The following is a 57,246-nucleotide window of genomic DNA, read 5'->3' as shown; positions in this document are numbered from 1 at the left end:
GCCTGGCTGGGCGAAGACACCCAGGTGGTACTGGCCTACGAGCATCGCGAATTTCTCTACCCCTTCGACCGTGGCACGGCGTTCGGCAACAACGGCCACCCGCTGGATATCCCAGCCACGCGGCGCCTGGACGAGCCCTTCAACGACATGGAGGGGCGTTCCGACCTGTACCGACTGGAAGTCGACCACCAACTGGCCGATGACTGGAAGCTGCACTTCGGCTACAGCTTCAACCGCGAAACCTATGATGCCAGCCAGGTGCGGGTGACCGGCGTGAATGAAAAAAGCGGCACGCTGTCGCGCAGCATCGACGGCACCCACAACGCCATGAGCCGTGACCAGTTCGCCACCCTGAGCCTGGCCGGCAATGTGGAACTGGCCGGGATGCAGAACGACCTGCTGTTCGGTGTCGATCATGAAGACCGCAAGGTCTTTCGTGGTGACCTGATCCGGCAGAGCGCCCAATCTACCTTCAGCTACATGAACCCGATCTACGGGCAGGAAGTGGAGGGCACCACCGTCAAAGCCAGTGACAGCGACCAGACCGACAAGCTACGCACCGACGCGTTGTTCGTGCAGGACGCGCTGCACCTGGATGATCACTGGATCCTGGTGGCCGGTGCGCGCTTCCAGCAGTTCGACCAATACGCCGGCCGCGGCCGCCCGTTCAAGGCCAACACCGACATCAATGGCCAGGCGTGGGTGCCGCATGCAGGTATCGTCTACAAGGTGGACGAGCAGCTGTCGTTTTATGGCAGCTATAGCGAGTCGTTCAAGCCCAACTCCACCATCGCGCCGCTGGTCGGCAATGTGGTGCTTGACTCGTCGGTGGCGCCGGAGGAGGGCAAATCGTGGGAGCTGGGCGCCAAGCTCGACATGCCAGGCCGCCTTACCGGAACCCTGGCGTTGTTCGACATCACCAAGCGCAACGTGCTGGTTTCCAACTTTGATACCAGTACGCGCGAAACGGTGTACAGCAATGCTGGAGAGGTCAGCTCACGGGGTGTCGAGCTGGACCTGATCGGCCAGTTGAGTGAGCGCTGGAGCCTGATCGGCAGCTACGCCTTCACCGATGCGCAAGTGACCAAGGACCCGGACCTCAAGGGCAACCGCCTGCAGAACGTGGCCCGCCACAGTGGTTCGCTGTCGGCGGTGTATGACTATGGCAGCCTGTTCGGCGGCGATCGCCTGCGCGTTGGCGCGGGGGCACGGTACGTGGGCGAGCGCGCTGGCAACCCGACCAACACCTTCGACCTGCCGTCCTATACCGTGGCCGATGCCTTTGCCAGCTACGAGACCAGGCTCGACGAGCACAAGGTGCTGTTGCAACTGAACGTGAAGAACCTGTTCGACAAGGTTTACTACAGCTCGGCGGTGAACCAGTACTTTGTGGCCATTGGCGATGCGCGGCAGGTGAGCTTGTCCAGTACCTTCGAGTTCTAGGCATTTGGGGCTGCTTTGCAGCCCTATCGCGACACAAGGCCGCTCCTACAGGGAAACGCGTACCTCTGTAGGAGCGGCCTTGTGTCGCGATAGGGCCGCAAAGCGGCCCCAGTTTCACGAATTGAAGGCCAGACGGTATTCGCCAGGCGTTGCACCGACCGCCTGGCGGAACCGGTTGCTGAAATGGCTGGCACTGGCAAACCCGCACAACAGGGCAATCTCCCCCAAAGGCATCAACCCCAGCCGCAATAGCTGGCAGGCCCGATGCAGCCGCCGGGCCAGCAGGTACTGGTGCGGCGGCAGCCCGAAACTGGCGCGGAACATGCGCGCAAAGTGGTATTCGGACAGGTTGCAGCGCAAGGCCAGTTCACCCAGGGTGATGGGCTGGTCGAGATGCGCTTCGATGTAGTCGACCATTTGCCGGCGCAGGCTCGGTGCCAGCCCGCCTTTCAGCCGCAGGCCCTGGCGCAGCCCGACCTGGTTGAGCAGCGCATGGTCGACGATCTCGTGCGCCAGGCTGCTGGCCAGCAAGCGTTCGCCAGGTTCATCCCAGTCCAGGGTTATCAGCTGGCGAAAGCGCTTGGCCTGCTGCGGGTCATCGAGAAAGGTCGCTTCCTGCAGTTGCAGCTCACGCGGTTCACGGTCGAGCAGGCGCACGCAGCCCAGGGCGAATTGCGCCTCGCTGACATACAGGTGCGCCAGGCGGATCGCGCCATTGACCACCCAGTTCGATTCCTGCCCGGCTGGCATCACGCACAGCTTGTCGGGCGCCCCTTTGTCGCCGGGGCGCTGGCGGCGAAAGGTGCCGGTGCCGTCGGCGATGTAGCACGACAGGGTGTGATGGCTCGGTGCCTGGTAGTCGCGGGCATCGTCGCGGTTGCTCCACAACGCCGCCGCCAGCCCGTCGCCCAGGTGCGCGCTCAGCTCCAGCCGGGCGTGGGGCGAGGCGTGCATGGCGTTGAACACTTGCAGCTGGGTGAGTGGCGTCATGGGCGGTTCCTCTTGCCAGCCATCCTACTGCGCCTTGGCCAGGCTTACAGCTACCCGCAGGACAAATGCGCAAGTTTGTGCAAGCGCGTGGGTGTTCGACAGGAGAACACTGAAATGCCTCGGCGAGGGCTGCGCCCTCGATTCGCGGGTGAACCCGCTCCCACAGGGACCGCGCCAGCCTCGAGAGCAGCGCGGTCCTTGTGGGAGCGGGTTCACCCGCGAAGCGCCGGGCACCGATCCTGAAAGGCCCAAGGAACCGCCGCCATGAACCTGTCACTCTACTTGCTAACCGTCCTGATCTGGGGCACCACCTGGATCGCCCTGAAACTCCAACTGGGTGTGGTCGCCATTCCGGTCTCGATCGTCTACCGCTTCGCCCTGGCCGGGCTGATCCTGTTCGCCTTCCTGCTGCTCACCCGTCGCCTGCAACCGATGAACCGGCGTGGCCACCAGATCTGTCTGGCCCAGGGCCTGTGCCTGTTCTGCGTCAACTTCATCTGCTTCCTCAGCGCCAGCCAGTGGATTGCCAGCGGCCTGATCGCCGTGGTGTTCTCCACCGCCACCCTGTGGAATGCACTCAACGCGCGGATCTTCTTCGGCCAGAAGATCGCCAGCAACGTGCTCGGCGGTGGCGCCTTGGGGCTCCTTGGCCTGGGGCTGCTGTTCTGGCCCGAGCTGTCCCACCACGCGGCCAGCCGCGAAACCCTGTACGGCCTTGGCCTGGCCCTGCTCGGCACGCTGTGCTTCTCGGCCGGCAACATGCTGTCGAGCATGCAGCAGAAGGCCGGGCTCAAACCCATGACTACCAATGCCTGGGGCATGGTCTACGGGGCGGTGATGCTGGCGGTGTTCTGCGTGGTCAGCGGCGTGCCATTCAGCATGGAGTGGAACGTGCGGTACATCGGCTCGTTGCTGTACCTGGTGGTGCCGGGCTCGGTGATCGCCTTTACCGCCTACCTGACCCTGGTCGGGCGCATGGGGCCGGAGCGGGCAGCGTACTGCACGGTGCTGTTCCCGTTGGTGGCGTTGAACGTGTCGGCGGTGGCCGAGGGGTATCAGTGGACGGCGCCGGCCTTGTTGGGGTTGGTGGCGGTGATGGCGGGGAATGTGCTGGTGTTTCGCAAGCCCAAGGCCAGGGTGGCTGAGGGTGTTGTGGTGGCCAAATAGGTAATGGGTTGCCTGCACCGGCCTCTTCGCGGGTAAACCCGCTCCCACAGGTACCCCACAGCCCTCAGAGCCTGTGCAATACCTGTGGGAGCGGGTTTACCCGCGAAAGGGCCGGTGCAGGCAGTAGAGGCCTATCAGCCCTTCCACACCTGCGGATTTACCAGATCCCGCGGCCGCTCACCCAGCAGCGCCGCGCGCAGGTTGTCGATTGCCCGGTTGGCCATGGCCTCGCGGGTTTCGGCAGTGGCCGAGCCAACGTGCGGCAAGGTCAGGGCATTGGGCAGCTTGAACAGCGGCGAATCGCTCAGCGGCTCTTTCTCGTACACGTCCAGGCCCGCACCGCGAATGGTGCCGTTCTGCAGTGCCTCGATCAGCGCCGCCTCGTCCACCACCGGCCCGCGGGCGATGTTGATCAGGAACGCGCTCGGCTTCATCAGTTGCAACTCACGCGCACCGATCAGCTTGCGGGTGGCATCGGACAACGGCACCACGATGCAGACAAAGTCGGCTTCGACCAGCAGTTGCTCTAGGCTGCGGAACTGCGCGCCCAGCTCTTGCTCCAGCGCGCTCTTGCGGCTGTTGCCGGAATAGATGACCGGCATGTTGAAACCGAACCGGCCGCGACGGGCAATGGCGGCACCGATGTTGCCCATGCCGACGATACCCAGGGTCTTGCCGTGCACATCGCTGCCGAAGTGGGCCGGGCCTACGGTGGCCTGCCAGTTGCCGGCCTTGGTCCAGGCATCCAGCTCGGCGGTGCGGCGGGCGCAGCCCATGATCAGCGAGAAGCCCAGGTCGGCGGTGCTTTCGGTCAGCACGTCGGGGGTGTTGGTCAGGGCGATGCCGCGTTCGTTGAAGTAGTCCAGGTCGTAGTTGTCGTAGCCGACCGACACGCTGGATACCACCTCCAGCCTGGCCGCCCCTTCGAGTTGCGCCCGGCCGAGCTTGCGGCCAACGCCGATCAGGCCATGGGCCTCGGGCAGGGCTTCGTTGAACTGGGCATTGATGTCGCCGAGCTTGGGGTTCGGCACGATCACGTTGAAGTCTTGCTGCAGGCGTTCGGCCATGGCCGGGGTGATACGGCTGAAGGCCAGGACGGTCTTTTTCATCGGGCAACTTCTCTGCAAGGCGGTGGGGCGGTGGTGGTTTCTTCGCGGGTGAACCCGCTCCCACAGGTATTGCACAGGCCTGGAAGGCAGTGGCGTACCTGTGGGAGCGGGTTTACCCGCGAAGAGGCCGGCAATGGTTAGCAACCTACCATTGTCCGCCCCCGCAATGCAGCAGCTTTTTAGTTGGCGATCATCACCTGATGGGTTTTCAGGTCCGCCTCATGGGCTGCCAGAATCTCCGGCAGCGAGTTGCGCAGGTACTCGACCCAGGTCTTGATCTTGGCATCCAGGTACTGCCGCGACGGGTAGATGGCGTACAGGTTCAGCTCCTGCAGCCGGTACTCGGGCAGCACCCGTACCAGGCTGCCATCGCGCAGGCCGTCGATGGCCGAATAGATCGGCAGCACGCCCACGCCCATGCCGCTGCGGATGGCGGTCTTCATGGCATCGGCAGTATTGACCATGAACGGCGAGCTGGTGATGTTGACCATCTCCTGGCCTTCCGGCCCGTCGAACAGCCATTTCTCCAACGGGATCACCGGGCTGACCATGCGCAGGCAGGCGTGCTTGAGCAGGTCGGCAGGCTTGTGCGCCACGCCGTGGCGGGCAATGTAGGCGGGCGAGGCGCAGACGATGCTGTAGGTGATGCCCAGGCGCTGGGACACGAACCCCGAGTCGGGCAGTTCGGTGGCCAGCACGATGGACACGTCATAGCCCTCGTCGAGCAGGTCAGGCACGCGGTTGGCCATGGTCAGGTCGAAGGTCACGTCCGGGTGCGATTCGCGGTAGCGGGCGATGGCATCGACCACGAAGTGCTGACCGACCCCGGTCATCGAGTGCACCTTCAACTGCCCGGCCGGGCGGGCATGGGCGTCGCTGGCCTCGGCCTCGGCTTCTTCGACATAGGTAAGAATCTGTTCGCAACGCATCAGGTAGCGCTTGCCGGCTTCGGTCAGCGCAATGCGGCGGGTGGTGCGGTTGAGCAGCCTTGTTTGCAGATGGGCTTCCAGGTTGGAGACCGCCCGCGACACGTTCGCGGTGGTCGTATCCAGTTGCCCGGCGGCAGCGGTAAAGCTGCCGAGTTGGGCTACGCAACTGAAAGCACGCATGTTTTGCAGGGTGTCCATGGGTCACTCTCGATGTAGAGGACAAAATTGTGTCACGAAGTAACGTAAAAGAGATGAAAAGTTGCCTTCGACCAAAGGCGGATTATCGCTGTTTTGGTAACAAAGATTCGCAGGAATCCACGCTTATCGCCAGTGCTGCCGCCCCCTAGAATTGCCCGGCCCCTTTACCTCTTCCTCGGGAAATCGCAGCTGTGCCGCGTCGCATCATCAGAACGCTCAATGCGTTCAGTGCCTGTGCCCTTGCCCTCACCTTGAGCGGCTGTATCGGAACCTGGGGCATTGCCCCGCAAAGCAAGACGCTGCAAGCCAACACCCTGACCACCGACGCGGCCATACGCGAAGCCGCGACCGACGCCCACTGGCCCGACCAGCAGTGGTGGCACGCCTATGGCGACCCACAGCTGGACCGCTGGGTTGCCCTGGCCGTGGCCGGCAGCCCAAGCCTGGCCATGGCTGCGGCGCGGGTGCGTGAAGCCAAGGCCATGGCCGGCGTGGTCGAGTCGGCGGAAAAACTCCAGGCCAACGGCCAGGCCACGCTCAAGCGCCACAACTGGCCTGAAGACCAGTTCTACGGCCCGGGCGCGCTGTCCGGCGCCAATACCTGGGACAACAACGCCGCCATTGGCTTCAGCTATGCACTTGACCTGTGGGGCCGCGAACGCAACGCCAGCGAGCAGGCCGTGGACCAGGCGCACATGAGCGTGGCCGAAGCCCGCCAGGCGCAACTGGAACTGCAGAACAACGTGGTGCGCGCCTACATCCAGCTGAGCCTGCACTTCGCCCAGCGCGATATCGTCAAGGCCGAGCTGGAACAGCAGGAGCAGATCCTGGCCCTGGCCAAGCGCCGCCTGGATGCTGGCATCGGTACTCACTTCGAAGTCAGCCAGGCCGAAGCGCCGTTGCCGGAAACCCACCGCCAGCTCGACAGCCTGGACGAAGAAATTGCCCTGGCCCGCAACCAGCTGGCCGCCCTGGCCGGCAAGGGCCCGGGGGAGGGCGCGCAGTTGCAGCGCCCGAGCCTGGCCCTGGCCGCGCCGCTGAAGCTGCCGTCGAACCTGCCGGCCGAACTGGTCGGCCAGCGCCCTGACGTGGTCGCCAGCCGTTGGCAGGTGGCCGCCCAGGCGCGCGGCATCGATGTCGCCCATGCCGGCTTCTTCCCCAACGTCGACCTGGTCGGCAGCCTTGGTTTCATGGCAACCGGCGGCGGCCCGCTGGAGTTCCTCACCGGGCGCAAGTTCAACTACAACGTCGGCCCGGCCATCAGCCTGCCGATCTTCGACGGTGGCCGCCTGCGCTCGCAGCTGGGCGTGGCCTCGGCGGGCTATGACGTGGCTGTGGCGCGCTACAACCAGACCGTGGTCGGTGCGCTGAAGAACATCTCCGACCAGCTGATCCGCCGTGAGTCGATGAAGGAGCAGTCGCACTTCGCCGCCGAGTCGGTCGCGGCCGCGCAGAAAACCTACGACATCGCCATGGTCGCCTTCCAGCGTGGCCTTACCGACTACCTCAACGTGCTCAACGCCCAGACCTTGCTGTTCCGCCAGCAGCAGGTGCAACAGCAGGTGCAGGCTGCCCGCCTGATTGCCCATGCCGAGTTGGTCACCGCCCTGGGCGGTGGCTTGCAGGCTGGTCAGGATGTGCCGAAAGAGGAGCGCCAGGCCGCGCCGAAAACGCCGGCCACCCTGGCCATTTTCGACAAGAAGCCGGATAACGCCGAATGAGCACTTCCAGTTTGCCCGTGCGCTGGCTGCAAAGCCTGGAGTGGCGCCGGGGCTTCTTTGCCTGGGCGCGCACCGACGGGGTGACCTGGGTGTACATCTTCAAGGTGCTGGCCGCTGCGTTCATCACCCTGTGGCTGGCCATGCGCCTGGAGTTGCCGCAACCGCGCACGGCGATGATCACCGTGTTCATCGTCATGCAGCCGCAAAGCGGGCATGTGTTCGCCAAGAGCTTCTACCGGGTGCTCGGCACCCTGGCCGGCTCGGCGATGATGGTGGCGCTGATCGCCATATTCCCGCAGAACACCGAGCTGTTCCTGCCCAGCCTGGCCCTGTGGGTAGGCCTGTGCTCGGCCGGTGCCATGCGCTATCGCACCTTCCGCGCCTATGGCTTCGTGCTGGCCGGCTACACCGCGGCGATGATCGGCCTGCCGGTGCTGGAGCACCCTGACCAGGCGTTCATGGCGGCGGTATGGCGGGTGCTGGAAATCGCCCTGGGCATTCTGGTGTCGACCTTCGTCAGCGCCGCGATCCTGCCGCAGTCGGCCAGTGCCGCCATGCGCAACGCCCTGTACCAGCGCTTTGGCGTGTTCGCCGGGGTGGTGGTCGAGGCCCTGCGCGGCGAAAGCCAGCGGGACCGCTTCGAGAGCAGCAACGTGCGCTTCGTCGCTGAAGCAGTGGGCCTCGAGAGCCTGCGCAACGTCACCGCCTTCGAAGACCCGCACATGCGCCGGCGCTCTGGTCGCCTGGTGCGCATGAACAGCGAGTTCATGGCCATCACCACACGCTTCAATGCCCTGCACCGGTTGCTGGAGCGCCTGCGCGCCCGCGGCCCGCTGCAGATCGTCGGCGCCATCGAGCCAGGCCTGAACACCCTGGTGGAGCTGTTGCAGCCCTACGTGGGCCGGGCGCTGACCGACGCCGATGCGCTGCGCCTGACCCTGGAGCTGGCCGCCTACAAGGAAGGCTTGCAGGCACAGGTGCGCGGCCTGCGCGCCGAGTACCTGGCAACCGAGCCGAGCGAGTCCGACCTGCTCGACTTCCACACTGCCTTCGAGCTGCTCTACCGCTTCGTCGACGAGATGTACGGCTACGCCGAAACCCACGCCTCGCTGGCCGCGCACCGGCACGAACGCGAGCAGTGGGATGAGCCCTACGTGGCGCAGACCAGCTGGCTGGTATCGTTGGCCGCCGGTGTGCGCGCCTCGGCGGTGTTGTTGCTGCTGGGCAGCTACTGGCTGTTCAACGACTGGCCCAGCGGCGCCATGATGACCCTGATCGCCACCGTCACCGTGGGCCTGTCGGCAGCCTCGCCGAACCCCAAGCGCATGTCGTTCCAGATGGCCTGCGGCACGGCGATTGGTGCCTTCGTCGGCTTCTTCGAAACCTTCTTCGTGTTCCCCTGGATCGACGGTTTCCCGCTGCTGTGCATGGTCCTGGCACCAGTGTTCGTGCTGGGCGCGTTCCTTTCGTCACGGCCGGCCTATGCCGGCTACGGCATCGGCCTGCTGGTGTTCTTCGCCATCGGTTCGGTGCCGAACAACCTCACCGTGTATGACCCATACACCTTCATCAACGACTACATCGGCATGGTCATCGGCATGTTCGTCTGTGCCGCTGCCGGTGCGATCATCCTGCCGCCCAACAGCCGCTGGCTGTGGAGCCGCCTGGAGCAGGAACTGCGCGAGCAGGTGCTGTTCGCCATCAGCGGCCGCCTGCGCGGCATCGGCACGGCCTTCGAAAGCCGCACCCGTGACCTGCTGCACCAGGCCTATGGCCTGGCAGCCGGCAAGCCGCAGGTACAGAGCCAGTTGATGGGCTGGATGTTCACCGTGCTGGAAATCGGCCACGCCGTCATCGAGCTGCGCAAGGAACAGGCCCGTGCGCCGGTGCATCCGGCCTACGCCGAGTCGCAGCCCTGGCGCCAGGCGATCCGCGTGATGGGTCGTGCCCTGGCCCGGCTGTTCCTGCAGCCCAGCGCCAGCAACCACGAACGCGCGCTGGTGGCGGTGGACCACGCCATCGCCCGCGTGCAGGCCACCGACGAGCCCTTCGCCCGCCACTTCGACACTTCGGTGCTGCGCCGCGCGCAAAGCTACCTGCACTTCATCCGTTCTTCCCTGCTCGACCCACAGTCGCCGTTGGCACCGGCGAAAGGACTGCACGATGCTCCGTGAAACCATGCCCCGTGAAATCGCCTTCCATGGCGTGTACATGCCCACCATGACCTTGATGTTCCTGTTCGCCCTGGGCCTGGCCTGGGGCCTGGACCGGTTCATTGCCAGCCATGATGGCTACCGCTTCTTCTGGCACCCGGCGCTGCTGCGCCTGAGCCTGTTCGTCTGCCTGTTCGGCGCTTTGGCGCTGTCGCTCTACTGGTGAGAATCCTTCGATGAAAAAGTTCTTCAGCCTGATCGCCACCTTGTTGGTGCTTGCCGCTGCCGTGGTGATCGGTCGCCAGTTGTGGCTGCACTACATGACCACGCCATGGACCCGCGACGGCCGTGTGCGTGCCGATATCATCAACGTCGCCGCCGACGTGCCTGGCTATGTGGTGGATGTACCGGTCAAGGACAACCAGCGGGTGAAGAAGGGCGACCTGCTGATCCAGATCGACCCCGAGCACTACCAACTGGCGGTCGACCAGGCCAAGGCGCAGGTTGCATCGCGCAAGGCCACCTGGGAGATGCGCAAGGTCAACGCCAAGCGCCGTGCCGACATGGACAACCTGGTGATCTCCAAGGAAAACCGCGACGACGCCAGCAACATCGCCAACTCCGCCCAGGCGGACTACCAGCAGGCCCTTGCCGAACTGGCCGCCGCCGAACTGAACCTCAAGCGCACGCATATCGTGGCCACGGTGGACGGCTACGTGACCAACCTGAATATCCACAAGGGTGACTATGCGCGTACCGGTGAAGCGGTGATGGCGGTGGTCGACGAGAACTCGTTCTGGGTATACGGGTTCTTCGAGGAGACCAAGCTGCCGCATGTGAAGGTGGGTGACAAGGCCGAGTTGCAGATGATGAGCGGCGAGCGCATCAAGGGCCACGTGGAGAGCATCGCCCGCGGCATCTACGACCGCGACAACCCACAGAGCCGCGAGTTGATCGCCGATGTGAACCCGACCTTCAACTGGGTGCGGCTGGCGCAGCGGGTGCCGGTGCGCATTCATATCGATGAAGTGCCGGACGGGTTTTTGCTGGCGGCGGGGACGACTTGTACGGTGGTGGTGAAGCCGAGCGAGGGATGATCCGGGGTGAGGTAGTGCAGCTACTGGCCTCTTCGCGGGCTTGCCCGCTCCCACAAGTGATGCGCTGCTCTTGGGGCTGGCGCAAATCCTGTGGGAGCGGTGCAGTTAGCTCGCTGCCCCTACCAACACTGGCACCTTCACTCGATCAATCACCTTCGCGCTGATCGACGGGTCCAGCATCCGCCCCAGCCGCGACAGGTGGCGGTGGCCCATGATGATCAGTTCACAGTTCAGTTCCTGTGCCTTGGTCACGATCGCCTCGACCGGCTGCCCGGCCACCATGCAGCCCCGGCTGGCGAAGCCGGCTTGCTGCAACTCGCGCACCGCCTCGGCCACGGCCTGGTCGGCCTGGTGCTGCTCTTCGCAGGCGGCGGGGTATTCTTCCAGTTCTTCTGCGGTGTAAGGCGCGGGTTGGTCGTGGACGGCGAAGGTAGAGTCGATGGCCAGCAGCACATGCAGTTCGTGCTCGTCGGGGCGGCAGTAGCGGCGGGCGAGGGTGAGCAGGGCGGTGGATGCAGGGGAGGCGTCGATGGCGATCAGGACAGGGCTGGGCATGTGGAATCCTTGTTTCAGGCTGGCTAAGGGGTTGTCTGTTCTGGCCTCTTCGCGGGTAAACCCGCTCCCACAGGTGCGCCACAGTATTCAGAGCCTGTGCAGTCACTGTGGGAGCGGGTTCACCCGCGAAGAGGCCGAACCTGCCATTCCTCATTCTTGGCTTAATCCACCCTCAGGATAAATGCCCCACCACGCACGAGCGCATTGCGTCTGGTGCAATCCAGCAACCTGCTACCATCGCCATCCCCCACAGCTGTAACGGAAAACGGCCATGCAACTCCCGGACATGAACCTGCTCGTCGCCCTCGATGCCCTGCTCGACGAGGGCAGCGTGGTCGGCGCGGCGCAGCGCATGAACCTGAGCCCGGCGGCGATGAGCCGGACCCTGGGGCGTATCCGCGATGCGTTGGGTGACCCGATCCTGGTGCGCGCCGGTCGCGGCCTGGTGCCGACACCGCGGGCGCTGGCCCTGCGCGAGCAGGTGGCGGCGTTGGTGGAGCAGGCCGGCGAGGTGTTCCGCAGTGGCGACGAGGTCGACCTGCCCAAGCTTGACCGGGCCTTCAACATCCGCACCAACGACCTGTTCATCGCCCTCTACGGCGCCCAGCTGCTGCGGCGCATGCACGAGCAGGCACCGCGCACGGTGCTGCGCTTCGTGCCGGAAAGCCCCGGCGGCGATGATGACAGCGTGCTGCGCGACGGGCGTACCGACCTGATCATCAGCTCGACCGTGGACCTGGGGCCGGAGATCAAGGTGCAGAGCCTGTTCCAGACCTACTACGTGGGCCTGGCGCGGCGCGACCACCCGATTTTCGAGCAGCCGATCACGGCGCACAGTTTTGCCAGTTATCCACAGATCAGCGTGTCCCGCCGTGGCCGTGCCAATGGGCCGATCGATGTGGAACTGGCCAACTTCAAGGTGCAGCGGCGGGTGGCGCTGATTACCCCGAGTTTTCATTCGGCGCTGTTCTCGCTGCCGGATTCCGACCTGATCCTGCCGATGCCGGCCAACATCCTCAACAGCGTGCACAAGCTCGGGCTGCCGCTGCGCTCGTTCGAGATCCCGGTGCCGCTGGAGCGAGTGACCGTGCTGCAGGCATGGCACCCACGGTTTCACAATGACCCCGCGCATCGGTGGTTGCGGCAGACCCTGAAGGCTTGCTGCAGTGTCGACCCTTGAGTGATGTTCTGCCTGGGCCGGCCTTTTCGCGGGTGAACCCGCTCCCACAGGTACAACACACCTCTCAAGGTTTGTGATTTCCCTGTGGGAGCGGGCGCGCCCGCGAAGCAGGCGACTCGGTTTCGGAGTGGATTGCGCCTGACGCAACATAAACCTACCGATAAGTCAGTTTTCGTCAGCATTCGACCTTCTTAGACTTGCTCCAGTCGCAAATTTGTTGCTGGAGATGTCTGCCCATGAGTTCCCTGTCCGCCCCGTCTGCCGCGATTGCCGCCGCCCCCGCGCCGGCCGCGCCTGCGCAGACTGCGTTCGGCCTGCAGGTAGTGGTCGGGCTGTTCGGTGTGCTGCTGGCCGTGTTGTGCGCGGGCCTCAACGAGTCGGTGACCAAGATCTCCCTGGCCGATATCCGTGGGGCCATGGGCATCGGTGCCGACGAAGGCGCCTGGCTGCTGGCGGTCTACAGCGCCGCCTCGGTTTCGGCCATGGCCTTCGCGCCATGGCTGGCCACTACGTTCTCGCTGCGGCGCTTCACCATGAGCGCCATCGGCCTGTTCGCCGTGCTCGGCCTGCTGCAACCGTTCGCCCCCAACCTGCACAGCCTGATGCTGCTGCGTGTGCTCCAGGGCTTCGCCTCTGGCGCCTTGCCGCCGATGTTGATGAGCGTGGCCCTGCGCTTCCTGCCACCGGGTATCAAGGTCTATGGCCTGGCCTGCTATGCCCTCACCGCCACCTTCGGCCCCAACCTCGGCACGCCGCTGGCAGGGCTGTGGACCGAATACGTCGGTTGGCAGTGGGCGTTCTGGCAGATCATCCTGCCCTCGGCGCTGGCCATGTTCTGCGTCGGTTGGGGCCTGCCGCAGGACCCGCTGCGCCTGGAGCGCTTCAAGCAGTTCGACTGGCGCGGCGTGCTGCTCGGCCTGCCCGCCATCAGCTGCATCGTGCTGGGCCTGTCGCTGGGTGACCGCTGGGGCTGGTTCGATTCGCCGCTGATCTGCTGGCTGCTCGGCGGTGGCCTGCTGTTGCTGGTGCTGTTCATGTACAACGAATGGTCCGAGCCGCTGCCGTTCTTCCAGTTGCGCATGCTGTCACGGCGCAACCTGAGTTTCGCCCTGGTGACCCTGGCCGGTTTGCTGATCGTGCTCTCTGGTGTTGGCAGCATTCCGTCGGCCTACCTGGCGCAGATCCAGGGCTACCGCCCGGCGCAGACCAGCCCGCTGATGATGCTGGTGGCCATGCCGCAGCTGATCGCCCTGCCACTGACGGCGGCGCTGTGCAACATCCGCGCGGTGGACTGCCGTTGGGTGCTGGGCATCGGCCTGGCGATGCTGGCGGCGTCCTGCGTCGGCAGCAGCCTGCTGACCAGCGAGTGGATCCGTGGCGACTTCTACCCGTTCTACCTGCTGCAGGTGTTCGGCCAGCCAATGGCAGTGCTGCCGCTGCTGATGCTGTCCACCAACGGCATGACCCCGCAGGAAGGCCCGTTCGCCTCCAGCTGGTTCAACACCGTCAAGGGCCTGGCCGCGGTGATCGCCGGTGGCCTGCTGGACGCCCTTGGCACCCTGCGCCGGCACTTCCATTCCAACCACCTGGTGGACAGCCTGGGCAACGCCCCGCTGGTCGACGGTAACGCAGCCGGCCTGGCCAGGCGCATCCACGACCAGGCGCTGGTGCTGACCTCGGCCGATCTCTACCTGGTCATGGCCTGCATTGCCGTGGCCCTGATCTGCCTGATTCCTTTCGTGCCTACCCGGGTCTATCCGCCGCGCGCGGTGGCCTGAACCCTGGATGAATTCGAGAACCACTGAAATGACCAACAACCGCAAAACCCTGTTCATCGGCTCGGTGCTTGCCGTGGCCGTCCTGGCCGGCATCGCTGGCCCCTGGATGTTCGGCAGTGACCACCGCCAGAGCACCAATGACGCCTATGTGATCGCCGACTACACCGTGGTCGCGCCCAAGATCGCCGGCTTCATCAAGGAGGTGTTGGTGGAGGACAACCAACAGGTCAAGGCCGGCCAGTTGCTGGCGACCATCGATGCCCGTGACTACCAGGCCGCGCTGGATGCCGCGCAGGCGCAGTTGCTGGTGGCCCAGGCGCAAAGCGCCGATGCCCGTGCCACTCTCGAGCGCCAGGCGTCGCTGATTGCCCAGGCTGAGGCCGCAGTGAAAGCGGCCCAGGCCGAAGCTGCGTTCGCCGACCATGAGGTCAACCGCTACAGCCGCCTGGCCGAGCAGGGTGCCGGCACCGTACAGAACGCCCAGCAGGCGCGCAGCGGTGTCGACCAGGCCCGCGCACGCCTGGCCAATGCCCAGGCGGCACTGGTAGCGGCGCGCAAGCAAGTGGATATTCTTACCGCCCAGGTGGCCAGTGCCGACGGCCAGCTGAAGCGGGCCGAGGCAGGGCTGGAAAAGGCCCAGCTCGATCTGTCCTACACCCGCATCATCGCGCCGGTGGACGGCATGGTCGGCGAGCGCGCCTTGCGTGTCGGTGCCTACGTCAACCCGGGCGCCCGCCTGCTGTCGGTGGTGCCGTTGCAGCAGGCCTACGTGGTCGGCAACTTCCAGGAAACCCAGCTGACCCACGTACAGCCTGGCCAGGCCGTGAGCATCAGCGTCGACACCTTTGCCGGTGAGAAGCTGCAAGGCCATGTGGAAAGCATCGCCCCGGCCACGGGCGTGACCTTCGCCGCGGTCAAGCCGGACAACGCTACCGGCAACTTCACCAAGGTGGTGCAGCGCATCCCGGTGAAGATCGTATTCGATGACGGCCAGCCGCTGCTTGCCCGCCTGCGCGTGGGCATGTCGGTGGAAGCGACCATCGACACCCGTGGCGACAAGCTGGACGGCAAAGAGGTAAGCGCACGATGAAACCGGCACTACGCTTGAGCCCGTTGCTGCTGGCCGTATTGATGGCTGGCTGCACCCTGGGGCCGGACTTCCAGCGCCCTGACAGCCAGGCACCGCAACAGTGGGCGCCGCTGCAAGGTGAGGCGGCGACCAGCCAGCCGCAGGCCGAACCGCTGGAACTGCGCTGGTGGGAGAGCTTCCACGATACCCGCCTGAGTGCCTTGATCCAGCGTGTTACCGAGCGCAACCTCGACCTGCAGATGGCCAGTGCCCGCCTGCTGCAAAGCCGCGCCCTGCGCAGCACCGTGGCTGCCGACCAAGTACCGTCGGTGGACGTGAACGCTGGCTACAGCCGCTCGCGCAACAGTGCCGAAGGCCTGAGTGACCCGTCCGGCAAGGCGGGCAAGGAAGCCTTCAACCTCTGGCAGGGCGACCTGGTGGCCGGTTGGGAGCTGGACCTGTGGGGCCGTGTGCGGCGCCAGGTCGAGGCTGCCGATGCCACGGTCGAAGTGGCCGAGAACGACCGCCGCGGCGTGCTGCTGGCATTGCTTTCGGAAACCGCCGGCAACTACATCCAGCTGCGCGCCGTGCAGCACACCATCGATGTGACCCGCGACAACCTCAAGGTCGCCCAGCACAGCCTGAAGTTGTCCGAAAACCGCCAGGCCGAAGGTGTCGCCACGCGCCTGGACGTGGCCCAGGCCAGTGCCCAGGTCGCCTCGATCGAGTCGCGCCTGCCAAGCCTGGAAGCGCGGCGCGACGACTTGATCAACGCCCTCAGCCTGCTTGCCGCCGAACCACCGCGCAGCCTGCAGGCCGAGTTGCTGCAGGGCGGCGAACTGCCTGCGCCGCAGCAGAAGTTCGCCATTGGCCTGCCGTCCGAACTGGCCGAACGCCGCCCGGACATTCGCCAGGCCGAGGCCCGCCTGCATGCCGCCACTGCCAGCATTGGCGTGGCCAGGGCCGACTTCTACCCCAGCATCCGGCTGTCGGGCAGTGTCGGGTTCCAGGCCATGCAGCTGTCCGATTTCGGCGCCTGGGATTCACGCCGGTTCGCCTTCGGGCCGCAGCTGTCGCTGCCGATCTTCGAGGGTGGCCGGCTCAAGGGCACCCTGGAACTGCGCGAGGCGCAGCAGCAGGAAGCGGCGCTGAACTACCGCAAGGTGGTGCTGGGTGCCTGGCATGAAATCGACGATGTGCTACGCCTGTACAACGCCAGCCAGCTGCGCCGCGACCACCTGGCCGAGGCGGTGCGGCAGAACCGCATCGCCCTGGAAACTGCCCAGCGCCAGTATGTGGAAGGGGCGGTGGACTTTCTCAATGTGCTGACGGTGCAGGGGGCCTTGCTGGCCAGCGAGGAGCAGTGGATCGACAGTTCGGCGGCGGTGTCGCAGGCGTTGGTGGGGCTGTACAAGGCCCTGGGTGGTGGCTGGCAGGCGTTTGATGAGCAGCCTGTGAAGAAAGTGTGATTTTTTGGGGCCGCTTTGCGGCCCATCGCGACACAAGGCCGCTCCTACAGGAGATCGCGTCCGCATGTAGGAGCGGCCTTGTGTCGCGATGGGCTGCAAAGCAGCCCCGGCAATTGTCCTGATTACCGAGGAGGCACAGATGCACATTTCCCTGAACGGCAAGCGCGCCATCGTCAGCGGCTCCACCGCGGGCATCGGCCTGGCCATCGCCATCGGCCTGGCCGAGGCGGGGGCCGAAGTGGTCCTCAACGGTCGCACCCAGGCCCGGGTCGACGAAGCCCTCAAAGTTGTGCGCGAACGCCTGCCGCAGGCGCGCATCATCGGCATCGCTGCCGACCTGGGCACCCAGGCCGGTGCGCAGACGCTGTTCAATCAGGTGCCGCACACCGACATCCTGGTCAACAACCTGGGCATCTTCGAGCCCAAGCCGTTCTTCGAGATCGGGGATGAGGACTGGCAGCGTTTCTTCGACGTCAATGTGCTCAGCGCCGTTCGCCTGTCGCGCCACTATGCCCAAGGCATGGCCGAGCGCAAATGGGGGCGGGTGGTGTTCCTGTCCAGTGAGTCGGCGCTGCAGATCCCGACCGAGATGATTCATTACGGCATGACCAAGACTGCGTTGCTGGCGGTGTCGCGCGGGCTGGCCGAGACCCTGGCCGGCACCGGGGTGACGGTGAATTCGGTTCTGCCTGGGCCTACGCGTTCGGAAGGTGTGGGCGACTTCTTTGCCAAGCTGGCCGAGGAGCAGGGGGTGTCGACTGAAGAGCTGGAAGCCAACTTCCTGGCTGAGCACCGGCCGACCTCGCTGATCAAGCGGCTGGCGACGGTGGAGGAGGTGGCGAACATGGTGGTGTACCTGGCATCGATGCAGGCCAGTGCCACTACCGGGGCTGCCTTGCGGGTGGATGGCGGGGTGCTGCGTTCCATTGCCTGATCTGTATTGCCTGTGCCGGCCTCTTCGCGGGTAAACCCGCTCCCACAGGGATCGCAGGGACTCAAAGTTCTGTGGGGTACCTGTGGGAGCGGGTTCACCCGCGAAGAGGCCAGCACAGGCAACCAAACAATCAGAGTGGCCGCAGTAGGCCAAACCGCTTGCGCAACGCCCAATCCAGCACCCGCCGCGGCAGTAACCGGGCCATCAACGGCAACGCCGTACTGCCGTTCCCCAACCGCACCACCGCTGGCACCGGCGACTTCCCGACCGCTGCCAACACGCCCTGGGCAAACACCGCCGCCGAGGTCGGCTTGTCCTGCGAAGCCCGCGCCCGTGCCTGCACATGCTCACGCAACGGCCACCACGCCGAATCCGTCGCCAGCACCTGCTCGGCCTGGCGCTGGGCATTGCTGGCGAACTGCGAGGCAATCGCTCCTGGCTGCACTTCCATTACCTGCACACCAAACGGCGCCAGTTCCAGGCGCAAGGCATCGCTCAGGGCATGCACGGCTGCTTTCGAGGCGCAGTAAGCGCCGGCGAACGGCGTGACCAGCACGCCTGATACGCTGCCGATGTTCACCACCAGGCCCCGTGAGCGGCGTAGCTGTGGGAACAATGCGCGGGTAACGCCGACCACGGCGAATACGTTGGTTTCGAACTGCTGGCGCAGGGCATCCACACCGCCATCGAGCAGCGGGCCCATGGCGCCGTAGCCGGCGTTGTTGATCAGGATATCGAGGTTTACCAGTTCCTCGGCCAGGCGGGCCAGCGCCTCGCTGTCGTTCACATCAAGTTGCCGGGCGGTGAAGCCGGCGGCGTTCAGTTGCTCGACATCCTCAGGTTTGCGGGCGGTGGCCCAGACGTGGTGGCCGGCATCGCGGAAGGCGTCGGCCAGGGCGCGGCCGATGCCGCTGGAACAACCGGTGATCAGGACGGTGGGCATGGTTGGGGCCTGTTGTCAGGGAGGATTGGTTTTCCTGTGCCGGCCTCTTCGCGGGTAAACCCGCTCCCACAGGTACCCCACAGAATTTGAGACCTGTGTAGTCCCTGTGGGAGTGGGTTTACCCGCGAAGAGGCCGGCACAGGCGATACATTAGTTGGCAAACGTACCTTGCAGATGCTCTGCCCGAAACTCCAGGGTCTGCGGCCTGTACCCGGAACGCAGTGGCGGCAGTGGCAGGCAGTCTTTCCACTCGGCCCCTGGCTGCAGCTCACCCGGCCCACGGTAGCGCGGGGCGTTGTAGGTGTTCTCCGCCAGGTTCACGGTATCGCCCGGAGCGTAAGCCGCCACTCGCCAGCGCAGCTCGGTCAGCGGCACGTCGTTGCCGTTCTTCATGCGCACCTGCAGGGCGCGGTCGGCGGGGCAGTGTTCGGGGGCGTAGGTCAGGCGCAGGTCCAGGCGGGCCAGTTGCGAGGTTTCGCGGGTGTCCTGCCAGACGACGAACAGGGCCACCAGGCCCAGGCCACAAACGGCAGCCAGCGAGATCGGCAGGGCCTTGGCCGGGTAGCGCAACAGCAGCACCAGCCAGGTGAGGATGAGGAAGGCACCGATGATCATGAGGCGGGCAGACCTTGGTTGCGCGGAGTCTGACCATCGTAGCCCGAAATGGGGAGTGGCTCAAAAAGCGGGGCCGCAAAGCGGCCCCAGGGGTTGCATTACTGCGCGATGGTCTTCACCGAAACACCACGCTCGATGGGTGTAGAGGTACGCCCGTACACATCCTCGAAGCGCTCGATGTCATCCTCGCCCAGGTAGCTGCCGGACTGTACTTCGATGATCTCCAGCGGGATCTTGCCCGGGTTGCGCAGGCGGTGCACCGAGGCGATCGGGATGTAGGTGGACTGGTTCTCGGTCAGCAGGAACACGTTCTCGTCACAGGTCACCTCGGCGGTGCCGGACACCACGATCCAGTGCTCGGCGCGGTGGTGGTGCATCTGCAGCGACAGGCTGGCGCCCGGCTTGACGGTGATGTGCTTGACCTGGAAGCGGCCGCCCATGTCCACCGAGTCGTACGAGCCCCACGGGCGATACACTTCCAGGTGGTTCTGGGTTTCGCTGCGGCCCTGCTCGTCGAGGGTCTTGACCATCTGCTTGACGCCCTGGACCTTGTCCTTGTGAGCAATCATCATGGCGTCCTTGGTCTCGACCACCACGATGTTCTCCAGGCCGATCACCGACACCAGCTTGCCGTTGCCGTGGATCATGCAGTTGTGGCTGTCCTGCACCACCACGTCGCCCTTGGTGACGTTGCCGTTGTCGTCCTTCTCGTGCACTTCCCACAGCGACGACCAGCAGCCCACGTCGCTCCAGCCGGCCGACATCGGCACCACGCAGGCGCGCTGGGTCTTTTCCATCACCGCGTAGTCGATGGAGTTGTCCGGGCAGCAGGCGAAGGTGGCTTCGTCGATGCTCAGCACATCACCGTCTTCCTGGCTGCGCTCCAGGGCCAGCACGCAGGTGTCGTAGATGTCGCCGTCGTGCTTTTTCAGCTCTTCGAGGAAGCGGCTGGCACGGAACAGGAACATGCCGCTGTTCCAGAAGTAACCGCCGGCCTGGACGAACTCGGCGGCGCGTTTTTCGTCGGGCTTCTCGACAAACTGCGCCACGCGCGCCACGCCTTCAGGCAGCAGGGCGTCCTGGCTGGAACGGATATAGCCGTAGCCGGTTTCCGGCTTGGTCGCCGGCACGCCGAACAGCACCATCTCGCCACGCTCGGCAGCCACGGTGGCCAGGGCCAGGGCGCGTTGCAGGGCCTTCTGGTCCTCGATCACGTGGTCGGCGGGCAGCACCAGCATCAGCTCGTCGCGGCCTTCGTTGACCAGTTTCATGGCAGCCATGGCCACGGCCGGCGCGGTGTTGCGGCCGAACGGTTCCATCAGGATGCCCTGGGTTTCCAGCTTCAGCGCGGCCAGTTGCTCCTGGACGATGAACTTGTGGTCCTTGTTGCAGACCACGATCGGTGTGTCCATACCTTCGAACACCAGGCGCTCGAGGGTTTGCTGGAACAGGGTGTGTTCACTGGTCAGGGCCAGGAACTGCTTGGGGAACTGCTTGCGCGACAGAGGCCACAGACGGGAACCGCTACCACCAGAAAGAATTACCGGGATCATCATGTTTCTCCAATAGTCGTTGAGAGGCAGGGGAATCAGTTGCTAGCCACGGGGCGAGTTACCCACACCGGCGACAAGGCGTTGCCGGAACCCGTTACGTACAGCACTGCGGCTTCGCCGCGCTCCAGGGCGACGGGTTTGACGTCACCCACTTTCTTGTCTCCTTGGTACAGCGCCAGGTTGACCTTGACCGGGTTGATTTCGCGTTCGCCACGGCCGTTGGCGGCCACCGGCTTGACCACTTCGGTCTTGCCGTCGGCGGTCTTCAGGGTCAGTTGCTGGTCACTCAGGTTCTGCACGCGAACCAGGGCTTTCTGCTTGTTCTTGAACGGCGGCTCTTCGATCAGCTGCGGGTTGCCGCTGGCGCTGTTGACCAGGGTGTAGTACTTGTCCGCAGCCAGCTTGACCGGCACGCTCTTGCCGCCGACCTGGGCGGTGTAGTCACCCCCTGGCAGGAAGCTGAAGTCGCTGCTGGCCTGGGCGCCAACCTGCTTGATCTGGGTGTTGCCGACCGAGGCTGCAGCCGGTGCGCCGGAGGCGTTGTACAGGCGCACGAAGGTCGAGCCTTTCGGTGCGCTCGGGCCATACAGCGCGGCGTCGGCACCGGCGAAGGCCTGCATGGAGGCCAGGGACAGGCCGGCTGCGAGGGTGAGGGCTTTGGCAATGGAAGTCTTGGTAGTCATATGTATGTTCCTCTGATTAGTGGTTAGTCCGGGTGGACGACAAAGCCAGGTTTTCTTCGGATTTACGGGTGTTCTTCAGCTGGGCGATCCACTGTGGATCGAAGCTGCTGAGGTCGTTCTTCATTGGCAGATAACGTTCGGGGAATTCCCACACCACCACCTGGGGTGCGGCGTTCTTGAAGGCATCGCTTTGCAGGTACTTGAGCATCGGCAGTAGCGGGCCATGGCCGTCTTCGGCGTAGTTGGCCACGTCGCTGCGCAGGGCCTGCTGCAGCGCACCGAGGAAGTTCCAGTGCGGGTTGGCGCTGTAGCTGGTACCCACCAGCGCAACCGGGATCTGCGTGTCGGCGAACAGTGCGTCACCGGCCTCACCTTCGGCCTCGACCGGGCGAGTGGTGCGTTGCTGCAGGTTGTCCGGGGCCGGCAGCAGGTTGCTGAACAGCGGGTCCAGAGGCAGGAAGTTGGTCAGGTCGCCCTTGTATGGCGCGGTGCTGCCGGCTTCGGTGATGAACGCCTGTGGGTCGCCGTTGAGCAGGCTCTGGCGGCTGACCGCTTCGGCCAGTGCCTGCGCCGCCACTTCGGCGCCCATCGGCGTCCAGTGGGTGTCGGTGCGCAGGAACACCTGGCCGCGGGCCTTGGCCTGCTCCATGGGTGCCATCAGGTCCGGGGCGAACACGTTGGCCTGGCGTGCCTGGGCATGGAACTGGTTGTACAGGTCGTCATGCAGGCTGGTCGGCAGTTCCTTGCCCAGGTACTCGGCATACACCCGCGCCTTGGCCGGCACGATCGCCAGTACCAGCTGGCTGCCGTGCTGCTGCAGGGTGTCGCGCACGCCACGGATCAGCGCCAGGTTTTCCTGCATCAGCTGCTCGGCACCGGCGGTGGGCTTGAACTCTTCGTCACTGAACAGCCACTGGTCGCGGCCCAGCACCACGCCGGGGCGGCCTTCGTTGAACAGCTTGAAGTCCATCGCCGCCCATAGGTTGGTACCCAGGCGCTTGATCGGGAACTGCTCGTCGTAGTGGGTCTCGGCGGCCTTGGCCAGCTTGCCATTGAGCAGGGTCATCTGCTCGGTACGCTGGAAGCTTTGCAGGCCACCGGTGGACCAGACGCCCATGCCCACCAGCAGGCCGAGGAACGACAGCGAATAGGTAATGCGTAATGTCCGGGTCATGTCATCAACCTCAGAACTGGAAGTAAAGGAACGGCGAGTAGCTCTGCGCCGAAAGCTTGAGGATCGAGGCCACGAACAGCAGCAGCACCAGGGCGCGGGTCATCACCCGGGTCCAGTCCAGGCCGATCGAACCGTCGCTGTTGACTTCCACCGGGGTGGCCTTGGGCGTTGGCCTGGCGTTGCGGTAGAAGTCGCGCAGGCCGAAGAACGCCAGGGTGATGTAGGCGACCACCAGGGTGGCTACCTGCAGGCCGGTGAGCTGGGCACGGTTGAGTTCCGACAGCTGCCAGTCGCCGAAGCTGAACATGGCGCCGTACATGCGACCGGCCACTTCCAGGTTCTCGGCACGGAAGATCACCCAGCCGACCACCACCAGCAGGAAGGTGAATGCCCACTTCACCGGGTTGAAACGCTGCGGGTTGGTGTCGATGCCCAGCGCGCGCTCGATGGCCAGCCACATGCCGTGCCAGGCACCCCAGATGATGTAGGTGAAGTTGGCGCCATGCCACAGGCCGCCCAGCAGCATGGTCAGGAACAGGTTGCGGTAGGTGTTGAAGGTGCCTTTGCGGTTACCGCCCAGGGTGATGTACAGGTAGTCGCGCAGCCAGGTCGACAGGCTGATGTGCCAGCGCCGCCAGAACTCGGTGATCGACTGGCTGATGTACGGCTGCTTGAAGTTCTCCATGAAGCGGAAGCCCATCATCAGGCCCAGGCCGATGGCCATGTCGCTGTAGCCGCTGAAGTCGAAGTACAGCTGCGCGGTGTAGGCCAGGGCGCCGAGCCAGGCATCGCCGGTGGTCGGGTTCTGCAGGGCGAAGCAGTGGTCGGCCACTACCGCCAGGGTATCGGCGATGAACACTTTCTTGATGAAGCCCTGCATGAAGCGGGTGCAGCCTTCGGAGAACTTGTCCAGGGTGTGGGTGCGGTTGTTGAACTGGTCGACCAGGTCCTTGAAGCGCAGCACGGGGCCGGCGATCAGGTGCGGGAAGATCGCCACGAACGCCGCGAAGTCGATCAGGTTGCGGGTGGCCGGGGTGTCGCCGCGGTACACGTCGATGATGTAGCTGATCGACTCGAAGATGTAGAACGAGATACCGATCGGCAGCAGCACGTGGGTGAGGATGAACGGCTCCAGGCCGAACGAGGAGATGATCGCGTTGAGGCTGTCGACGCCGAAGTTGGCGTACTTGAAGTAGCCGAGGATCGCCAGGTCGACACCGACGCCGAGCAGCAGCCAGCGCTGCGCGGGCTTGGTGCGCACACCGGCGGCGCCGACTTTCAGGCCGATCCAGTAGTTCCACAGGGTGACCCCGGCGAACAGGGCCAGGAAGTCCACCCGCCACCAGGCGTAGAAGATGTAGCTGGCGACCAGCAGCAGCAGGTTGCGATAACGTTGCCCGCTCAAGTAGTACAGGCCGAGGAAGATCGGCAAGAACAGGAACAGGAACACGTTGGACGAGAAGACCATCCCGGTTCTCCTTTTTGTTCACAGCATCCGGGGCAAAGCGCCCCCCAAACCCCCCACATGTTCGTGGCGGGCTACCTAGATTCCTGTGGGAGCGGGTTTACCCGCGAAGAGGCCGGCACAGGCACCGCACATGGCAGGTCTGGCCTTTTCGCGGGTAAACCCGCTCCCACAGGGGTTTTGCGTTACTTTTTCGATTCTGCGCTCGGGTCATAGACCCGGGTCAGGTCGCCGCCCAGCCGGAAGCTGTTGAACGGCTGCATACCGCGCTTGCGTTGCAGGGTGTCGCCACTGCACGCATACAGGCTGCAGTAGGGCTCCATCCAGGAGTACTTGCTGTCGATCTTCAGGTCTTTCATGTCCTGTTTCTCGCCATTGCGGGCCTTGAACTCGCTGGGGTCCTTCGACCCGTTCAGCACCCGCTGCGCCAGGCGCTGCAGGGCGTTGTTGTTCTCGCCACGCACATCCACGCCATTGACCTGGGCGAAGCTGGCGATCATCGCCAGCGGCGGCAGGGCGTAGTTGTGGTAGGCCAGGGCGCGTTGCTTGCGCTTCAGTTCGTTGGGCAGGAAGCCCTGCTCGTCGACCTGGTTGGCGCCAACCCGGTATTCCTTCACGGCCCAGTCGAACAGGTCGCGACGGTCGGTGGCCACGGCGCTGGCCATTACCGCCCAGGCAGCCCAGTAGCTGTGGTTGTTGATCTTCTCCAGTGGCAGGTCGCTCCAGTCGCGCACGGTCTGCTCGGCCAGGCGGGCGAACCATTTTTCGATCAGCTCGGCCTCGGCCTGGTGCGCGGCCAACGGCTGCGAATTGGAGAACTTCAGGCGCAGCCACGAACCACTCATGCTGCCCAGCGCCCATTTGCGCATCGACTTGCCGGTGTGGTTGTAGTCGGTGGACATCAGCGCATCGGCGCGGGCCCATTCGCCCAGCCAGGCCAAGGTGCAGTCGAGCTGCGCCGGGCGGCCGTCACGCATGTACTGGCCGATCATCTTGCTCACGCCTTTCTCGAGGGTGGTGATGTCTTCGGTGGACTTGCGAAAGGCCTTTTCCGAGTCGGCATTGAGCGTTGCCCGTGCCTTGTCCGAGCCTTCGTACTTGCTGCGGAACTGCAGGGCACCGGTGTATGGCTTGGGGGCCGCCTCGCAGCGGAAGTTGCCGTCGCCGGTCTTGAGCTTTTCGATCCCCTCGTAGTAACCCTGGGGCGGTACCAGCGCGGCGTGCGCGGCACCGCCGCACAACGCCAGGGCAAGCAGGGCGGGGCGGGAAATTCGCTTGAACGGGATCATGGTCGCCTCACTGGCCGGCCTGCGCGGTCTGCGCGGGCACGGCGAAGTTGTTGCGTTTGCAGAGCTTGGCTTCGACCTTCTGGGTACCGCTTTCCGGCCCCTGCACCTCGAACGCCAGCAGGCTCTGGCTGGCCCAGTCCTCGTCTTCGCGCATCTGGAAGACGAAGCGGCCGTCGGTGTCGGAGGTTTCCGGTTTTTCCAGCTTGATGTCCTCGTGGCGGCCGTTGAGGTACCAGAGGGTGGCCTGCAGCACCTTCACCGACGGGTCTTCGAACTTGACGTCCATCTGCATGTTGCGGTTGATCAGGTCTTTGATCACGCCGCCCTTGCCGTTGACCATCAGCTCGTTCTTGCCGGGCTTGAGGGTGGCGCTGGCGCTCATCAGGGCCGGGCGGTCATCGCAGCCGTCGTCGAGCAGGCCAAGGATTTGCCGCCAGATGGTTTCCTGGTCCAGGCGATACAGCGGGGAGAATTCCCAGATCAGGATCTTCGGCGGGTTCTTCTGGAATTCCTCGCTACCCAGGTACTGGATCATCGAACCTTCCAGGCCACCGCCAGGGAAGGCCACGTTGAGCACGTCGGCGCCGATGTACTGCTCGAGGAAGCCGGAGAAGTTGTAGTTCTTGCCACTGTGGCTGGTGCCGACCAGGGTGATCTGCGCGTTGCCGCCGTCACCGAACAGGTCGTCGCCGCCGCCGGTGGAGCCTTTCGGCTCGGTGGCGAACTGGTCCATGTACTGGACGGCGTAGCTGGTGCCGCACAGCTGGCCGGCCACGTTATGCAGGGTGCCGGTCTTGCCCATGCGCCCGGACTTTTTCGTTTCGAATTCCTTGCGCGGGATGCCTTCGAAAGCCGGCATCTTGTGCACGGTATCGGCCACGATCTTGGCCGCGCGCTCGGCGCCGTAAGGCGTCCAGTGCTGGTCGCCGCGGAAGTAGAAGTCCTTGCCCTGGTCGGCAGCGGCCAGCTGTTCGTTGGTCAGCGGCGACAGGTCAGGCACGTTGTAGCCCATGCTGGCAAAGCGCTTGAGCATGGCCTGGTAGTTGCCCAGGGCCTTCTGGTAGTCGAAGGCAGCCTTTTCCGCCGGGTTGAGCATGTTGCGGTTCACCAGGCCACGGGTCGGTTGATACACCACCACCAGTTCCACGCCGCGCTTCTTGAACGCGTCGTGCACTTGCTGCAGGCGCTTGTAGCCGGCCGGGGTGGTATTGAACTCGGTGCGCAGGTCTTCGCGGGTACGGAACAGCCAGTCGCCCTGGGCCTGCACCAGCGTGGTGAAGTTCTGCTGGTAACGGGTGGTGTAGCGGCTGGCGTCATGCGCTTCAGGGCACAGCTGGCAGCAAGGCTCGGCGCTGAAGGTGGGGGCCTTGACGTCTTCGGCGCGCACGCCCTGGCTGATCGCCAGGAGGGCGGCGGACAGGCCCAGCAGTTTCATCAGATGTGGAGTCATGGTCTGGGCTTCCTTAATCGATCATTTCGGTCTGGCGTTCGACCGGGTCGATCAGCACAGCCTTTTGCTGGCGTACCAGCAGGTCGAGGATTTCGTCCTGGCGTTCGCCCAGTACGCCGTTGAGGCTGATGCCGCTGGCCTTGCGCGGGGCGAGCATGGACACCTTGTACAACTCGACCGACAGCGGCGAGTCGATCGACAGTGGCCCGGAGCCGTTGGCCGCCAGTTCGCCACCGACCAGGATCAGCGACACCTTGGTGTCGAACGGGTCGAGGGCGATGTCGCGGTCGGTGTTGGACAGGTCCTTGATGTGGCCGTATACACCAACCAGGCCGTTGGCCATGGCGACGTTTTCGTACAGGCGGATGTTCACGCTGTTACGCACGCGGATGCCGTGGCGGCGGTTGTTGATCAGCTTGTTGCCCCAGATCAGGTTGTCGCCACTTTCGTACAGGGTGATGCCGTCGGTGTGGTTGCGGTAGATCTCGTTGTAGGCGATCAGGTTGTTGACGCTGTTACGGTCGATCACCACGCCCGAGAGCTTGTTGTCGAAGCTCTTGTTGTTGATGATCCAGCTGTCGTTGACCTCACGCGAAACGATGATGCCGTGCTTCTTCTTGGTGCCGTACACCGTGTTGCCGGCGATGATCAGCCGGTGCGAGCGGTCGTGTGGGTCGATGCCGTAGACGATGTTGTCGCGGTAGGTGCTGTCCTTGACCACGAAGTCCTGGGTCTCGTAGCAGTAGAAGCCGTACCACATGTCGCTGAACTCAGAGCCGATGATCCAGCCGGTGGGTTCCGGGCGGCCCATGCGCTTGGCCATGTTCGGCGTGTACTGCGAGATGCTCACGCCGTACGACTTGGACTTTGCGTAGCCGAAGCTGGCCATTTTCGTATTGACGATGTAGGTCTCGGTGCCGCCCCACGACAGCAGGAACGGGCGGAATTCCTTGGGCGAGCGGAAGGTCGCCGGGCCGTTTTCCTTTTCCCGCCAGCCGGTCACCTGGGTGTCGGTGACGAACAGCTTGCCGTCGTTGACCAGGAACGAACCGCCTTCCTGGGACAGGCGCAGTTGCTTGACCTTGCCGTCGATCTCGAGGATGCCCTTCTGCCCGACCACGATCGGCAGGCGCGCCAGGTACACACCCGGCTCGACTTCGCTGAGGTACTGCTTGGGTACCTTCTTGCTCAGCTCGACCAGGTCGACATGGCCGTCATCGACGAAGATCGCCTGCGGAATGCCATGCTGGCGCTGGACCCACTCGGCCGCCTTGTTGTCGCCGCCGACGAATTCCTTGAGGGTATCCTCCTGGAACATGCGGCGCAGGCTGACCTTGCCCTTGTGGCGGCGGTCGATTTTCTTCTGCACCGCTTCGGCGGTGTAGCCGGTCAGGTCGGGCAGCTTCGGCGGGTCCATGTGCAGCGGCTCGATCGGCGCGCTGGAGACCGTGTAGGTCTTGGCCTGCTGCAGTTCCTTGGCGATCACCTGGGGCTCTGCGGCAGCCACCAGGCCGCTGGCCAGCAGCAAGGCGCTGGCCAACAGGCTGTGACGTAAGTGCGGGTGAAGGTTCATAACGGTAAGTCCTCTACCGGCCTCAGAAGCGCCAGATCACATCGACGAAGGCGCGGTGCATGTACGAGTCCGCTTCCTTGCCGTAGGCATCGCCCGGCTTGAACACGCCGGCACGCAGGCGCACCAGGGCAGATGGCTCGTCGATGGCCTGGCTCATCGAAGCCGGCAGCAGGCCTTGCTTGAAGTACTTGGTCACGACCACGTCCATTTCCTGGCCAAGGTCTTTTTCGCCATCGACCAGCGGGCGGTTCACACCGTTGTCGTTGACCACTGCGTTGATGCCGCTGGAACCGATGTTCTGGTTGCCATCGACACGCCAGAACTTGTGGTAGATGAAGCTGGCGTCGTAGTCGTCGCGCAGCTGCCAGGAGGCGAACAGCGTGGCCGCCTGCAGGTTGCCCAGCTCGCCGCGGAAGGCTTCACCGAAGCGGTGCACGCGCGAACGGGTACCGGTGTAGTTGGAGCGGTTGCTCTCGAGGCCGGTCTGCTCGTAGTTGCTCGAACCGTCGTCGCCACCACCGCCGCTGCCACGGGCATAGGCCGCACCGACCTGCCATTGCGGGTCGAGGCGCAGGCGGATGCCGAGGTCGGTGGCCCAGGCGTTGACATCACCGCTCTGCTTGCCGGTGGCCACGGTGTCGTCACCGACGACCTGGCTGCTGAGGGTGTCGCGATCACCGGTCAGCCAGGTGACGCTGCCCCAGTAGTTGACGGTGTGGTCGTTGCGCCAGTTGTAGGCGTCGCTGTTGGCTTCCAGGCCCAGCCAGGTGAGGTCGCCGGTGCGGGTCTTGTCCAGCGCATCGACGGTTTCGCCCGGGTTCTTCAGGCTGCCGCCGTCGTGGGTGTGGTGGGCGCGTACGCCGACCCAGTGGCCAGGGGTCCACTGCGTGGCGACGTTGCCGTAGAGGTGCGTGCGGTCCTTGTCTTCCGGGGCCAGCTCGGTGAGGTCGGTGCGGTATTCGCTGAAGCGCTGGGCCACGCCCAGGTCGGCCTTGAGCAGGGTGGTGTCGAAGGTCCAGTTCAGCGCCTCGATGTTGGTGTCACGCCACATGCCATCGTCGCTGCGCAGGCGCTGGCGACCGAAACGCAGCTGCTCGCCAGGGTAGGCGGTGAGGCCGCTGTAGCCGACCCAGAATTCGCGCATGGCCAGGTAGCTCTTGTCCTGCTCACGGCCATCGGCGGCGGTATCGGTGGTGGTGCCGTCGTCGTTCTGGCGCAGGGTGTCGGTTTCGATGGTGTCGGTCGCGGTGACGGCCTGGCCCATGGCATAGGCGCTCCAGTTGCCACGCTCGCCATATACCCAAGGGCGCAGATCAAGACCGAGGCCGTTGACGTCGCCGCCGGAGCGGGTGCCCAGGTCACGGTCGTCTTCCGACTGGCCGGTGATTTTCACATCCAGGCCGAAGTTCTTTTCAGCGGTCATTTCCGCCAGGGTCGGGCAGGACCACAGCAGGGCGAAGCTCAGGCCGATGCCAGCTTTCACGAAGGGATTGAGCGTCATAGCGAGTCCTCACCGGTTACTTCTTTTTCGTCGTCTTGCAGGGCTTCGATGGCCAGGGTGCTGTTGGCGCCCTGGCTCATGCTGCCGCGCGCCTGCTTTTCTTGTGCCAGCAGTTGCTGGGCCTGGCTGCGCTGGTCAGGCGTAAGTTGCTGGTCGAGTTGCTGCAGCAATTCAGCGGACTGCGGCGACGGGTTGGCCTGGGCCAGCTGGGCGAATACCCAGGCGTTGCCCGGTTGCGGGCGAATACCGTGGCCTTCGCTGAACAGCTGGGCCAGGGCATAGTCGGCGCTGTTCTGCCCACCACGGGCGGCGGCCAGCAGGTGGTCGACGGCCTTTTGTGGCTCGACGTTGCCCAGGTAGCCGCGGCGGTACAGCTGGCCCAGGTAGTAATGGGCGCTGACTTCGCCGGCGTCGGCGGCAGCCTGCAGGTGTTGTTCGGCTTTGGCCGCGTCCGCAGGCACGGTCTTGCCTTCGTAGTACAGGCGGCCCAGCAACAGTTCGGCGCGTGGCTGTTCGGCTTCGCGGCCCTTGTCGATGTAGGCCATCAGCTGGTCGGTATCGCCCAGCTCGGGGAAGTCGTACACCAGTTGCGCCAGGCTGACCCAGGACGCCGGGTTGGCCGGGGCCACCTGCTCGAGCAGGTCCTTGGCGGTTTTCTCGTCGGTCTGGCCGAGGCTGCGGTCAGCCAGTACCCGGGCAACGCTGTCGACCCGGGTGGCCGGTACTGCGCCGCGGGCGTAGGCAGCCTTGAGCTGGCCGAGCAGGGCAGCCTGCTGGTCCGCCTGGCCGCGCTTCTGATACACGGTGGCCAGTTCGACGTAGCAGATGTCGGTGGTGTTCAGCGCGGCCTTGCAGATTTTCTCCACTTCGCCCAGGTGCTGGTCGTAGGTGCCTTGGGTGCGGTACAGCAGCACCTGGGCCAGGCCCGCTTCCGGGTTGCCGGCGGCGCGCCACTGGTCGATCTGCTGCTGCGCGTTGACCTTGGGGAAGCTCTGCGGGTAGCTCAGGTAGAGCATTGCCAGCGGGATCAGGGTGTTGCTTTCGCCCTGCTTGGCGGCTTGCTTGAGCAGGGTTTCGGCTTCTTCGCGCTCGGCCTGGGTGCTGTCGGGCTTGGACACCAGCAGGCGGCCAAGGCGCGCCTGGGCACGCGGCGAAATGGCGGCCGCGGCACGGTAGGTGGCCTCGGCTTCCTTGATTTTCGCCGGATCGCGGGTGGCGACCTTGATGTCGGCCAGGCCCACTTGCGCTTCGCTGTAGCCCAGGTCGGCCAGTGCCTTGTAGTTGCGCTCGGCCAGTGCCGTGTCACCGCGCTTCATGGCTTCGTTGGCCAGGCGCTGGTCGGGCAGGCCCGCACAGCCGGCCAGGGCGATGGCAGCAGCCAGGGCACACAGGCCCAGGCTGGCGCTTTTCTTGTGGGGAATCATGTCGTGATCCTCTTACAGCCCACGGGCCATGGCTTTGTCGATCAGCCAGTTCAGCGACGGGCCACGGTCGCTGTTGACCGAAGCCGGGCGACCGGCGAGTTCGGCGGGCAGGGCGCTGTCGGGCTTGATCTGCACGCGGATGTCGGCGGCCAGGTCTTCGCTGTTGAGGCTGGCGCTGCTGACGATCTGGCCGGTGCGTACTTCGTCTTCGCCGGCTACCTGGAAGTTGACCCGGGTACCTGGCTTGACCTCGTCGAACTGGCGGTAGGTGAAGCGCGCCTCGATCATCGGGTTGGTGGTGCGCGGGATCAGCTGGAAGATCGGCTGGCCCTTGGCGGCGTACTGGCCGTTGTCCACGAGCTGGCGGGCAACCACGCAATCACACGGGCTGGTGAGGGTGCCGGACAGCTGCTTGCCGAACAGTTCCTCGATCTTCGCCGGCTCCAGCTGTGCGTCTTCCAGGTTGCCCTTGAGCATGTCCAGCATGCTGGTGGTGAAGCTGGCCAGTGGCGCGCCCTTGGCGATCTGCCCACCGCTTTCGACCAGGCTGTTCACGGTGCCGTCGCGCGGCATGGTGACGTTGGTGGTGGGTACCGCGACCACGCCGGCTTCGGCATGGCTGACGAAGTACATGCCGTACAGCGACTTGGCGATGAAACCGAAGGCGGCGACACCGACCACGAACACGCCGAGGGTGACTGTGACTGCCTTGAGGCGGCCGAAGGCGCTCAGGCCGGCACCGCCGTCCTTCTGCTTGCGCGCCTTGGTGAAGTTGTCGCGCTGCAAGGTGCTGAGCACATCGCCGGCAGTGATCAGCTCACCCGACAGGTGCGAGGTGATGATGTGGCGCAGCGTGGCGATATCGCGGGGCTCGAGGTTCTGGAACTGGGCGCCGGTTCGGCCACTGCCCGGGTTGTAGGAGCGCACCTGGAACTCGATGTCCATCGACAGGCCGAGGTTGTCGACCGTGAACTGCAGCCGCCCGCGGAGCACGTCGCCAACCGACAGTGGTTGCTTGGTGTGGAAGCTCAGGCCACCGGCGGAGAGGTCGTCGACCTTCACATCGTGGGCCTGGCGCTGAGGGTCGAGGAACCGCAGCTTGGCGGGGATGCGTACCCGGGCATGCTGGCGCTGGGCTTCGGACTCATGCACGACGTTGACGTTCACGGCGGTATTCATGTGGTTTGTTCCTGTTAGTTCCGATCCGGGTTGGGCTCACACGACCATGAACAGCACAGCAACGAAGATGCTGGCAGCCGAGAAGGTCATGGTCCGCGAGGACCAGGTGTTGAACCATTGTTGAAAGCTGGCGAGGTCACGCTTGAGGGCAGTGGGCTGACGCGTCCAGGACTGCTTGTCGAGGCGGAAGAACACGTAGATCTTCATCAGCGCGCCGATGATCTGGTTGTAATAGAGAATCAGCGGGTAGGCCGGGCCGACGTTGTGGCCGGAGCACAGCAGCATGATGGTGAGGATCAGGCGGGTGATGCCGATCCACAGCAGGTACACCAGCAGGAAGCCCAGGCCGAACTTGAGGCTGGCGATCACCGCCACGGTCAGGCCCAGCAGGCTGGTCCACATCGACACGCGCTGGTCGAACAGCACGATGCTGGTGAACAGCCCCAGGCGGCGCAGGCCCAGGCCAAGCGCGCGGGAGTTCTGCCGCAGGTTGTTGCCGTACCAGCGGTACATCAGCTTGCGGCTGGCCTTGAGGAAGCTCTTCTCCGGCGGGTGCTCGACCGTGTTGATGGCGGCGTCCGGCACGTAGAAGGTGTCGTAGCCCAGGCGCATCAGGCTGAACCAGCTGGACTTGTCGTCACCGGTGAGGAACTTGAAGCGGCCCAGGCGCCAGTGCATCAGCGAGTCGCTTTCGACGTCGGCGATGAACTCGGGGTTGGTCACCACGCTGGCGCGGAACATCGACATGCGCCCGGTCATGGTCAGCACGCGCTTGGACAGGGCCATCGAGCACATGTTGATGTGGCGCTGGGCAAAGCGCAGCTTGTGCCACTCGCTCATGATGTAGCCGCCACGCACTTCGCAGAACTCGTTGGTGGTCAGGCCGCCGACGTTGGGGAACAGCTTGAACCACGGCACGGTCTTGCGTACCACGCCATCGCCCAGCACGGTGTCGCCGTCGATCACCGCCACCACGGCGTTCTCGTCCGGCAGCATGCGCGAGATCGCACGGAAACCGTAGGCCAGGCCGTCACGCTTGCCGGTACCGGCGATGCGCACGATGTCCAGCTTCACATGGGCTGGCGGGTTGTATTTGGCCCACAGGCTTTTCACCAGCAGTTCGTCCGACATCTCCACCAGCGAGCAGACCACGGTAGTGGGGAAACCACAGTTGATCGCCTCGCGGATCACCGAGCTGTACACCTGGGCGGTGGTGAGTGCTTCGATGCGGAAGCTGGTCACCATCAGGTACACGTGGGACGGGTCGGCGTCCTTGCCCATCTTCTGCACCTTGCGGCGCAGGTACGGGTACACGCCGTAGAGGAAGATCATGCCGCGGATGAAATGGGTGGCGCCCATGGAATAGCGCCAGATGCCGACTGCGCCGACCAGGAAGATGAAGTGCTTCGACTGCGAGTCGAAGATATCGGCTGGCAGGGCCAGGGCGATCAGCATGAGCAGACTCATGTAGAGCAGCCAACCGGCGCACTGCAACAGCACTGTCTGGATCCTTTGCATGTTCAGCATCCGTCGAGAATTCGGGAAAAGGTGGGCAGCGGGGTGGGGAGGCCCCCGCTGCCCGGCCAGCACTTACCAGCAGATGCCTTCGGTACGGCTGGTGGCGCAGGTCGGTTTGCTCATGAAGCCGACCAGGTCGATCACGTGCTTGCCGGCCGGCGCTTGCTGGGCCAGTGCACGGAACTGCTCGTCACGGTTGCCCAGGACGATGATGTCGGCGTTGTCGATCACCTTCTGGAAGTCGGCGTTGAGCAGCGACGACACGTGCGGGATCTTCGACTCGATGTAGTCCTTGTTGGCGCCGTGGACGCGGGCGTACTGGACGTTCTCGTCGTAGATGTCCAGCTGGTAGCCCTTGCCGATCAGGCGTTCGGCCAGTTCCACCAGCGGGCTTTCACGCAGGTCGTCGGTGCCGGCCTTGAAGCTCAGGCCGAGCAGGGCGACCTTGCGCTTGTCGTGGGCTTCGATCAGCTCGAAGGCGTTCTGCACCTGCGATTCGTTGCTGCGCATCAACGAGTCGAGCAGCGGAGCGCGTACATCGAGGCTGGCGGCGCGATAGGTGAGGGCGCGTACGTCCTTGGGCAGGCACGAGCCGCCGAAGGCGAAGCCAGGGCGCATGTAGTACTGGGACAGGTTCAGCACTTTGTCCTGGCAGACCACGTCCATCACGTCACGGCCATCCACGCCTACGGCCTTGGCAATGTTGCCGATCTCGTTGGCGAAGGTGACCTTGGTGGCATGCCACACGTTGCAGGTGTACTTGATCATCTCGGCCACTTCGATCGGCTTGCGGATGATCGGTGCGTCGAGCTCTTCGTACAGGGCCTGCAGGATGTCGCCGCTGGCGGTGTCCAGTTCGCCGATGACGGTCATCGGTGGCTGGTCGTAGTCCTTGATCGCGGTGCTTTCACGCAGGAATTCCGGGTTGACCGCAACGCCGAAGTCGACGCCGGCTTTCTTGCCCGAGCAGTCTTCGAGGATCGGGATCACCACGTTCTTCACGGTACCCGGCAGCACGGTGCTGCGTACCACGATGGTGTGGCGGCGCTCGCTGTCACGCAGCACGTAGCCGATTTCGCGGCACACCGACTCGATGTACTCGAGGCCCAGGTCGCCGTTCTTCTTGCTTGGGGTACCCACGCAGATCATCGATACGTCGCTGGCACGGATGGCTTCGGCGAAATCGGTAGTACCGCGCAGGCGGCCGTTGGCGATGCCCTGTTGCAGCAGTGCTTCCAGGCCAGGTTCGACGATGGGCGACTTGCCCTGATTGATCAGGTCGATCTTGGTGCTGGACACGTCCACACCGATCACTTCATGGCCTCGCGCCGTCAGGCAGCCTGCACAGACCGCACCCACATAACCCAAACCAAAGATGCTGATACGCATCGCTATCACCTCATGTGTTTATCACGTCGGCACCTCCGGGGAGAGCCGGACTGGGTTGATTAACAACAGTTTTCGGGCGCACGGATCCATGGCGAAATGCACACTTCGCCGAGCGCAGGCAAAATAAATCCGGAGCGCAAAAAGTTATGCACTCAAATGTGGCAGTAAAAAGCCATTAATTAAAAAACGTGCCCTGGAATGCAGCCGTCTTTATTGCAAGGCGCTACGTGGCGCTTTGCTGTGCTTGTTTTTTCAAGTGGAAAAATCCTTTGAAATCAACCACTAGGACGAATTGAAAGGGACGCGTCTCTCCTGCATGGACAGGGTCTTCGGGGGTTGCCCGTCATACCTGTCGAAGTTGTTGGGGCTGGTAGTGGATACCTGCCGTTGTCATCTGTAAGTCATCTCTCACAGCCCGGGGGCAGGAAAATCGTTACGGCACTATGAGCGATTCGTCGTAGCAGAAGTTCCGGGGTGGGTTCGGCGTGGATGAAAGATTTCTAAATATTTTTTCAGTGGCAGACAATTTCAATCTGATAGCACACGGGTGTTTTGTCCCTATATATAAAGGGCGAAACTGTTGCGAGATATTTTTATGCCAGCATCGAAAAATATTTTGAAAAATTCGTCAAAAAAGCTACGAACGGTCTTATGGCGTTTGGCTATAAGTTGCGGTGTGTCGATTTTTTGGCGTCGGATTTGTGGCGTAATGGCGCTTTGCGTCGTGCCCTGTTGCGGGGCGGAGGGGGTAAGTAGGGGGCGCTTTTTGTAGGAGCGGCCTTGTGTCGCGAAAGGGCCGCGCAGCGGCCCCAGGATTTCAGCATCAAAGCAGAAATTGCCGGGGCCGCTATGCGGCCCTTTCGCGACACAAGGCCGCTCCTACAAGGGATTGTGTATTGCCTGACTATTCGGAAGGATGATCCCGCAGGAACACCAGGTGGTCCGGCTTCGACTGTTCGGCACTGTAGTAGTACCCCTGCACATCGAATTGCTTGAGCTGCTCCGGGTCGCTGATGCGCTGCTGGATGACGAAGCGGCTCATCATGCCGCGGGCTTTCTTGGCGTAGAAGCTGATGATCTTGTACTGGCCGTTCTTCAGGTCCTTGAAGTCGACGTTGATCACCCGGGCCTTCAGCGCGCTGCGTTTCACCGCGCTGAAATACTCGTTGCTGGCCAGGTTCAGCAGCACGTCATCGCCCTGTTCGGCCAGGGCCTGGTTCAGCCATTCGCTGATGCGCGTGCCCCAGAAGGCGTACAGGTCCTTGCCGCGGGCGTTGGCCAGCTTGGTGCCCATTTCCAGGCGGTAGGGTTGCATCAGGTCGAGCGGGCGCAGCAGGCCATACAGGCCCGAAAGCATGCGCAAGTGCTGCTGGGCGTAGCTGAAATCGTCCTCGCCAAGGCTTTCGGCGTCGAGGCCGGTATACACGTCACCCTTGAACGCCAGCAGCGCCTGCTTGGCATTGGCCGGGGTGAAGTCCGGGGTCCAGCTGCCGAAGCGCGCGGCATTCAGGCCGGCGAGCTTGTCGGACAGGTGCATCAGTTCGCTGATCTGCGCCGGCGACAGGTCGCGCAGCTGCTGGATCAGCTCCTGGGAGTCGTCCAGGTACTGGGGCAGGGTGAAACGCTCGGTCACCGGCGGGGTGTCGTAGTCGAGGGTCTTGGCGGGGGAAATCACCGTCAGCATCGGGTCGGCTCCTGGCATCGTTGGCCGGGAATTCTACGGGCTGGACGGTGCAAGTCCAAACTATGGCGACGATAGTCACAGACCATGGCCGGTGCAGAGGCTATAGTGCGCGTTTCGCCGTTGCGGAGCCTTCAACCGTGCGTATTGCCTCTGCCTTGCTGGCCGCTCTGCTGAGCCTGGCCGTGCAAGCCGCCCCTTCACCCCAGGTGAGCCTGGACCGCGGCCTGTGGCCCGAACAGCTGGACAGCCCGGCGTTGTTCGATGTGGCCTCGCGGGCCGAGATCCTCTCGTTCGCCCAGGTGCTGCACGAAAGCGAACTGCTGGACGACGCGGCGCTGGCGGCGCGCTTGGGGCTACGGCAGGTCAACTTGCAGAAGGTGCGCCTGGTGCGGGCGCGCATGTGGCAGCGGTTGTGGGAAGGTTATCAACAGGCGCAGCGCAGTTGCGAGCAGGATGCGTCGTTCTGCTACCCGGTGACGTCGATGGCGGAGTTGCGTACGCAAGCGGCGACGTTCGCTGCCGATGTCGGCACTTTCTACACCGATTGGATCGAGCCGAGCCATCAGTTCCATGTGCGTTACCTGGACGAACAACTGCGCAAGGCGGCGTTGCTGCCGCAGACCAGCAGCGAGGTGGAGCGGCTGTCCTCACGCGAGCGCAATGGGGATGAACTGAACGACCGCATGTTCCTGCTGACCTTCGTCGGCGGGCCCGGGCCGGATGGCGGCAGTACCGACCTGCTGGCTGACTACCTGCGCCGGCAAAAGCTTGAAGGCACGTTCTTTGTGCTCGGCAACCGCCTGCAGCAACGGCGCGACGCCGGGGCGGCAGATGCCTTGCGCCAGCTCTATGGCGGGCAGTGCGTGGGGATCCAGGGGTGGGAGTACCGCTCCCATGCGCAGTGGACAGGCTGGCAGGACTCGCTGCGGCGTAGTCAGGCGCGGGTGCAGGCCGACCTGCCGGAGCAGTATGTGCCGTTGTTTCGCCCGCCTTACGGGCAGCGTCGGGCCGATGGCGAGGCGTTCATGGCCAGCCAGCAGTTGCAGGTATCGTTGTGGGACATCGATGCCCAGGATGATGGCGCACTGAGCGCCGAGGCCTCTGCCCAGCGGGTGCTGACCTTGATGTTGCTATGGCGCAAGGGGGTGATCCAGTTCCATGACAGCCTGCCCAAGGCGCAGCCTGCGGTGGAGTGGTTGTTGCGCAATACGGCGCAGAGCGGGATTGGTTGGGAAGATTGCCAAGCTTATGGCTTGAGGGGGTAGGGGGCCGCTTTGCGGCCCATCGCGACGCAAGGCCGCTCCTACAAGGTCACGCGATGCCTGTAGGAGCGGCCTTGTGTCGCGATCGGGGTGCGAAGCGCCCCTCAGCAATGGCAGCTTGATTTTTGACTGTAGTCCTCACGCGCCCCCTCGCCAACCCCTGTTCGTCATTTGGAAAAATAAACTTCACCTGCACGTAAAAAGACTTTTTTTAGTCATCATTTTTGCGGTATGAAGAAACCAGACAGCCGATTCCTGCAGCACAGGTGGCGTCATCCAGGCCCACCTAGCCAGGTTCGCTTCCCGCCCGTAACAACGCGGATACGGGGACAGCGGCAGTCACTCTGCGGCGTAACAGACCACGCCGTGTGGCTTCGACATAAGGTGACCGAGTATGGATGACCAAGGACGCAACCCTTCCTCCAGCAAGCCTATCCTGTATGTGCTCGATACCAACGTCCTGATTCACGACCCCAACGCGTTACTGAACTTCGAGGAGCACCATGTCGCCATCCCGATGACGGTGCTGGAGGAACTCGACAAGCTCAAGACCGGCAAACAGACCATCGCCGCCGAATGCCGCCAGGCCATTCGGCTGATCGACCAGACCCTTGGTGACGCCTCGCCCAGCGATGTCGAGCAGGGCGTGCCGATCCAGCGTGGCAAGAGCGGGCCCAAGGGCTTCCTGTCCATCCTGATGACTCCGCGCAACGAGCCGAACAAGCTGCTGCCGGAAAACCTCAACGACAACATCATCATCAACCAGTTGCTCGAAGTACGGGCCCGGCGCACCGACCTGGACGTTGTGCTGGTCACCAAAGACATCAACATGCGCCTGAAGGCGCGTGCCTGTGGCATCGCGGCCGAGGACTACAGCACCGACCAACTGGTCGATGACGTGTCCTTGCTGTCCAAGGGCTACCATTCGGTCACCGGCTCGTTCTGGGACCGGGTGAGCAAGGTCGATACCCGCCAGGAGCGTGGCCGCACCTGGCACCGCGTGCAATTGATCGACAACCTGCCGGCGGTTCACGTCAACGAGTTCATCATCGATGAACAGGGCTTCGTCGGCTGGATCAAGGGTATTCGCAACGATGAGCTGCTGTTGCTCGACCTGCACCAGGAACCGCTGCTGCACCAGGAAGCCTGGGGCCTTAAGCCGCGTGACATCCACCAGAGCCTGGCGCTGTTCGCCCTGCTCGACCCGGATATCCACCTGGTCAACCTGACCGGCGCCGCCGGTTCCGGCAAGACCATCCTGGCCCTGGCCGCGGCCATCGAACAGACCATGGTCAGCAAGCGCTACCGGCGCATCATCGCCACCCGCAGCGTGCAGGGGCTGGACCAGGAGATCGGCTTCCTGCCGGGCACCGAGGCCGAGAAGATGGAACCCTGGCTGGGCGCCATTACCGACAACCTCGAAGCCTTGCACATGGATGACGAGAGCACCCATGGCAGCGTCGAGTACATCCTCGAGCGCGTGCCGCTGCAGTTCAAGTCGCTGAACTACATCCGTGGCCGTAGCTTCCAGCAGAGCCTGATCCTGATCGACGAGTGCCAGAACCTGACGCCGCACCAGATGAAAACCATCATCACCCGTGCCGGCTCCGGGTCCAAGGTGGTCTGCCTGGGCAACCTGGCGCAGATCGACACCCCCTACCTGTCCGCGACCAGCTCGGGCCTGACCTACCTGACCGAGCGCTTCAAGGACTTCCCCCATGGCGTGCACATCACCCTGCAGGGCGTGCCACGCTCGGTGCTGGCCGAGTACGCCGAGTCGCATCTGTAACCCTCTTCGCCGGGCGGTTCGCCGCCCGGCCTTTTCGCGGGCACGGTTGACGCACCCCTCTGCTCAAACCTGACTCACAGGTTTACACTGCAAGTTCCCTTCACAGGAGCAGAGCAGTGCTGACACATCTTGATTCCCAGGGGCGGGCCAACATGGTCGACGTCACTGAAAAGGCCGTGACCGAGCGCGAGGCCACCGCCGAGGCGCGGGTGCGCATGTTGCCGCAGACCTTGCAGATGATTGTCGACGGTGAACACCCCAAGGGCGACGTGTTCGCCGTGGCGCGCATTGCCGGGATCCAGGCGGCGAAGAAGACCAGCGACTTGATCCCGCTGTGCCACCCGTTGATGCTGACCAGTGTCAAGGTCGAGCTCAGCGCCGAGGGGCAGGACGCCGTGCGTATCGTCGCCCGCTGCAAGCTGGCCGGGCAGACCGGCGTGGAGATGGAGGCGCTGACCGCCGCCAGCGTTGCCGCGCTGACGATCTATGACATGTGCAAGGCTGTGGATAAAGGTATGGTCATCGAGCAGGTGCGCCTGCTGGAAAAACTCGGCGGCAAGAGCGGCCACTACAAGGTGGAGGCGTGATGAAGGTCAAGGTGATGTACTTCGCCCGTTACCGCGAACTGCTGGGCGTGGATGCCGAGCGGGTGGAGGGTGCGTTCAAGGTGCTCGACGATGTGCGCCAGGCCTTGGTGGCCAAGGGCGGGCAGTACGAAGTGCTGGCCGAGCAGAACCTGATGTGTGCACGCAACGAAGAACTGTGCAAGCTCGATGAGCCGCTGGAAGAGGGCGATGAAGTGGCATTCTTCCCGCCGGTTACCGGAGGCTGAACATGGCTGTGCGAGTACAGGTAGGCGCGTTCGACCCGGGGGCCGAGACCAATGCCATGCACGCGGCGAATGTCGGCGTGGGCGCGGTGGTCGGTTTTGTCGGCTACGTGCGGGATTTCAACGATGGCCGTGAAGTGGCGGGGATGTTCCTCGAGCACTATCCGGGCATGACCGAAAAGGCCCTGGCCAAGATCGTGGTCGAGGCCGAGCAGCGCTGGCCGCTGCTCAAGGTGGAGGTGCTGCACCGCATCGGTGCGCTGGAGCCGGGCGAACCGATCGTGTTCGTCGGTGTGGCCAGTGCCCATCGGCAGGCGGCGTTCGATGCCTGCAACTTCATCATGGACTACCTGAAGACCCGGGCGCCGTTCTGGAAGAAGGAAAATACCCAGGAAGGGGCACGGTGGGTGGAAGGGAAGCAGAGTGACCAGGATGCCGCTGGGCGCTGGTAGATCCTTGTTTGATGGCCGGGGCGGAGCCCCGGTTCGCGGGTGAACCCGCTCCCACAGGTACTGCACAGGTTTCGGAAGCTGTGCAGTACCTGTGGGAGCGGGTTTACCCGCGAAGAGGCCGGCATAGGTCAATGGTGCTTGCGCGGCACCGGCTTCAGCAGCTCATCCGGCGGCATTTCACACTTGATCTTGCGCCCCAGCAGCTCTTCGATCGCCGGCAGCTGGTACGAGTCATCCTCACCGGCAAAGCTGATCGACACACCACTGGTGCCCGCACGGCCTGTCCGGCCAATGCGGTGCACGTAGTCGTCCGGGTCTTCCGGCAGGGTGAAGTTGATCACGTGGCTGATGCCATCGATGTGAATGCCACGCCCCGCCACGTCGGTGGCCACCAGCACGGTGATGCGCCCTTCGCGGAAGTTCTCCAGGGTACGGATACGCTTGTGCTGCGGCACGTCGCCCGACAACTGCGCGGCATTGATGCCGTCGCGCACGAGTTTTTCCTCGATGCGCCGCACTTCGTCCTTGCGGTTGGCGAACACCATCACCCGTTCCCACTTGTTCTGGGTCACCAGGTTGTACAGCAGCTTGTACTTGTCGCTGCCGGCCACCGCATAGACGTGCTGCTCCACCGTTTCGCTGGCAACGTTCTCCGGCTCGATCTCGACGATGGCCGGGTTGGTGGTCCATTGCTTGGCCAGGTTCATCACGTCGTCGGTGAAGGTGGCGGAGAACAGCAGGGTCTGGCGCTCGCTTTTCGGCGGCGTCTGGCGAATGATCTGGCGCACCTGGGGGATGAAACCCATGTCGAGCATGCGGTCGGCTTCGTCCAGCACCATCACCTCGACCATGTCCAGGTGCACCTCACCGCGCTGGTTGAAGTCCAGCAGGCGGCCCGGTGTGGCCACCAGGATGTCGCAATGGCGCGCTTCCAGGGCCTTGAGCTGCTTGTCGAAGTCCATGCCGCCGACGAAGCTCATCACGTTCAGGCCGGTGTACTTGGTCAGGGCGATGGCATCCTTGGCGATCTGCACCACCAGCTCGCGGGTGGGCGCGATGATCAGCGCGCGTGGCTCGCCCATGTAGCGTTCCTTCGGCGGCGGCGTCTGCTGCAGCTGGGAAATGATCGAGATCAGGAACGCCGCAGTCTTGCCGGTACCGGTCTGGGCCCGGCCGATGGCGTCCTGGCCACGCAGGGTGTAACCCAGCACCTGTGCCTGGATCGGCGTGCAGTACGGGAAGCCCAGGTCGTGGATGGCGTGCATCACCTCGTTGGACAGCTTGAAGTCGTGGAAGCGGGTCTTGCCTTCCTGCGGCTCGACCACGAAGTCTTCCGGTTTCCACAGGCTGGCCTGCGGCTTGGGCTTGCGCTCGCGACGCGGTTTGTCCTTGGCCGGCTTGTCGGCGGCTGGCGTAACGGCGGCAGGCTGTTCGGCCAGGGGCGCGGGGGTGGCGCGTGGGGCGGCCGGTTTTGCCGCAGGCTGGGCCTCGCTGGCGGGTGCGGGCGCAGGCAGCGTCACGCTGGCAGCAGGAGCGACGGCCTGTGGCGCGGCGTCTCCCTTGCCGAAAATTTTCTTGAGTGCCTTGAGCACGATCGTCTCGTCAACTGGTTAAGGAATGTACGCCGGGCAGTGTAAAGCAAGATTCAGGCGCGGCGTAGTGGAATAGCCTTACAACTACAGGCGGCCCTGGCTTATTGCAATTGCTTGCTCAGCCAGTCGTGGATGTCGCTCAACTCTTCCACCACCACTTCATGTTCCATCGGGTATTCGTGCCAGCGGGCGGCGACGCCCCAGGTATTCAGGTACTCGAAGGCGGTGCGGCCCATGGCAGGGATCACCACCGGGTCGTGCACGCCGTGCAGGCACAGGGCCGGGGTGCGTTGCTGGCAGGCGCTCAACTGATGCTGGTCGTTGAAGGTGGGGGCGTAGGTGGACAGGGCGATCACGCCACCCAGCGCTTCTTGCCACTTTATATAGGCAGTGTGCAGCACCACCGCGCCGCCCTGGGAGAAACCGGCCAGGAAGATCCGCGACAGGCTGATGCCTTTGGCCTGCTCGGCCTTGATCAGGGCAATGAGCTGCTCGGCCGATTCTTCCAGCTGCGCCTCGTCGATGGCACGGGCCGGGGTCATGGCCTTGATGTCGTACCAGCTGGGCATGGCGTAGCCGCCGTTGATGGTTACCGGGCGGGTTGGAGCCTGGGGCATGACGAAACGGGTGCTGAGCAGGCGCTCCTGCATGAATTCGGCCACTGGTAGGAAGTCGTAACGGTCGGCACCCAGGCCGTGCAACCAGATCACACAGGCATCGGCGGTTTTCTGCGGTTCGAGAATCAGCGGGTTGGTCATGACTGCTCCGAAAGTGTGCGGGTCTTGTTATGGCGTGCGTGAAAAGAAGGCGCTGGAAATGATTGTCGGAAAAAGAATGTCGCAACGATACAACTTTCCCTACTTGACGAGCGCTTAAACGCTACAGCCGTAAATTCTGGTACGCGCTTTGCAATTCAACCAATGATGCAAAGGGCAGGCCGTGACGGTAACACCCTTTGCACGCGAAGGCTGTCACAGAACAGTCCATTGCGCCATTGACCCAATAACAAGCCAATACGGGTCGGATACGCCTCAAAAGGGTGCGGTGCAATTCCGGCTCGATACAACAAGAGCGATTTGGAGGTTGTGAATGAAGATGTTGAAAACCACCCTGGCAGTCCTGACCGCTGCCGCCGCGCTGGGCGCCGTGAGCAACGCCCAGGCCGGCGCCACCCTCGATGCGGTAAAGAAGAAGGGCTTCGTCCAGTGTGGCGTGAGCGACGGTCTTCCAGGCTTCTCGGTACCTGATGCGCAGGGCAAGATCGTTGGTATCGACGCCGACGTGTGCCGCGCCGTGGCCGCCGCCGTGTTCGGCGACGCCACCAAGGTCAAGTTCAGCCAGCTCAACGCCAAGGAACGCTTCACCGCCCTGCAGTCGGGCGAAGTCGATGTGCTGTCGCGCAACACCACCTGGACCAGCTCGCGTGATGCTGGCATGGGCCTGGTATTCGCCGGTGTTACCTACTATGACGGCGTCGGTTTCCTGGTCAACAAGAAGCTGGGTGTTTCCAGCGCCAAGGAGCTCGATGGCGCGACCATCTGCATCCAGGCGGGTACCACCACCGAGCTGAACGTGTCGGACTTCTTCCGCGCCAATGGCCTGAAATATACCCCGATCACCTTCGACACCTCCGACGAAAGCGCCAAGTCGCTGGAGTCCGGCCGTTGCGACGTGCTGACCTCGGACAAGTCGCAGCTGTTCGCCCAGCGCTCCAAGCTGGCCGCGCCGACCGACTACGTGGTACTGCCGGAAACCATCTCCAAGGAACCGCTGGGCCCGGTGGTGCGCAAAGGCGACGAGGAATGGTTCAGCATCGTCAAGTGGACCCTGTTCGCCATGCTCAACGCCGAAGAGGCGGGCATCACCTCGAAGAACGTCGAGGCCGAGGCCAAAGGCACCAAGAACCCGGACGTCGCCCGCCTGCTGGGTGCGGACGGCGAGTACGGCAAGGACCTCAAGCTGCCCAAGGACTGGGTAGTGCAGATCGTCAAGCAAGTCGGCAACTATGGCGAAGTGTTCGAGAAGAACCTGGGCCAGGGCACCGACCTGAAGATCGACCGTGGCATGAACGCCCTGTGGAACAACGGCGGCATCCAGTACGCGCCACCTGTGCGCTGATGGCTGCACCCTGCGGCGGCATCCCGCCGCCGCAGGCTGTTCGAATCCCTACTGTCCGGGGCACTTCATGCAAAATCAAATCGGCGCACCCAAGGGCTTGTCCCTTAACGATCCGCGTGTGCGCGCGTGGCTGTTCCAGATTCTCACGATAGTCTTCGTGGTCGGTCTGGGCTGGTACCTGTTCCACAACACGCAAACCAACCTGCAACACCGGGGCATCACCTCGGGCTTCGACTTCCTCGACCGCAGTGCCGGTTTCGGCATCGCCCAGCATCTGATCCCCTACGTGGAATCCGACAGCTATGCGCGGGTGTTCGTCATCGGCCTGCTCAACACCCTGCTGGTGACCTTCATCGGCGTGGTGCTGGCGACCATTCTCGGCTTCATCATCGGTGTGGCGCGGTTGTCGCCGAACTGGATGATCAACAAGCTGGCGACCGTGTATGTGGAAACCTTCCGCAACATCCCGCCGTTGTTGCAGATCCTGTTCTGGTACTTTGCCGTGTTCCTGACCCTGCCGGGACCGCGGGGCAGCATCAATATCGACGACACCTTCTTCATCAGCAACCGTGGCCTGAACATGCCCGGTGCGTCCATGGCCGAAGGCTTCTGGCCGTTCGTCGTGGCCCTGGCCCTGGCGCTGCTGGCCATCGTGGCGATGGTGCGCTTTGCCAACAAGCGCTTCGACGAGACCGGCGTGCCGTTCCACAAGTTCTGGGTGGGGCTGGCGCTGTTCATCGCCATTCCGGGCGTTTGTGCACTGCTGTTCGGCAGCCCGGTGCACTGGGAAGTGCCGCAATTGAAAGGATTCAACTTCGTCGGTGGCTGGGTACTGATCCCCGAGCTGCTGGCGCTGACCCTGGCGTTGACCATCTACACCGCTGCGTTCATCGCCGAGATCGTGCGTTCCGGTATCCGTTCGGTCAGCCATGGCCAGACCGAGGCCGCGCGCTCGCTGGGCCTGCGCGAGGGGCCGACCCTGCGCAAGGTGATCATCCCCCAGGCACTGCGGGTGATCATTCCGCCGCTGACCAGCCAGTACCTGAACCTGGCGAAGAACTCGTCGCTGGCGGCCGGTATCGGCTACCCGGAGATGGTCTCGCTGTTCGCCGGTACCGTGCTCAACCAGACCGGCCAGGCCATCGAGGTGATCGCCATCACCATGAGTGTCTATCTCGCCATCAGCATCAGCATTTCGCTGCTGATGAACTGGTACAACAAGCGCATTGCGCTGATCGAGCGGTGAGGATACGCCCGTGAATGCCCATGTTTTCAAACCCGACATGCCGCCACCGGTGAAAACCGTAGGCGTGCTCGCATGGATGCGTGCCAATCTGTTCTCCAGCTGGCTCAACACGCTGCTGACCCTGTTCGCCATCTACCTGGTGTGGCTGATCGTGCCACCGTTGCTGCAGTGGGCGTTGCTTGACGCCAACTGGGTCGGCACCACCCGCGCCGACTGCACCAAGGAGGGCGCCTGCTGGGTGTTCGTGCAGCAGCGCTTCGGCCAGTTCATGTATGGCTACTACCCGGCCGAGTTGCGCTGGCGCGTGGACCTGACCGTGTGGCTTGCCGTGCTTGGCGCCGCGCCGCTGTTCATCAAGCGTTTCCCGCGCAAGGCCTTCTACGGCCTGGGCTTCCTGGTGCTGTACCCGCTGCTGGCCTATGCCCTGCTGCACGGGGGCGTGCTGGGCCTGGAAAACGTACCGACCAGCCAGTGGGGCGGGCTGATGCTGACCCTGGTGATCGCCACCGTGGGCATTGTCGGCGCATTGCCGCTGGGCATCCTGCTGGCCCTGGGGCGGCGCTCGAAGATGCCGGCGGTGAAGGTGGTGTGCGTGACCTTCATCGAGTTCTGGCGCGGCGTGCCACTGATCACCGTGCTGTTCATGTCATCGGTGATGCTGCCGTTGTTCCTGCCTGAGGGCATGAGCTTCGACAAGCTGCTGCGGGCGATGATCGGCGTGATCCTGTTCCAGTCGGCGTACATCGCCGAGGTGGTGCGTGGTGGCCTGCAGGCCATCCCCAAGGGCCAGTACGAAGCTGCCGCTGCCATGGGCCTGGGCTACTGGCGGGCGATGGGCCTGGTGATTCTGCCGCAGGCGCTCAAGCTGGTGATTCCCGGCATCGTCAACACCTTCATTGCCCTGTTCAAGGACACCAGCCTGGTGATCATCATCGGCCTGTTCGACCTGCTGAACAGCGTCAAGCAAGCCGCCGCCGACCCGGCCTGGCTGGGCATGGCTACCGAGGGCTACGTGTTCGCCGCCCTGGTGTTCTGGATTTTCTGTTTCGGTATGTCCCGCTACTCCATGCACCTGGAGCGCAAGCTGGACACTGGCCACAAGCGTTAGGAGTTTCGAAATGAGTGAAGCGATCAAGCAGCCTGCCGGCCCCGAAGGCATCATCCAGATGCAGGGCGTGAACAAGTGGTACGGCCAGTTCCATGTGCTCAAGGACATCAACCTGAACGTGCGCCAGGGCGAGCGCATCGTGCTGTGCGGGCCGTCCGGCTCGGGCAAGTCCACCACCATCCGTTGCCTCAACCGCCTGGAAGAGCACCAGCAGGGGCGCATCGTGGTCGATGGTGTGGAGCTGACCAACGACCTCAAGCAGATCGAGGCCATCCGCCGCGAAGTGGGCATGGTGTTCCAGCACTTCAACCTGTTCCCGCACCTGAGCATTCTGGAAAACTGCACCCTGGCGCCGATGTGGGTGCGCAAGATGCCGCGGCGCAAGGCCGAGGAAATCGCCATGCACTACCTGGAACGGGTGCGTATTCCGGAGCAGGCGCACAAGTACCCGGGGCAGTTGTCCGGTGGCCAGCAGCAGCGTGTGGCGATTGCCCGCGCGTTGTGCATGAAGCCGAAGATCATGCTGTTCGACGAACCGACCTCGGCGCTGGACCCGGAAATGGTCAAGGAAGTGCTCGATACCATGGTGGGCCTGGCCGAGGATGGCATGACCATGCTCTGCGTGACCCACGAGATGGGCTTTGCCCGGACCGTGGCGAACCGGGTGATCTTCATGGACAAGGGCGAGATCGTCGAGCAGGCGGCGCCGGATGACTTCTTCGACCGGCCACGCAGTGACCGGACCAAGTTGTTCCTGAGCCAGATCCTGCATTGATGCAAAAGGGGCCGCTTTGCGGCCCATTCGCAGCACAAGGCTGCTCCTACAAGGGAAATGCGATCTCCTGTAGGAGCAGCCTTGTGCTGCGAATGGGCTGCGAAGCAGCCCCAGAAACCCGATCGCGGCCTTACTTCTCTTCCTTGGCGACTGCCGGCGCCGGTGGCGGCCGCAGCCCCACCTCGGCGATCAGCTTCAGCTGCTGCCCATTGCGCATCACCTCGATGGTGATCTTCTCGTTGGGCTTGATCCGCGCCACCTGGTTCATCGACTTGCGCCCGTCACCGGCCGGCTCGCCGTTGATGCTCAGGATCACGTCACCCAGCTGCAACCCGGCCTTTGCCGCCGGCCCTTCGCGGAAGATACCCGCCACCACGATGCCCGGGCGGTCCTTCATGCCGTACGATTCGGCCAGTTCCTGGCTCAGCGGCTGTACTTCGATGCCCAGCCAGCCACGGATCACCTGGCCGTGCTCGATGATCGACTTCATCACCTCCAGTGCCAGTTTCACCGGGATGGCGAAGCCGATGCCCTGTGAACCGCCGGATTTGGAGAAGATCGCCGTGTTGATGCCGATCAGGTTGCCGTTGGCATCCACCAGCGCACCGCCGGAGTTGCCCGGGTTGATCGCGGCGTCGGTCTGGATGAAGTCCTCGTAGTTGTTCAGGCCCAGCTGGTTGCGGCCGGTGGCGCTGATGATGCCCATGGTCACGGTCTGGCCGACCCCGAACGGGTTACCGATGGCCAGCGACACGTCGCCGATGTGAATGTTGTCGGAGCGGCCGATGGTGATCGCCGGCAGGCTCTTCAGGTCGATCTTCAGCACCGCCAGGTCGGTTTCCGGGTCGCTGCCGATGACCCGGGCCAGGGTCTCGCGGCCATCCTTCAGGGCTACGACGATCTGGTCGGCACCGCTGGTGACGTGGTTGTTGGTCAGCAGGTAGCCCTCGGGGCTCATGATCACCGCCGAGCCCAGGCTCGACTCCCAGCGGCGCTGCTTGGGCAGGTTGTCGCCGAAGAAACGGCGGAACTGCGGGTCTTCGAACAACGGATGGGCGCTCTTGTTCACCACCTTGGTGGTGTACAGGTTGACCACCGTCGGGGCGGCCAGGGTCACGGCGTCGGCGTAGGATACCGGGCCCTGCATGATCCTCGAGGTCTGCGGCGCCTGTTGCAGGTTGACGTCCTGACTGGGCAGGCCGACCCATTCCGGGAAGCGCTGGATGATCAGCATGGCGATCAGTACGCCGGTAAGCAGGGGCCAGCCAAAATAACGCAAAGCCTTGAACATGAATGAATCCTGGAAAGAGCCGGGGGACGGTGACCGTGCGGTGGGGCATGAGCGCGCGCGATCATACACCGGTTCCCCCAGTGCCGGCGACGGCCCATAATGGCCGGCATTATACGGGCGTTGCATGGGCGTTGTGCCCGAGAAAAACGCAGATTTCGAGGAGATTTTCATGGCCGTCGCTCTGAACACCCTGGTCGAGGAAGCCGAGCGTTACCTGGGCAGCGCGAAGATCCAGGATTATTGCCCCAACGGCCTGCAGGTCGAAGGTCGGCCGCAGGTTAGCCGCATCGTCAGCGGTGTTACCGCCAGCCAGGCGCTGCTGGATGCGGCGGTCGAGGCCGAGGCCGACCTGGTGCTGGTGCACCATGGCTACTTCTGGAAGGGCGAGAATCCGTGCGTCACCGGTATCCGGCAGCGCCGGCTGAAGACCCTGTTGAACAGCGACATCAGCCTGCTGGCGTTCCACCTGCCGCTGGATGTGCACCCGGACGTGGGCAACAACGTGCAACTGGCGCGGCAGCTGGACATTACTGTCGAAGGGCCGCTGGACCCGGAGAACCCCAAGGTAGTCGGCATGGTCGGCTCGCTGGCCGAGCCGATGACCGCCCGCGACTTCGCCCGGCGGGTGCGGGAGGTGCTGGGGCGTGAACCTTTGCTGGTCGAAGGTGAGCAGATGATCCGCCGGGTCGGCTGGTGCACCGGGGGCGGGCAGGGCTACATCGACACGGCGATCGCGGCCGGGGTGGACCTTTACCTGACCGGCGAGGCGTCGGAGCAGACCTACCATAGTGCCCGCGAGAATGGCGTCAGCTTCATTGCCGCCGGGCACCATGCCACCGAGCGGTATGGGGTACAGGCGCTGGGTGATTACCTGGCGCGGCGCTTTGCTGTGGAGCACCTGTTCATCGATTGCCCGAACCCGATCTGATATCGGCGTCGCCTTCTTCGCGGATACAGTGTTGATGGCGCGGTCCCTGTAGGAGCAGCCTTGTGCTGCGAAGAGGCCAGTGAGGCAAAAGAGCTTTTTGGGCAGTAACAGCCTCTTCGCAGCACAAGGCTGCTCCTACAGATCCTATGCATGTCCAGAGACCAATACCGGGCCTGCCAGCCCAAACCCCCAGTCATATCGTTAGACTTTTTCGATCTAGCCAGCCTCCTAAATAGAAGCAGCCGCTGTGATAAAGTGGCTCGCTCGAACACGGCCCGCAGGCCGTCCATAAGATCGTTTTTCGTGAGTAGCCATGGTCGACAAACTGACGCACTTGAAACAGCTGGAGGCGGAGAGCATCCACATCATCCGCGAGGTGGCCGCCGAGTTCGACAACCCGGTGATGCTGTACTCGATCGGCAAGGATTCCGCCGTGATGCTGCACCTGGCGCGCAAGGCCTTCTTCCCGGGCAAGCTGCCGTTCCCGGTGATGCACGTCGACACCCAGTGGAAATTCCAGGAGATGTACAGCTTCCGCGACAAGATGGTCGAGGAAATGGGCCTGGAGCTGATCACCCACGTCAACCCCGAGGGTGTGGCGCAGGGCATCAACCCGTTCACCCATGGCAGCTCCAAGCACACCGACATCATGAAGACCCAGGGCCTGAAGCAGGCGCTGGACAAGCATGGTTTCGACGCCGCCTTCGGTGGTGCGCGCCGCGACGAAGAGAAATCGCGGGCCAAGGAGCGCGTGTACTCGTTCCGTGACAGCAAGCACCGCTGGGACCCGAAGAACCAGCGTCCGGAACTGTGGAACGTGTACAACGGCAAGGTCAACAAGGGCGAGTCGATCCGCGTCTTCCCGCTGTCGAACTGGACCGAGCTGGACATCTGGCAGTACATCTACCTCGAAGGCATCCCGATCGTGCCGCTGTACTTCGCCGCCGAGCGTGAAGTCATCGAGAAGAACGGCACCCTGATCATGATCGACGACGAACGCATCCTCGAACATCTCACCGATGAAGAGAAAGCGCGCATCGTCAAGAAGAAGGTGCGTTTCCGTACCCTTGGCTGCTACCCGTTGACGGGTGCTGTCGAGTCGGAAGCCGAGACCCTGACGGACATCATCCAGGAAATGCTCCTGACCCGTACGTCCGAACGCCAGGGCCGTGTCATCGACCACGATGGCGCCGGTTCCATGGAAGACAAGAAACGCCAAGGCTACTTCTAATTTCAGGGTTACTCCATGTCGCACCAATCTGATCTGATCAGCGAGGACATCCTCGCCTACCTGGCCCAGCACGAGCGCAAGGAACTGCTGCGCTTCCTGACCTGCGGCAACGTCGACGACGGCAAGAGCACCCTGATCGGGCGCCTGCTGCACGACTCGAAGATGATCTACGAGGACCACCTCGAGGCCATCACCCGTGATTCGAAGAAAGTCGGCACCACCGGCGAGGAAGTCGACCTGGCACTGCTGGTCGACGGCCTGCAGGCCGAGCGCGAGCAGGGCATCACCATCGATGTCGCCTACCGCTACTTCTCCACCGCCAAGCGCAAGTTCATCATTGCCGACACCCCGGGCCACGAGCAGTACACCCGCAACATGGCTACCGGCGCGTCCACCTGCGACCTGGCGATCATCCTGGTCGACGCCCGCTACGGCGTGCAGACCCAGACCCGCCGCCACAGCTATATTGCCTCGTTGCTGGGCATCAAGCACATCGTCGTCGCGGTCAACAAGATGGACCTCAAGGGCTTCGATCAGGGCGTCTTCGAGTCGATCAAGGCCGATTACCTGAAGTTCGCCGAAGCCATCAACCTGACCCCGAGCAGCCTGCATTTCGTGCCGATGTCGGCGCTCAAGGGCGACAACGTGGTCAACCACAGCGAGCGTTCGCCGTGGTACGCCGGCCCGACGCTGATGGAAATCCTCGAAACCGTAGAAGTGTCGGCCGACCGCAACTTCACCGACCTGCGCTTCCCGGTGCAGTACGTCAACCGTCCGAACCTGAACTTCCGTGGCTTCGCCGGCACCATCGCCAGCGGCGTGGTGCACAAGGGCGACGAAATCGTCGTGCTGCCGTCGGGCAAGAGCAGCCGCGTCAAGTCCATCGTCACCTACGAAGGCGAGCTGGAAAACGCAGGCCCTGGCCAGGCCGTGACCCTGACCATGGAAGACGAGATCGACATCTCCCGTGGCGACCTGCTGGTGCATGCCGACAACGTCCCGCCGGTCACCGACCAGTTCGACGCCATGCTGGTGTGGATGGCCGAGGAGCCGATGCTCCCGGGCAAGAAATACGACATCAAGCGCGCCACCAGCTACGTGCCGGGCTCGATTGCCAGCATCACCCACAAGGTCGATGTGAACACCCTGGAGCAGGGCGCTGCCAGCGCGCTGCAGCTGAACGAGATCGGCCGCGTCAAGGTGTCCCTGGACGCCTCGATCGCCCTGGACGGTTACGACAGCAACCGCACCACCGGTGCGTTCATCGTCATCGACCGCCTGACCAACGGCACCGTCGGCGCCGGCATGATCATCGCCCCGCCAGTCCTGCCGCACGGCAGCACCGGCCATCATGGCAAGCTGTGCCATGTGGCCACCGAAGAGCGCGCCCTGCGCTTCGGCCAGCAGCCTGCGACCGTGCTGTTCAGTGGCCTGTCCGGCGCCGGCAAGAGCACCCTGGCCTACGCCGTGGAGCGCAAGCTGTTCGACATGGGCCGTGCGGTGTACGTGCTCGACGGCCAGAACCTGCGCCACGACCTGAACAAGGGCCTGCCACAGGACCGCGCTGGCCGTACCGAAAACTGGCGCCGCGCCGCCCACGTGGCGCGCCAGTTCAACGAAGCCGGCCTGCTGACCCTGGCCGCGTTCGTGGCCCCGGATGCCGAAGGCCGTGAACAGGCCAAGGCGTTGATCGGCAAGGAGCGCCTGGTGACCGTTTACGTCCAGGCCTCGCCGCTGGCCTGCCGTGAGCGTGACCCGCAAGGCTTGTACGCTGCTGGTGGCGATAACATCCCGGGCGAAAGCTTCCCGTACGATGTGCCGCTGGACGCCGACCTTGTGATCGACACCCAGGCCACCAGCGTGGACGAGGGCGTGAAACAGGTGCTGGACGTGCTGCGTCAGCGCGGTGCGATCTAAGCGCCAGGCTGCAAGAAAAACCCCGCTTCGGCGGGGTTTTTTGTTTCTATGCCCGCCATACATGCGCGGGTCTCCTGTGGGAGCGGCCTTGTGTCGCGAAAGGGCTGCACAGCAGCCCCCGGGTCTCAGCACTGATGCACAAATTGCTGGGGCTGCTGCGCAGCCCTTTCGCGACACAAGGCCGCTCCCACAAAGGATTGCGTGAGCTTTGGATTTTGAGCAAGGCAGTTGTTCCCGCATGGACTGTGCATGTCGTTCAGATGTGTTTTTCCGATACCGGTATCACCCGCCGCTCCTTCACTGCCTTGTAGGAAAAACTCGAGTAGATCTCCTTCACCCCCGGCAACCGCTGCAGCACTTCCCGGGTGAACTCGCCAAACGACTCCAGATCCCGCGCCAGGATCTCCAGCAAGAAGTCGTAGCGCCCGGAGATGTTGTGGCAGGCGACAATCTCGGGAATTTCCATCAGCCGCTGCTCGAACGCCAGCGCCATGTCCTTGGTGTGCGAGTCCATCATGATGCTGACGAACGCGGTCACGCCAAACCCCAGCGACTTGGGCGAGAGGATGGCCTGGTAGCCGGTGATGTAGCCGTTGTCCTCCAGCAACTTGACCCGCCGCCAGCACGGCGAGGTGGTCAGCGCTACCTGGTCGGCAAGTTCGGCAACGGTGAGGCGGGCGTTGTCCTGCAGGGCAGCGAGCAGGGCGCGGTCGGTGCGGTCGAGGCTTGAAGGCATGTTTTGCCCTCCTGGTCCGGTAATTATTGTTTTTGTTCCAACAAGCGCACGGATGCGTGGGCCATTTTGGAAAAAATCGGGCAGCTCGGTGGCATAAGCTTATAGCAAACCACAAGAGGCTGTTGCCATGCGCGACTCCCATAACAACACCGGTTTTTCCACGCGGGCCATTCACCATGGCTACGACCCGCTTTCCCACGGTGGCGCCCTGGTGCCGCCGGTGTACCAGACCGCTACCTATGCCTTCCCCACCGTGGAATACGGCGCTGCGTGCTTTGCCGGGGAGGAGCCGGGGCATTTCTACAGCCGCATCTCCAACCCTACCCTGGCCCTGCTGGAACAGCGCATGGCCTCGCTGGAGGGCGGCGAGGCGGGGTTGGCATTGGCGTCGGGCATGGGGGCCATCACCTCGACGATCTGGACCCTGCTGCGCCCCGGCGATGAGCTGATTGTCGGGCGTACTTTGTATGGCTGCACCTTTGCTTTCCTGCACCATGGCATTGGCGAATTCGGGGTGAAGATCCGCCATGTCGACCTGAACGACGCCAAGGCCCTGAAAGCGGCGATCAACAGCAAAACGCGGATGATCTACTTCGAAACGCCGGCCAACCCCAACATGCAGCTGGTGGATATCGCCGCGGTGGCCGAGGCGGTGCGCGGGCATGATGTGCATGTGGTGGTCGACAACACCTACTGCACGCCCTACCTGCAGCGGCCGCTGGAGCTGGGGGCGGACCTGGTGGTGCATTCGGCGACCAAGTACCTCAGTGGCCACGGTGATATCACTGCCGGGCTGGTGGTGGGGCGCAAGGCGCTGGTTGACCGCATTCGCCTGGAAGGGCTGAAGGACATGACCGGGGCGGTGCTGTCGCCCCACGATGCGGCGCTGCTGATGCGCGGGATCAAGACCCTCGCCCTGCGCATGGACCGCCATTGCGCCAATGCCCAGCAGGTGGCCGAGGCTCTGGTGCGGCAGCCGCAGGTGGAGCTGATTCACTACCCGGGTTTGCCGTCGTTTGCCCAGTACGAGCTGGCGCAGCGGCAGATGCGTTTGCCGGGTGGGATGATCGCGTTCGAGCTCAAGGGTGGTATCGAGGCCGGGCGCAGGTTCATGAATGCCTTGCAACTGTTTGCCCGTGCGGTGAGCCTGGGCGATGCCGAGTCGCTGGCGCAGCATCCGGCGAGCATGACGCACTCAAGCTATACCGCGAAGGAGCGGGCGCATCACGGGATATCGGAGGGGCTGGTGCGCTTGTCGGTGGGGCTGGAGGATGTGGAGGACCTGCTGGCGGATGTCGAGCAGGCATTGGGGCACCTGTAGGAGCGGCCTTGTGTCGCGAAAGGGGCGCGTAGCGGCCCCAGGATTTCAGCCAGCCTGCAAGATCGCCGGGGCTGCTGCGCAGCCCTTTCGCGACACAAGGCCGCTCCTACAAGGGATCGCGCCCGGGCAGGAAGACATGCCCACAAAAAAGGCCTCTTGCGAGGCCTTTTTCATGTTCGGCAGATCAGCGCTTGAGCCCGTAGCTCTCGTCGAGCATGCCCGGCGAGTTCGGCGCTTTCGGCGCGTAGTCGCGCGGCACTTCGGCAGTGTCCTTCGGCGGGGTCAGGCGGTCACGTGGGCCCTGGCTGCCTTCGGAATGCAGGGCGGCCAGCAGGCGCTGACGGGTCACGTCGTCGAGGGCCAGGGTATTGGCGCCGTCGGCCAGGTGATCCTGGACGTCCTGATAGCTCTGGGTCAGTTTCTTGACCAGCACGGCAGTGCTGTTGAAGTGGGTGACCACTTCGTTCTGGTAGCTGTCGAAACGCTTCTGGATGTCATCCAGCTGACGCTGGGTGCTGCTCGGCGCGGCATTGGGCAGCAGGCGAGCGACGACGAAACCAACCACCACGCCGATGACCAGGGCCAGGGTCGGCAACAACCAAACAAGGAGCGAGAGTTCCACGAGTCCTTCCTCTATAAACGGCTTTGCTTTACGTTAACGGCTCAGACCTGCGCTGTATACCGCGAGCGATCGCAAATCAGAACAGAATTCCTCACCTAGACGAATCGACCCCTCCCGAGGTCACGGAGTAGTGCCTTGCTTGTCCGCGAAACCCCCTTGTTCATCGATGGCCCCAGCGGCCAGCTGGAAGCCTTGTACCTGGACGTGGCCAATGCACGTGGCGCGGTGCTGATCTGCCACCCCAACCCGGTCCAGGGTGGCACCATGCTCAACAAGGTGGTCTCGACCCTGCAACGCACCGCCCGTGATGCCGGCTACGTGACCTTGCGGTTCAACTACCGTGGCGTCGGGCAGAGCGCCGGCACCCATGACATGGGCGCTGGCGAGGTGGCCGATGCCGAGGCCGCTGCGGCCTGGCTGCGCGAAAAGCATCTGGGCCTGCCGCTGGTGCTGATGGGCTTCTCGTTCGGTGGCTTCGTCGCCACCAGCCTGGCCGGCCGCCTGGAGGCCGCCGGGGTAGAGCTGCAGCAGCTGTTCATGATCGCCCCGGCGGTCATGCGCCTGACGGCGGAATTCCCCTTGCCGCAGCGCTGCCCGATCACCGTGGTGCAGCCGGACGCCGACGAAGTCGTCGCCCCGCAGCTGGTTTACGAATGGTCCGACAGCCTGTCGCGCCCCCATGAGCTGCTGAAAGTGGCAGAATGCGGACACTTCTTCCATGGCAAGCTGACCGATCTGAAGGATCTGCTGCTGCCGCGCCTTTCGAACTGAGCCAAGCCTGAATAAGCGAACACCCA

The 57,246-nt window shown here is 63.8% G+C and carries 50 protein-coding genes (2 of these 50 running past the window's edge); 26 read left to right on the top strand and 24 right to left on the bottom strand.

The genetic code is table 11. The annotated features are described in order from the left end of the window. Nucleotides 1–1,443, top strand: the 3' portion of a protein-coding gene (locus ABIB24_RS07150) for a TonB-dependent siderophore receptor (protein WP_354316250.1). The gene continues 945 nt to the left of window position 1, outside the view; the window shows 1,443 of its 2,388 coding nt (coding positions 946–2,388); the start codon falls outside the window, past its left edge; the stop codon is at nt 1,441–1,443. 114 nt (nt 1,444–1,557) lie between these two features. Here the strand turns inward: ABIB24_RS07150 and ABIB24_RS07145 are convergent, their stop codons facing one another. Next, entirely contained in the window at nt 1,558–2,433 is an 876-nt protein-coding gene (locus tag ABIB24_RS07145) for a helix-turn-helix domain-containing protein (protein ID WP_025340601.1), read from the bottom strand. Nucleotides 2,434–2,697: 264 nt separating this feature from the next. On the opposite strand from ABIB24_RS07145, the gene ABIB24_RS07140 reads away from it, so the two are divergent. Then, complete coding sequence (locus ABIB24_RS07140; RefSeq protein ID WP_085627222.1) at nt 2,698–3,600, top strand: DMT family transporter; 903 nt, start codon at nt 2,698–2,700, stop codon at nt 3,598–3,600. A gap of 134 nt (nt 3,601–3,734) precedes the next feature. On the opposite strand, the gene ABIB24_RS07135 is transcribed toward ABIB24_RS07140, so the two are convergent. Together ABIB24_RS07135 and ABIB24_RS07130 are read right to left on the bottom strand one after the other, a co-directional pair. Continuing rightward, nucleotides 3,735–4,709 (bottom strand): 2-hydroxyacid dehydrogenase, encoded by a 975-nt coding sequence (locus ABIB24_RS07135; protein ID WP_354316249.1) that lies wholly within the window; start codon nt 4,707–4,709, stop codon nt 3,735–3,737. A gap of 179 nt (nt 4,710–4,888) precedes the next feature. Then, nucleotides 4,889–5,836, bottom strand: a complete 948-nt coding sequence (locus tag ABIB24_RS07130; protein WP_013974172.1) for a LysR family transcriptional regulator — start codon at nt 5,834–5,836, stop codon at nt 4,889–4,891. Nucleotides 5,837–6,027: 191 nt separating this feature from the next. On the opposite strand from ABIB24_RS07130, the gene ABIB24_RS07125 reads away from it, so the two are divergent. The 4 genes from ABIB24_RS07125 to ABIB24_RS07110 are packed head-to-tail and all read left to right on the top strand — an operon-like array spanning nt 6,028 to nt 10,807. Next, on the top strand, nt 6,028–7,557 hold the full coding sequence (locus ABIB24_RS07125; RefSeq protein ID WP_247846545.1) for an efflux transporter outer membrane subunit: 1,530 nt from the start codon (nt 6,028–6,030) through the stop codon (nt 7,555–7,557). Then, nucleotides 7,554–9,731, top strand: coding sequence for an FUSC family protein (locus ABIB24_RS07120; protein ID WP_354316248.1), 2,178 nt, complete (start codon nt 7,554–7,556; stop codon nt 9,729–9,731). Before ABIB24_RS07125 ends, ABIB24_RS07120 begins: the two co-directional genes overlap by 4 nt. A gap of 4 nt (nt 9,732–9,735) precedes the next feature. Beyond that, nucleotides 9,736–9,936 (top strand): DUF1656 domain-containing protein, encoded by a 201-nt coding sequence (locus ABIB24_RS07115; protein WP_008097766.1) that lies wholly within the window; start codon nt 9,736–9,738, stop codon nt 9,934–9,936. Nucleotides 9,937–9,946: 10 nt separating this feature from the next. Further along, complete coding sequence (locus ABIB24_RS07110; protein WP_137162383.1) at nt 9,947–10,807, top strand: efflux RND transporter periplasmic adaptor subunit; 861 nt, start codon at nt 9,947–9,949, stop codon at nt 10,805–10,807. 105 nt (nt 10,808–10,912) lie between these two features. Here ABIB24_RS07110 and ABIB24_RS07105 read toward each other — a convergent pair whose 3' ends face one another. Continuing rightward, on the bottom strand, nt 10,913–11,362 hold the full coding sequence (locus ABIB24_RS07105) for a universal stress protein (protein WP_137162382.1): 450 nt from the start codon (nt 11,360–11,362) through the stop codon (nt 10,913–10,915). Nucleotides 11,363–11,633: 271 nt separating this feature from the next. Between ABIB24_RS07105 and ABIB24_RS07100 the strand changes: the two genes are divergently transcribed. The 5 genes from ABIB24_RS07100 (at nt 11,634) to ABIB24_RS07080 (ending at nt 17,792) form a co-directional block, all read left to right on the top strand. Then, on the top strand, nt 11,634–12,542 hold the full coding sequence (locus tag ABIB24_RS07100) for a LysR family transcriptional regulator (RefSeq protein ID WP_015271755.1): 909 nt from the start codon (nt 11,634–11,636) through the stop codon (nt 12,540–12,542). A gap of 236 nt (nt 12,543–12,778) precedes the next feature. Then, entirely contained in the window at nt 12,779–14,320 is a 1,542-nt protein-coding gene (locus tag ABIB24_RS07095) for an MFS transporter (RefSeq protein WP_354316247.1), read from the top strand. Between the two features lie 28 nt (nt 14,321–14,348). Beyond that, nucleotides 14,349–15,410, top strand: coding sequence for an HlyD family secretion protein (locus ABIB24_RS07090; RefSeq protein WP_354316246.1), 1,062 nt, complete (start codon nt 14,349–14,351; stop codon nt 15,408–15,410). Continuing rightward, nucleotides 15,407–16,858, top strand: coding sequence for an efflux transporter outer membrane subunit (locus tag ABIB24_RS07085; protein ID WP_354316245.1), 1,452 nt, complete (start codon nt 15,407–15,409; stop codon nt 16,856–16,858). The genes ABIB24_RS07090 and ABIB24_RS07085 overlap by 4 nt, the downstream gene beginning before the upstream one ends. 139 nt (nt 16,859–16,997) lie before the next feature. Further along, entirely contained in the window at nt 16,998–17,792 is a 795-nt protein-coding gene (locus tag ABIB24_RS07080) for an SDR family NAD(P)-dependent oxidoreductase (RefSeq protein WP_274079122.1), read from the top strand. A 130-nt stretch (nt 17,793–17,922) separates the two neighbouring features. Here ABIB24_RS07080 and ABIB24_RS07075 read toward each other — a convergent pair whose 3' ends face one another. The 15 genes from ABIB24_RS07075 to yaaA form a co-directional block, all read right to left on the bottom strand. Next, on the bottom strand, nt 17,923–18,735 hold the full coding sequence (locus tag ABIB24_RS07075; protein WP_061552458.1) for an SDR family oxidoreductase: 813 nt from the start codon (nt 18,733–18,735) through the stop codon (nt 17,923–17,925). Nucleotides 18,736–18,885: 150 nt separating this feature from the next. After that, nucleotides 18,886–19,350, bottom strand: coding sequence for a hypothetical protein (locus ABIB24_RS07070; RefSeq protein ID WP_015271749.1), 465 nt, complete (start codon nt 19,348–19,350; stop codon nt 18,886–18,888). Between the two features lie 98 nt (nt 19,351–19,448). Further along, the gene (locus tag ABIB24_RS07065; RefSeq protein WP_025340588.1) at nt 19,449–20,903 is read right to left on the bottom strand and encodes a mannose-1-phosphate guanylyltransferase/mannose-6-phosphate isomerase; all 1,455 of its coding nucleotides are present in this window, start codon (nt 20,901–20,903) and stop codon (nt 19,449–19,451) included. Between the two features lie 35 nt (nt 20,904–20,938). Beyond that, nucleotides 20,939–21,586, bottom strand: coding sequence for an alginate O-acetyltransferase AlgF (locus tag ABIB24_RS07060; RefSeq protein WP_075046290.1), 648 nt, complete (start codon nt 21,584–21,586; stop codon nt 20,939–20,941). A 16-nt stretch (nt 21,587–21,602) separates the two neighbouring features. Next, the gene (locus ABIB24_RS07055) at nt 21,603–22,760 is read right to left on the bottom strand and encodes an alginate O-acetyltransferase (RefSeq protein WP_023660658.1); all 1,158 of its coding nucleotides are present in this window, start codon (nt 22,758–22,760) and stop codon (nt 21,603–21,605) included. A gap of 10 nt (nt 22,761–22,770) precedes the next feature. Next, complete coding sequence (locus tag ABIB24_RS07050) at nt 22,771–24,228, bottom strand: MBOAT family O-acyltransferase (RefSeq protein WP_013974157.1); 1,458 nt, start codon at nt 24,226–24,228, stop codon at nt 22,771–22,773. A 182-nt stretch (nt 24,229–24,410) separates the two neighbouring features. Next, nucleotides 24,411–25,514, bottom strand: a complete 1,104-nt coding sequence (locus ABIB24_RS07045) for a mannuronate-specific alginate lyase (RefSeq protein WP_075046288.1) — start codon at nt 25,512–25,514, stop codon at nt 24,411–24,413. Between the two features lie 7 nt (nt 25,515–25,521). Continuing rightward, entirely contained in the window at nt 25,522–26,964 is a 1,443-nt protein-coding gene (locus ABIB24_RS07040) for an alginate O-acetyltransferase (protein ID WP_025340584.1), read from the bottom strand. A gap of 13 nt (nt 26,965–26,977) precedes the next feature. After that, nucleotides 26,978–28,537, bottom strand: coding sequence for a mannuronan 5-epimerase AlgG (algG, locus tag ABIB24_RS07035; protein ID WP_085614309.1), 1,560 nt, complete (start codon nt 28,535–28,537; stop codon nt 26,978–26,980). Nucleotides 28,538–28,559: 22 nt separating this feature from the next. After that, a complete protein-coding gene (locus ABIB24_RS07030; RefSeq protein WP_274078288.1) occupies nt 28,560–30,038 on the bottom strand; it encodes an alginate export family protein in 1,479 nt (492 codons plus the stop codon). After that, nucleotides 30,035–31,462, bottom strand: a complete 1,428-nt coding sequence (gene algK / locus ABIB24_RS07025; RefSeq protein WP_137162378.1) for an alginate biosynthesis TPR repeat lipoprotein AlgK — start codon at nt 31,460–31,462, stop codon at nt 30,035–30,037. The genes ABIB24_RS07030 and algK overlap by 4 nt, the downstream gene beginning before the upstream one ends. A 12-nt stretch (nt 31,463–31,474) precedes the next feature. Next, complete coding sequence (locus ABIB24_RS07020) at nt 31,475–32,641, bottom strand: alginate biosynthesis protein Alg44 (protein WP_025340581.1); 1,167 nt, start codon at nt 32,639–32,641, stop codon at nt 31,475–31,477. Nucleotides 32,642–32,677: 36 nt separating this feature from the next. Further along, nucleotides 32,678–34,159, bottom strand: coding sequence for a glycosyltransferase family 2 protein (locus ABIB24_RS07015; RefSeq protein WP_003257137.1), 1,482 nt, complete (start codon nt 34,157–34,159; stop codon nt 32,678–32,680). A gap of 72 nt (nt 34,160–34,231) precedes the next feature. Further along, nucleotides 34,232–35,548, bottom strand: a complete 1,317-nt coding sequence (locus ABIB24_RS07010; RefSeq protein WP_085592165.1) for a nucleotide sugar dehydrogenase — start codon at nt 35,546–35,548, stop codon at nt 34,232–34,234. 904 nt (nt 35,549–36,452) lie between these two features. Continuing rightward, nucleotides 36,453–37,232: a peroxide stress protein YaaA gene (gene yaaA, locus ABIB24_RS07005; RefSeq protein WP_061552453.1), complete on the bottom strand. Its 780-nt coding sequence runs from the start codon at nt 37,230–37,232 to the stop codon at nt 36,453–36,455. A 137-nt stretch (nt 37,233–37,369) separates the two neighbouring features. On the opposite strand from yaaA, the gene ABIB24_RS07000 reads away from it, so the two are divergent. The 5 genes from ABIB24_RS07000 to moaE all read left to right on the top strand — a co-directional run bounded on the left by ABIB24_RS07000 (nt 37,370) and on the right by moaE (nt 41,564). Next, the gene (locus ABIB24_RS07000) at nt 37,370–38,497 is read left to right on the top strand and encodes a polysaccharide deacetylase family protein (protein ID WP_137162376.1); all 1,128 of its coding nucleotides are present in this window, start codon (nt 37,370–37,372) and stop codon (nt 38,495–38,497) included. Between the two features lie 391 nt (nt 38,498–38,888). Continuing rightward, nucleotides 38,889–40,283: a PhoH family protein gene (locus ABIB24_RS06995; RefSeq protein WP_013974146.1), complete on the top strand. Its 1,395-nt coding sequence runs from the start codon at nt 38,889–38,891 to the stop codon at nt 40,281–40,283. A gap of 116 nt (nt 40,284–40,399) precedes the next feature. Next, entirely contained in the window at nt 40,400–40,870 is a 471-nt protein-coding gene (moaC, locus tag ABIB24_RS06990) for a cyclic pyranopterin monophosphate synthase MoaC (RefSeq protein WP_003251775.1), read from the top strand. Next, complete coding sequence (moaD, locus tag ABIB24_RS06985; protein WP_003251777.1) at nt 40,870–41,115, top strand: molybdopterin converting factor subunit 1; 246 nt, start codon at nt 40,870–40,872, stop codon at nt 41,113–41,115. Before moaC ends, moaD begins: the two co-directional genes overlap by 1 nt. Nucleotides 41,116–41,117: 2 nt before the next feature. Next, the gene (moaE, locus tag ABIB24_RS06980) at nt 41,118–41,564 is read left to right on the top strand and encodes a molybdopterin synthase catalytic subunit MoaE (RefSeq protein ID WP_075046280.1); all 447 of its coding nucleotides are present in this window, start codon (nt 41,118–41,120) and stop codon (nt 41,562–41,564) included. Between the two features lie 128 nt (nt 41,565–41,692). On the opposite strand, the gene rhlB is transcribed toward moaE, so the two are convergent. Together rhlB and ABIB24_RS06970 are read right to left on the bottom strand one after the other, a co-directional pair. Next, nucleotides 41,693–43,156 carry an ATP-dependent RNA helicase RhlB gene (gene rhlB, locus ABIB24_RS06975; protein ID WP_075046279.1) on the bottom strand — a complete coding sequence of 488 codons (1,464 nt, stop codon included), beginning with the start codon at nt 43,154–43,156 and terminating at the stop codon, nt 41,693–41,695. A 101-nt stretch (nt 43,157–43,257) separates the two neighbouring features. After that, nucleotides 43,258–43,914: an alpha/beta hydrolase gene (locus ABIB24_RS06970; RefSeq protein WP_046616497.1), complete on the bottom strand. Its 657-nt coding sequence runs from the start codon at nt 43,912–43,914 to the stop codon at nt 43,258–43,260. A 331-nt stretch (nt 43,915–44,245) separates the two neighbouring features. Here ABIB24_RS06970 and ABIB24_RS06965 point away from each other — a divergent pair, with 331 nt between their 5' ends. From ABIB24_RS06965 to ABIB24_RS06950, 4 genes are all read left to right on the top strand, one after another. Beyond that, on the top strand, nt 44,246–45,274 hold the full coding sequence (locus ABIB24_RS06965) for an amino acid ABC transporter substrate-binding protein (RefSeq protein WP_075046278.1): 1,029 nt from the start codon (nt 44,246–44,248) through the stop codon (nt 45,272–45,274). 67 nt (nt 45,275–45,341) lie between these two features. After that, the gene (locus ABIB24_RS06960; RefSeq protein ID WP_085692186.1) at nt 45,342–46,520 is read left to right on the top strand and encodes an amino acid ABC transporter permease; all 1,179 of its coding nucleotides are present in this window, start codon (nt 45,342–45,344) and stop codon (nt 46,518–46,520) included. A 10-nt stretch (nt 46,521–46,530) separates the two neighbouring features. Continuing rightward, nucleotides 46,531–47,628, top strand: a complete 1,098-nt coding sequence (locus tag ABIB24_RS06955) for an amino acid ABC transporter permease (RefSeq protein WP_025340571.1) — start codon at nt 46,531–46,533, stop codon at nt 47,626–47,628. Nucleotides 47,629–47,638: 10 nt separating this feature from the next. Then, entirely contained in the window at nt 47,639–48,403 is a 765-nt protein-coding gene (locus ABIB24_RS06950) for an amino acid ABC transporter ATP-binding protein (RefSeq protein ID WP_003251792.1), read from the top strand. Nucleotides 48,404–48,533: 130 nt separating this feature from the next. Here the strand turns inward: ABIB24_RS06950 and algW are convergent, their stop codons facing one another. Next, a complete protein-coding gene (gene algW, locus ABIB24_RS06945) occupies nt 48,534–49,694 on the bottom strand; it encodes a Do family serine endopeptidase AlgW (protein WP_025340570.1) in 1,161 nt (386 codons plus the stop codon). Between the two features lie 169 nt (nt 49,695–49,863). Between algW and ABIB24_RS06940 the strand changes: the two genes are divergently transcribed. The 3 genes from ABIB24_RS06940 (at nt 49,864) to cysN (ending at nt 53,770) form a co-directional block, all read left to right on the top strand. Beyond that, nucleotides 49,864–50,622, top strand: coding sequence for a Nif3-like dinuclear metal center hexameric protein (locus ABIB24_RS06940; RefSeq protein WP_274078289.1), 759 nt, complete (start codon nt 49,864–49,866; stop codon nt 50,620–50,622). Nucleotides 50,623–50,935: 313 nt separating this feature from the next. Continuing rightward, on the top strand, nt 50,936–51,853 hold the full coding sequence (gene cysD / locus ABIB24_RS06935) for a sulfate adenylyltransferase subunit CysD (RefSeq protein ID WP_013974136.1): 918 nt from the start codon (nt 50,936–50,938) through the stop codon (nt 51,851–51,853). Between the two features lie 15 nt (nt 51,854–51,868). Beyond that, entirely contained in the window at nt 51,869–53,770 is a 1,902-nt protein-coding gene (cysN, locus tag ABIB24_RS06930) for a sulfate adenylyltransferase subunit CysN (RefSeq protein WP_025340568.1), read from the top strand. Between the two features lie 256 nt (nt 53,771–54,026). Here cysN and ABIB24_RS06925 read toward each other — a convergent pair whose 3' ends face one another. After that, the gene (locus ABIB24_RS06925; RefSeq protein WP_016498026.1) at nt 54,027–54,506 is read right to left on the bottom strand and encodes an Lrp/AsnC family transcriptional regulator; all 480 of its coding nucleotides are present in this window, start codon (nt 54,504–54,506) and stop codon (nt 54,027–54,029) included. Nucleotides 54,507–54,633: 127 nt separating this feature from the next. Between ABIB24_RS06925 and ABIB24_RS06920 the strand changes: the two genes are divergently transcribed. Then, complete coding sequence (locus tag ABIB24_RS06920; RefSeq protein ID WP_137162372.1) at nt 54,634–55,827, top strand: methionine gamma-lyase; 1,194 nt, start codon at nt 54,634–54,636, stop codon at nt 55,825–55,827. A 184-nt stretch (nt 55,828–56,011) separates the two neighbouring features. On the opposite strand, the gene ABIB24_RS06915 is transcribed toward ABIB24_RS06920, so the two are convergent. Then, complete coding sequence (locus tag ABIB24_RS06915; RefSeq protein WP_025340565.1) at nt 56,012–56,449, bottom strand: Z-ring associated ZapG family protein; 438 nt, start codon at nt 56,447–56,449, stop codon at nt 56,012–56,014. A 135-nt stretch (nt 56,450–56,584) separates the two neighbouring features. On the opposite strand from ABIB24_RS06915, the gene ABIB24_RS06910 reads away from it, so the two are divergent. Both ABIB24_RS06910 and ABIB24_RS06905 read left to right on the top strand, forming a co-directional pair. After that, on the top strand, nt 56,585–57,220 hold the full coding sequence (locus ABIB24_RS06910; RefSeq protein ID WP_137162371.1) for an alpha/beta hydrolase: 636 nt from the start codon (nt 56,585–56,587) through the stop codon (nt 57,218–57,220). Nucleotides 57,221–57,245: 25 nt separating this feature from the next. Beyond that, nucleotide 57,246: a 1-nt sliver of a tryptophan--tRNA ligase gene (locus ABIB24_RS06905; protein WP_137162370.1), read on the top strand. 1,349 nt of this gene lie beyond the right edge of the window; a 1-nt sliver of its 1,350-nt coding sequence is all that appears in the window; the start codon is cut by the window's right edge — 1 of its three bases falls inside, at nt 57,246; the stop codon falls past the right edge of the window.

Origin of the sequence: Pseudomonas sp. UYEF17 (assembly GCF_040546125.1) — a bacterium.
GTDB lineage: Bacteria > Pseudomonadota > Gammaproteobacteria > Pseudomonadales > Pseudomonadaceae > Aquipseudomonas > Aquipseudomonas putida_Z.
The sequence above is the reverse complement of the archived record's forward strand: the minus strand, read 5'-3'. Positions and strand labels throughout refer to the sequence as shown.

Bases quoted from the DNA above. Each gene is read 5' to 3' on its own strand.
- ABIB24_RS07115 (WP_008097766.1), top strand. From the start codon at position 9,736: ATGCCCCGTGAAATCGCCTTCCATGGCGTGTACATGCCCACCATGACC.
- ABIB24_RS07075 (WP_061552458.1), bottom strand. From the start codon at position 18,735: ATGCCCACCGTCCTGATCACCGGTTGTTCCAGCGGCATCGGCCGCGCC.
- ABIB24_RS06925 (WP_016498026.1), bottom strand. From the start codon at position 54,506: ATGCCTTCAAGCCTCGACCGCACCGACCGCGCCCTGCTCGCTGCCCTG.
- ABIB24_RS07055 (WP_023660658.1), bottom strand. From the start codon at position 22,760: ATGACCCGGACATTACGCATTACCTATTCGCTGTCGTTCCTCGGCCTG.
- ABIB24_RS06950 (WP_003251792.1), top strand. From the start codon at position 47,639: ATGAGTGAAGCGATCAAGCAGCCTGCCGGCCCCGAAGGCATCATCCAG.
- ABIB24_RS06960 (WP_085692186.1), top strand. From the start codon at position 45,342: ATGCAAAATCAAATCGGCGCACCCAAGGGCTTGTCCCTTAACGATCCG.
- algW (WP_025340570.1), bottom strand. From the start codon at position 49,694: ATGTTCAAGGCTTTGCGTTATTTTGGCTGGCCCCTGCTTACCGGCGTA.
- ABIB24_RS07010 (WP_085592165.1), bottom strand. From the start codon at position 35,548: ATGCGTATCAGCATCTTTGGTTTGGGTTATGTGGGTGCGGTCTGTGCA.
- ABIB24_RS07060 (WP_075046290.1), bottom strand. From the start codon at position 21,586: ATGACTACCAAGACTTCCATTGCCAAAGCCCTCACCCTCGCAGCCGGC.
- ABIB24_RS07020 (WP_025340581.1), bottom strand. From the start codon at position 32,641: ATGAATACCGCCGTGAACGTCAACGTCGTGCATGAGTCCGAAGCCCAG.
- algG (WP_085614309.1), bottom strand. From the start codon at position 28,537: ATGAACCTTCACCCGCACTTACGTCACAGCCTGTTGGCCAGCGCCTTG.
- moaE (WP_075046280.1), top strand. From the start codon at position 41,118: ATGGCTGTGCGAGTACAGGTAGGCGCGTTCGACCCGGGGGCCGAGACC.
- ABIB24_RS07095 (WP_354316247.1), top strand. From the start codon at position 12,779: ATGAGTTCCCTGTCCGCCCCGTCTGCCGCGATTGCCGCCGCCCCCGCG.
- ABIB24_RS07050 (WP_013974157.1), bottom strand. From the start codon at position 24,228: ATGGTCTTCTCGTCCAACGTGTTCCTGTTCCTGTTCTTGCCGATCTTC.
- yaaA (WP_061552453.1), bottom strand. From the start codon at position 37,232: ATGCTGACGGTGATTTCCCCCGCCAAGACCCTCGACTACGACACCCCG.
- ABIB24_RS07085 (WP_354316245.1), top strand. From the start codon at position 15,407: ATGAAACCGGCACTACGCTTGAGCCCGTTGCTGCTGGCCGTATTGATG.
- ABIB24_RS07110 (WP_137162383.1), top strand. From the start codon at position 9,947: ATGAAAAAGTTCTTCAGCCTGATCGCCACCTTGTTGGTGCTTGCCGCT.
- ABIB24_RS07040 (WP_025340584.1), bottom strand. From the start codon at position 26,964: ATGACTCCACATCTGATGAAACTGCTGGGCCTGTCCGCCGCCCTCCTG.
- ABIB24_RS07135 (WP_354316249.1), bottom strand. From the start codon at position 4,709: ATGAAAAAGACCGTCCTGGCCTTCAGCCGTATCACCCCGGCCATGGCC.
- ABIB24_RS07045 (WP_075046288.1), bottom strand. From the start codon at position 25,514: ATGATCCCGTTCAAGCGAATTTCCCGCCCCGCCCTGCTTGCCCTGGCG.
- ABIB24_RS07120 (WP_354316248.1), top strand. From the start codon at position 7,554: ATGAGCACTTCCAGTTTGCCCGTGCGCTGGCTGCAAAGCCTGGAGTGG.
- cysD (WP_013974136.1), top strand. From the start codon at position 50,936: ATGGTCGACAAACTGACGCACTTGAAACAGCTGGAGGCGGAGAGCATC.
- ABIB24_RS07145 (WP_025340601.1), bottom strand. From the start codon at position 2,433: ATGACGCCACTCACCCAGCTGCAAGTGTTCAACGCCATGCACGCCTCG.
- ABIB24_RS06965 (WP_075046278.1), top strand. From the start codon at position 44,246: ATGAAGATGTTGAAAACCACCCTGGCAGTCCTGACCGCTGCCGCCGCG.
- ABIB24_RS07130 (WP_013974172.1), bottom strand. From the start codon at position 5,836: ATGGACACCCTGCAAAACATGCGTGCTTTCAGTTGCGTAGCCCAACTC.
- ABIB24_RS07090 (WP_354316246.1), top strand. From the start codon at position 14,349: ATGACCAACAACCGCAAAACCCTGTTCATCGGCTCGGTGCTTGCCGTG.
- ABIB24_RS07030 (WP_274078288.1), bottom strand. From the start codon at position 30,038: ATGACGCTCAATCCCTTCGTGAAAGCTGGCATCGGCCTGAGCTTCGCC.
- moaD (WP_003251777.1), top strand. From the start codon at position 40,870: ATGAAGGTCAAGGTGATGTACTTCGCCCGTTACCGCGAACTGCTGGGC.
- ABIB24_RS07105 (WP_137162382.1), bottom strand. From the start codon at position 11,362: ATGCCCAGCCCTGTCCTGATCGCCATCGACGCCTCCCCTGCATCCACC.
- ABIB24_RS07100 (WP_015271755.1), top strand. From the start codon at position 11,634: ATGCAACTCCCGGACATGAACCTGCTCGTCGCCCTCGATGCCCTGCTC.
- ABIB24_RS07015 (WP_003257137.1), bottom strand. From the start codon at position 34,159: ATGCAAAGGATCCAGACAGTGCTGTTGCAGTGCGCCGGTTGGCTGCTC.
- ABIB24_RS07140 (WP_085627222.1), top strand. From the start codon at position 2,698: ATGAACCTGTCACTCTACTTGCTAACCGTCCTGATCTGGGGCACCACC.
- ABIB24_RS07080 (WP_274079122.1), top strand. From the start codon at position 16,998: ATGCACATTTCCCTGAACGGCAAGCGCGCCATCGTCAGCGGCTCCACC.
- ABIB24_RS06995 (WP_013974146.1), top strand. From the start codon at position 38,889: ATGGATGACCAAGGACGCAACCCTTCCTCCAGCAAGCCTATCCTGTAT.
- ABIB24_RS07065 (WP_025340588.1), bottom strand. From the start codon at position 20,903: ATGATCCCGGTAATTCTTTCTGGTGGTAGCGGTTCCCGTCTGTGGCCT.
- ABIB24_RS06940 (WP_274078289.1), top strand. From the start codon at position 49,864: ATGGCCGTCGCTCTGAACACCCTGGTCGAGGAAGCCGAGCGTTACCTG.
- algK (WP_137162378.1), bottom strand. From the start codon at position 31,462: ATGATTCCCCACAAGAAAAGCGCCAGCCTGGGCCTGTGTGCCCTGGCT.
- ABIB24_RS06970 (WP_046616497.1), bottom strand. From the start codon at position 43,914: ATGACCAACCCGCTGATTCTCGAACCGCAGAAAACCGCCGATGCCTGT.
- cysN (WP_025340568.1), top strand. From the start codon at position 51,869: ATGTCGCACCAATCTGATCTGATCAGCGAGGACATCCTCGCCTACCTG.
- ABIB24_RS07070 (WP_015271749.1), bottom strand. From the start codon at position 19,350: ATGATCATCGGTGCCTTCCTCATCCTCACCTGGCTGGTGCTGCTGTTG.
- ABIB24_RS06920 (WP_137162372.1), top strand. From the start codon at position 54,634: ATGCGCGACTCCCATAACAACACCGGTTTTTCCACGCGGGCCATTCAC.